Source organism: Streptomyces sp. NPDC031111 (assembly GCF_055570675.1).
In genome coordinates, this window is record NZ_JBVIGS010000007.1 from 173,014 (window position 1) to 229,196 (window position 56,183).

A 56,183-nucleotide genomic window follows, 5' to 3' on the forward strand; every position below is an offset into this window, starting at 1 on the left:
GACGAGGACACGCCCCTGATGACCGTGGAGGGCAGCGGCACCGTCCTGTTCGGTCACGGCGGCCATCACATCCAGGTGATCGACCTCTCCGGCGACACCCTGTACGTCGAGGCCGACCGGCTGCTGGCCTTCGAGGGGACGCTGGAGCAGGGCACGGTGTTCCTCGGCTCCCAGGGCGGGGTGATGGGCATGGTCCGGGGCCAGGTCTCCGGGCAGGGGCTGTTCACCACGTCGCTGAAGGGGCACGGCTCCGTCGCCGTGATGGCCCACGGAGGGGTGATCGAGGTCCCGATCACCCCGCAGCGGCCGGTGCACGTCGACCCGCAGGCCTACGTCGCCCACCACGGTGACGTCCGCAACAAGCTGTCGACCGCCCTCGGCTGGCGGGACATGGTGGGCCGCGGCTCCGGCGAGGCCTTCCAGTTGGAACTGAGCGGCAGCGGTGCCGTGTACGTCCAGGCGTCGGAGGAGAAGCTTTGAGCACCTACGGAACCCCGGGCGCCGGGCCCACGGTCTTCGACCCGATGACGCTGCCGGCCGACGACAACGTCGATCACTACACCTTCTGCGTGGAGCTCAAGGGGACCCAGTGGTTCATGCAGAAGGGGAAGATGATCGCCTACTACGGCTCGATCGAGTTCAACGGCATCGGGCACGGGCGGCTCGACCGGCTCGTCCGTACGTCGTTCCATTCGCCACTGCACGCGAGCGACTGGGTCGTGGCGGAGGGCTCGGGCAAGATGCTCCTCGCCGACCGGGCCTTCGACGTCAATTCGTACGACCTCGAGGACGGCAACCTGACCATTCGCTCGGGCAACCTTCTCGCTTTTCAGCCAAGTCTCGCGCTCAAGCAGTCGATCGTGCCGGGCTTTCTGACACTGATCGGAACCGGAAAGTTCGTGGCCGCGTCCAACGGTCCGGTGGTGTTCATGGAACCTCCCATCCGGGTGGACCCGCAGGCGCTGGTCGGATGGGCCGACTGCCCCTCCCCGTGCCACCACTACGACCATGGCTACATGACCGGTGTGATGGGCGGTCTACGTGCGCTGACGGGCCTCGGCGGGGCCTCCGGCGAGGAGCACCAGTTCGAGTTCGTGGGGGCGGGCACGGTACTGCTCCAGTCGTCCGAGACGCTGATGACGGAGCAGGCCACGGGGGTCACTCCGCATGAGCCCGGGGTGCCCGGGGGCGGGGTTCCGGGTGGCCACGGCCAGGGGGCGGGGGCACCGCGCCTTCCCGGACAGCTGGGAGACCTCCAACGTCGCTTCGGGCTGTGAGCGGTAATGTGCGGGGTGTGACATCGAACGCCTGCACGTGGTGTCACACGGAAGCATCATTAGTTCGCCTTTCAACTTCCTTAGGTAGACTTCATTCATGGAGACCGAGACGGCCACCCGCTGGCTGACCAATGCGGAGCAGTGCGCCTGGCGCACCCACCTGGAAGTCAACAGGCTGTTGACCTACCAGCTCGAGAAGGATCTGCAGCCGTTCGGCCTGACAATGAACGACTACGAGATCCTGGTGAACCTGTCCGAGTCGGAGGACCGGCGCATGCGGATGAGCGACCTCGCCTCCGCCACGCTCCAGTCCAAGAGCCGCCTCTCGCACCAGATCACCCGCATGGAGAACGCGAACCTGGTCCGGCGGGAGAACTGCGAGTCGGACCGCCGGGGGCTCTACGCCGTCCTCACCGAGCACGGCATGGAGACCATGCAGAAGGTCGCGCCCCATCATGTGGCGTCCGTGCGCCGGCACTTCATCGACCTGCTCTCCCCCGAGGCGCTCACCGAGCTCGACAAGGCCCTCAAGCCCATCGCCGAGCATCTGCGGGGGCAGCGGGGGCGTCACTGACACCCGCTAGGTGGTGTCCCGCCCGGCCAGTGGCAGGCGGAGTTCGAAGAGGGCTCCGCCGGCCGGCGCCGCGCCCGCCGTGAGCGTTCCGCCGTGCCGTACGGCGACATCCCTGGCGATCGCCAGGCCCAGCCCCGCGCCACCGTCGTCGCGGCTGCGGGCGGCGTCCAGCCGTACGAACCGCTCGAAGATCCGCTCCCGGTCGGCCTCGGCCACCCCGTCGCCGTCGTCGGCCACCCCGAGCACCGCCCAGTCGCCCTCCCGCCGCACGGTCACGGTCACCCGCTCACGGGCGTGCCGCCGGCCGTTGTCCAGCAGGTTGGCAAGCACCCGCCCCAGCTGACCCCGCGAACCGGACACCTCCGCCGGCTCCGCGTCCACCGTCACACCCGCACGGCCAGCGGCCTCCTCACGGGCCAGCGCGGCCAGGTCCACCGGCGCGTCGGCGGGCCGCTCCCCCGCGTCCAGCCGGGCCAGCAGCAGCAGGTCGGCGGCGAGGTGCTGGAGCCGCACGGTGTCCTCGACGGCACCGTCCAGGTCGAGCAGCTCGGGATGGGCCGCCGCCACCTCCAACTGCGTACGCAGGGAGGCGATCGGGCTGCGCAACTCGTGCGAGGCGTCGGCGACGAAGCGCCGCTGCCGCTCCACGGACGCCTCCAGCGCGGCGAGCGTGGCGTTGGTGGTGCGGGCCAGGCGGGCGATCTCGTCGTGCGTGGCCGGCTCGGGGACGCGGCGGGTGAGGTCCTCGGAGGCGGTGATCGCGGCCATCTCGCTCCGGATGCCCTCCACGGGGCGCAGGGCGCGTCCCGTGACCAGCCAGGTCACACCGGCGACGACCGCGAGGAGCAGGGGGAAACCGATGAGCATCACGGTCAGCGCGGTCCGCACGGCGCTGTGCTCGGCGGCCAGAGGAGAGCCGGCGATGACCGTGAGGCGGCCCCGGTCGGAGGTCTCGACCGCCACGGCGGCGAAGCGGTAGTCCTCGGCGGCGCCGTCGATGGTCGCCGAGCCGTTGCTGAAGGTGGTCTCCTGGGCGATCTCGCCGGGGGCCAGGGACTCGTCGGAGCCTGGGGAATCGTCGGAGTCATCCGAGTCGTCGGAGTCGTCGTCATCGTCGTCGTCATCGCGCGGTGCCGAGGGCTGCGGCGTCACCTCGGCGGTCGCCGTGCCCGTGATCCGCTCCAGGTCCTCGCCGACCGCGACCAGCCTGCCCTCCCGGTCGACGATCTGCACCGGGCCGTCGTCGCTCTCCAGCCCGGACAGTTTGTCGTACGGCGTTCCGGCGGCGAGTTCGGAGGCGACCGCCCGCGCGGAGCGTTCCGCCTGGGTGCCCGCCTCGCCGATCAGGTTGGAGCGCAGCGACAGCAGTACGGCGGTGCCGGCCGCGACGAGGGCGACGGCGACGACCAGGGTGGCGCCGAGCGTCGCCCGCGAGCGGACCGAGCCGAACAGGCGGCTCATGGCGCGGTCTCCAGCCGGTAACCGGCGCCGCGCACGGTACGGATGAGGCCGGCGCGCAGCTTGCGGCGCAGGGCGCTGACGTAGACCTCGACGATGTTGGGGTCGCCCTCGTAGGCGAAGTCCCAGACGTGCTCCAGGATGTCGGCCTTGGACACCACCTGCCCGGCCCGCAGCACCAGGTGTTCGAGGACCGAGAACTCCTTCGCGGTCAGCGCCACTTCGTCCTCGCCGAGGAACACCCGGCGGGCGGCGGTGTCCACCTTGAGGTCGCCGTGCACATGGACCGGGGAGGCCCCGCCGGCCGGGCGGCGGCGCAGCAGCGCCTTGATCCTGGCGACGAGGACCACGTACGAGAACGGCTTGGTGAGGTAGTCGTCGGCGCCGGTGTCCAGGCCCTCGGCCTCGTCGTACTCGCCGTCCTTGGCGGTGAGCATCAGGATCGGCACGTCGTGGCCGGCGGCGCGCAGGGCGGCGCAGACGCGGTAGCCGTTGAGGCCGGGCAGCATGATGTCGAGGATCAGGAGGTCGTACGTTCCCTCCGTGGCCCGGTGCAGGCCCTCCCGGCCGTCGTGGACGACGTCCACGGCGTAGCCCTCGGCGGTGAGGCCCTTGGCGAGGGAGAGGGCGAGGCGTCTCTCGTCCTCGACTATCAGCAGGCGCATGCGGCAAGGGTCGCAGAGCGAAGCTGAAGATCACTTCAGGTGGCTTCAGGTTCCTCTCAGCGTCGGTCGGCGAGATTGAAGTCGTCGAAAGCGAAGCGACTCGGGAGGAAACGGAATGAAGCGCAACATCGTGATCGCCGTCGTCACGGCCGCGGCCCTGGTGGGGGGCGGTACGGCTACTGCTCTCGCGGTCTCGGGGGGCGATGACGGGCGGTCGGGGTCGGGAGCGGGGTCGGCGTCGGTGGCGCAGGCGGAGACGCGGGCGGGGGACGACGACGGGCGGGACGACGACCGGGACGATGACGATCGTGGTGACGACGATCGTGGTGACGACCGGGACGACCGTCGTGTCTCCGGTGGTGTCACCGCCGGGGACGCCATCGCCGCCGCGCTGAAGCACACGCCGGGTACGGCCGTCTCCGCCGAGCTGGATGACGGCGTCTGGGAGGTCGACGTCCTCGCGGGCGGGGACGACTGGCACAGCGTGCGGGTCGATCCCGGGAGCGGCAAGGTCCTGGGTGCGCAGAGGGACGACGAGGACGATGCCGGTGAGGTGCGGGCCGCGTTGAAGGGGGCGTCGGTGACGGCCCGGGAGGCGGCGGAGGCGGTGGCCGCCAAGGGGGCCGTGGTGTCGGTCGAGCTGGACGACGACGATGACAAGGGGTGGGAGGCGGAGACGCGGGCCTCCGGCGGGGGTGAGCGGGACTGGCGGGTCGATCCGAGCAGTGGGTCGGTCTCGGCCGACCGGGATGACGACGGGGGCGATGACGGCGACGACGATCGGGGCGGCTCGGACGACGACTGATTGGTGTCGCCCCCGCCGCCCCTTCCCTTCCCGTCCCCGGGGGCTCCCCCCCCGGGACCCCCGCTCCTCAAACGCCGGAGGGGCTGGGTGGGGCCGACGGGCTCGTGGAGGTCAGGCCCTCGACCAGTTCGTCCGCCGCTCGGTACGGGTCCAGGTCGCCGGCGATGATGCGTTCCGCCAGTGCTCCCAGGCGGCGGTCGCCGTGGAGGTCGCCGATGCGTTCACGGAGGGCGGTGACCGCGATGGTCTCGACCTCGCGGGAGGCGCGGGCCAGGCGGCGTTCCGTCAGGACGCCGTGCTCCTCCATCCAGGCGCGGTGCTTCTCCAGGGCTTCGACCACCTCGTCGACGCCCTCCGCGCGGGCCGCGACCGTCTTGACGATCGGGGGGCGCCAGTCGCCGGGTGCGCGGGACTCGCCGAGGCCCAGCATGTGGTTCAGCTCGCGGGCGGTGGCGTCGGCGCCGTCGCGATCGGCCTTGTTGACCACGTAGACGTCGCCGATCTCCAGGATTCCCGCCTTGGCGGCCTGGATGCCGTCCCCCATGCCGGGGGCCAGGAGCACCACCGAGGTGTCGGCCTGGGAGGCGATCTCCACCTCCGACTGGCCGACACCCACCGTCTCGACCAGGATCACGTCGCAGCCCGCCGCGTCCAGGACGCGGATGGCCTGGGGCGCGGCCCAGGCGAGGCCGCCCAGATGGCCTCGCGTCGCCATCGAGCGGATGTAGACGCCGGGGTCGGAGGCGTGCTCCGACATGCGGACGCGGTCGCCGAGCAGGGCGCCGCCCGAGAAGGGGGAGGACGGGTCGACGGCCAGGACGCCGACCCGCTTGCCCTGCTTGCGGTACGCGGTCACCAGGGCCGAGGTGGACGTCGACTTCCCGACTCCCGGGGAGCCGGTGAGGCCGACCACGTACGCGTTGCCGGTGAGCGGCGCCAGGGCCGCCATGACCTCCCTGAGCTGTGGGGACGCCCCCTCCACCAGGGAGATCAGCCGGGCCACGGCCCGTGGCCTGCCTTCCCTGGCCTGGGCGACCAGCGAGGAGACGTCCTGCATCACAGCTCCGTTCCGAGTAGCACGTAAGAGAAGAGAAGGGGCCTCAGGCCTTGGGTACCCGCACGATCAGCGCGTCACCCTGGCCGCCGCCGCCGCAGAGCGCCGCCGCGCCCACGCCGCCGCCGCGCCGCTTCAGCTCCAGGGCGAGGTGCAGCACGAGCCGGGCACCGGACATCCCGATCGGGTGGCCGAGGGCGATGGCTCCGCCATTGACGTTCACCTTTTCGGTGGAAACGCCCAGGTCCTTCATTGACTGGACGGCAACCGCCGCGAAGGCCTCGTTGATCTCGATGAGGTCGAGGTCGGAGACCTCCAGGCCCTCCTTCTTCAGGGCGTGCCGGATCGCGTTGGACGGCTGCGACTGGAGGGAGTTGTCGGGGCCGGCCACATTGCCGTGGGCGCCGATCTCGGCGATCCAGTCCAGGCCCAGCTCCTGCGCCTTGGCCTTGCTCATCACGACCACGGCCGCCGCGCCGTCCGAGATCTGCGAGGAGGAGCCCGCGGTGATCGTGCCGTCCTTCGAGAACGCCGGGCGCAGCTTGCCGAGCGACTCGGCCGTGGTGTCGCCGCGGATGCCCTCGTCCTTGCTGAACAGGACCGGGTCGCCCTTGCGCTGCGGGATCTCGACCGGGGTGATCTCGGCCTCGTAGATGCCGTTCTTCTGGGCGGCGGCGGCCCGCTGGTGGGACAGCGCGGCGATCTCGTCCTGCTCGGGGCGCGCGATGCCGAGGCGGGTGTTGTGCTTCTCGGTGGACTCGCCCATGGCGATGTTCTCGAAGGAGTCGGTCAGACCGTCGTGCGCCATGGCGTCGAGCATCTGCACCGCGCCGTACTTGTAGCCCTCGCGGGACTTGGGCAGCAGGTGGGGCGCGTTGGTCATGGACTCCTGGCCGCCGGCGACGACCACGTCGAACTCACCGGCCCGGATCAGCTGGTCGGCCAGGGCGATCGCGTCGAGGCCGGAGAGGCACACCTTGTTGATGGTGAGCGCCGGGACGTTCATCGGGATGCCGGCCTTGACGGCGGCCTGGCGGGCCGGGATCTGACCGGCGCCGGCCTGGAGCACCTGGCCCATGATCACGTACTGGACCTGGTCGCCACCGATCCCCGCACGGTCGAGGGCGGCCTTGATCGCGAAGCCGCCGAGGTCGGCCCCGGAGAAGGACTTCAGCGAGCCGAGCAGCCGCCCCATCGGGGTGCGGGCGCCCGCGACGATGACGGACGTCGTGCCGTTCGTTGCGGATGATGCAGAAGATGCAGAAGTCATGAGCTGCGGTCCCCTTCCGGCTGCACTGCCGAGGAGTGAACGAGGGTTTACTTCGAATGTACTGACGCCCGGTGGACCACGTCATCGGCCTTTCGGTGTGATCGCGCGCACGTTGCGTAACCATCGCGGGGGCGCTGCACTGAATCCATGCTGACGCGAATCGACCACATCGGGATCGCCTGTTTCGACCTGGACAGGACCGTGGAGTTCTACCGGGCCACCTACGGCTTCGAGGTGTTCCACTCCGAGGTCAACGAGGAGCAGGGCGTGCGCGAGGCCATGCTCAAGATCAACGACACCTCCGACGGCGGGGCCTCCTACCTGCAACTCCTGGAGCCGACCCGGGAGGACTCCACCGTCGCCAAGTGGCTGGCGAAGAACGGCGAGGGCGTCCACCACATCGCCTTCGGCACGGCGGACGTGGACGCGGAGGCCGCCGGCATCAAGGACAAGGGGGTGCGCGTTCTGTACGAAGAGCCCCGGCGCGGCTCCATGGGGTCACGAATCACCTTCCTGCACCCCAAGGACTGCCATGGCGTACTGACAGAACTGGTCACTTCGGCGCCCGTTGAGTCATCCGAGCACTGACCCACGTACATAAGGGCCGGTAGGGTTGGGTCTGGTCGCCGCTCGATGCGTGGTGACCGAGTCCCGCCGTGTTTCGCGGCGGGATCGCCGGGGTCCGGGTTTCGGGGGGCGAGCGCGGGGCAGCAGCCCATGCTCCGCCGTTGATCTGACACCATTCCCCGGGGGCCCCGTTCGGCGGATGGACGGAGCTCGGCCAGACTTGCGACCAGGGGACGGATGGGACCGCGCAGTGCGGGGCTACGAGAGCCAGGAGCGAGAGCCGGCGGCTGACGTCGACCACCTCTCTCGGTTCGAAGCCGAGATGAAGCGGCTGAAGACCGAGCGGGAAAAGGCGATCCAGCACGCCGAGGACCTCGGCTACCAGGTCGAGGTGCTGCGCGCCAAGCTGCACGAGGCGCGGCGCACCATCATGTCCCGGCCCGCGTACGACGGCGGTGACATCGGCTACCAGGCCGAGCAGTTGCTGCGGAACGCGCAATTGCAGGCCGACCAGCTCCGCGCGGACGCCGAGCGGGAGCTGAGCCAGGCCCGGGCCCAGACCCAGCGGATCCTCCAGGAGCACGCGGAGCAGGCGGCCCGGCTCCAGGCGGAGCTGCACCAGGAGGCGGTGACGCGGCGCCAGCAGCTCGACCAGGAGCTGGCGGAGCGGCGGCAGACCGTCGAGTCGCACGTCAACGAGAACGTGGCCTGGGCGGAGCAGTTGCGCGCCCGCACCGAGCAGCAGGCCCGCCGGCTCCTCGACGAGTCCCGCGCGGAGACCGAGCAGGCGATGGCCGCCGCCCGCGCGGAGGCGGAGCGGCTGACCGCCGAGGCCCGGCAGCGGCTCCAGAGCGAGGCCGAGTCGGCCCGCGCGGAGGCCGAGCAGATCCTGCGCCGGGCCCGCGCGGACGCCGAGCGGCTGCTGAACGCGGCCTCCACGCAGGCCCAGGAGGCCACCGACCACGCCGAGCAGCTGCGGACGTCCACGGCCACCGAGTCGGAGTCCGCGCGCCGTGAGGCGCAGGAGCTCAGCCGGGCCGCCGAGGAGCGGATGTCCCAGGCCGAGACCGCGCTGCGCGAGGCCCGCGCCGAGGCGGAGAAGGTGCTCGCCGAGGCGAAGGAGTCCGCCGCGAAGGCGCTCGCCTCCGCCGAGTCCGCCAACGAGACCCGTACGCGCACCGCCAAGGAGCAGGTGGCGCGGCTGGTCAGCGAGGCGACCAAGGAGGCCGAGGCCACCAAGGCGGACGCCGAGCAGCTGGTCGCGGACGCCCGCGCGGAGGCCGAGAAGATCGTCGCCGAGGCCGCCGAGAAGGCCCGCACGATCACCGCGGAGGAGTCCGCGACGCAGCTGTCCAAGGCCGCCAGGACCGCCGAGGACGTGCTCAACAAGGCGTCGGAGGAGGCCAAGCAGACCACCAAGGCGGCGGCCGAGGAGGCCGAGCGGATCCGCAGGGAGGCCGAGGCCGAGGCGGACCGGCTGCGCGCCGAGGCGCACGACATCTCCGAGCAGCTCAAGGGCGCGGCGAAGGACGACACCAAGGAGTACCGCGCCAAGACGGTCGAGCTTCAGGAGGAGGCCCGCCGGCTGCGCGGCGAGGCCGAGCAGCTGCGCGCCGACGCGGTCGCGGAGGGCGAGAAGATCCGCGCGGAGGCCCGCAAGGAGGCCGTGGCGCAGATCGAGGAGGCGGCGAAGTCCGCCGAGGAACTGCTCGCCAAGGCGAAGGCGGACGCCGACGAACTGCGCTCCACCGCGCAGACGGACAGCGAGAAGGTCCGCACCGAGGCCATCGAGCGCGCCACGACCCTGCGTCGGCAGGCCGAGGAGACCCTGGAGCGCACCCGCAAGGAGGCCGAGCGGCACCGCGCGGAGGTCGTCGAGCAGGCCGACGCGCTCAAGGAGGACGCCGAGCGGGCCGCGCGCGAGCTGCGCGAGGAGACCGAACGGGCCGTGGAGGCCCGCCGCGCGGAGGCCGCCGGGGAGCTGACGCGGCTGCACACGGAGGCCGAGGAGCGGCTCGCCGCGGCCGAACAGGCGCTGAGCGACGCGCGCGAGGAGGCCGCCCGGATCCGCCGGGAGGCGTCCGAGGAGACGGAGCGGCTGCGCGCGGAGGCCGCCGAGCGGATCCGCGCCCTCCAGCAGCAGGCGGAGGCGGAGGCGGAGCGGCTGCGCGACGAGGCCGCCGCGGACGCGTCGGCGTCCCGCGCGGAGGGCGAGTCCGTCGCCGTACGGCTGCGTTCGGAGGCCGCGGCCGAGGCGGAGCGGCTGAAGTCGGAGGCGCAGGACAGCGCGGACCGGATGCGCGCGGAGGCGCAGGCCGCCGCCGAGCGGATCTCCGCGGAGGCGTCGGAGACGCTGGCCGCCGCGCAGGAGGAGGCCGCCCGGCGCCGGCGCGAGGCCGAGGAGCTGCTCGGCGCGGCCCGGAGCGAGGCCGACCAGGAGCGCAGCCGGGCCCGCGAGCAGAGCGAGGAGCTGCTGGCCTCGGCGCGCACCCGCGTGGAGGAGGCGCAGGCCGAGGCCGTACGTCTGGTCGAGGAGGCGGACCGGCGCGCCACCGAGATGGTGTCGGCGGCCGAGCAGCACGCCCAGCAGGTGCGGGACTCCGTGGCGGGGCTGCACGAGCAGGCGCAGGAGGAGATCGCCGGGCTGCGCTCCGCCGCCGAGCACGCGGCGGAGCGGACGCGCCGCGAGGCCGAGGAGGAGGCGGACCGGGTCCGCGCCGACGCCTACGCGGAGCGGGAGCGGGCCTCCGAGGACGCGAGCCGGCTGCGGCGCGAGGCGCAGGACGAGACGGAGGCCGCCAAGTCGCTGGCCGAGCGGACGGTGTCCGAGGCCATCACGGAGGCCGACCGGATCCGCTCCGAGGTGTCCGAGCACGCCCAGCGGGTGCGCACGGAGGCGTCGGACACGATCGCCGAGGCCGAGCAGGCCGCGTCGCGCACCCGGGCGGACGCCCGTGAGGACGCCAACCGGATCCGTTCGGACGCGGCGACGCAGGCGGACACGCTCATCACCGAGGCCCGCAGCGAGGCCGAGCGGCTCACCGACGAGACTCTCACGGAGGCCGAGCGGGTGCGCTCGGAGTCGGTCGCCAAGGCGGAGAAGCTGATCGCGGACGCCACCGGCGACGCGGAGCGGCTGCGCGCCGAGGCCGCGGAGACGGTCGGGTCGGCGCAGCAGCACGCCGAGCGGATCCGTCAGGAGGCCGAGCGGGTCAGGGCCGGGGCGGAGGCGGAGGCCGATCGGATGGTGTCCGCGGCGCGCGAGGAGGCGGAGCGGACGCTGGACGAGGCCCGCAAGGACGCCCACAAGCGGCGCTCCGAGGCGGCCGAGCAGGTGGACAAGCTCATCACGGAGACCACCGCCGAGGCGGACAAGCTGCTCACCGAGGCGCAGCAGCAGGCGCTGAAGACGACGGCGGACGCCGAGGCGCAGGCGGACACGATGGTCGGCGCGGCCCGCAGCGAGGCCGACCGGCTGGTGTCCGAGGCGACCGTCGAGGGCAACTCGCGGGTGGAGAAGGCCCGTACGGACGCGGACGAGCTGCTGGTCGGCGCGCGCCGGGACGCGACGCAGATCAGGGAGCGCGCGGAGGAGCTGCGCGACCGCATCACGACTGAGATCGAGGAGCTGCACGAGCGGGCCCGCCGTGAGGCCGCGGAGACGATGAAGTCGACGGGCGACCGCTGCGACGCGCTCATCAAGGCCGCCGAGGAACAGCTCGCCAAGGCGGAGGCGAAGGCCAAGGAGATCGTCTCCGAGGCCAACTCCGAGGCGGGCAAGGTGCGGATCGCCGCCGTGAAGAAGGCCGAGGGTCTGCTGAAGGAGGCGGAGCAGAAGAAGGCCTCCCTCGTGAAGGAGGCCGAGGAGCTGAAGGCCGAGGCGGTCCGGGAGGCGCGGCGCACGGTCGAGGAGGGCAAGCGCGAACTCGAGGTGCTGGTGCGGCGCCGCGAGGACATCAACGCCGAGATCTCCCGTGTGCAGGACGTGCTGGAGGCGCTGGAGTCCTTCGAGGCTCCCGGGGCCAAGGACAACGGGGTCAAGGCGGGGGCCACGGTCGGTGCTCCCCGTTCGGGTGGCAAGTCATCGGATAGCTAGCAAAGCGGACGAAATCCCCTGCGGCAGGAGGGCTTTGACCAAGGCTTTGGCAAGCCTTCCGGCGGCGAGCCACTCAAAAGGGGTGTCATTCTCCGTATCAAACGTGCATCCGCTCGATGACACAGCGCTTCGGCCCCTAGGATTCCACCTATCACCTCACCGGTCTCATTCGACAGGAACCCCATGAGCGACACTTCCCCCTACGGCTTCGAGCTTGTGCGGCGTGGGTACGACCGCGCTCAGGTGGACGAACGTATCTCCAAGCTCGTCTCCGACCGTGACAGCGCTCTTGCCCGCATCACCGCTCTGGAAAAGCGCATCGAAGAGCTCCACCTCGAGACGCAGAACGCCCAGGCCCAGGTCAACGACGCCGAGCCGTCGTACGCGGGTCTCGGCGCGCGCGTGGAGAAAATCCTCCGCCTCGCCGAGGAGGAGGCGAAGGACCTGCGCGAGGAGGCCCGGCGCGCGGCGGAGCAGCACCGCGAGCTCGCCGAGTCGGCCGCCCAGCAGGTGCGCAACGACGCCGAGTCGTACGCCGCCGAGCGCAAGGCGAAGGCCGAGGACGAGGGCGTCCGGATCGTCGAGAAGGCCCAGGGCGAGGCGTCCCAGCTGCGTTCCGAGGCGCAGAAGGACGCGCAGTCCAAGCGGGAGGAGGCGGACGCCCTCTTCGAGGAGACCCGCGCCAAGGCCGCGCAGGCCGCCGCCGACTTCGAGACGAACCTCGCCAAGCGGCGCGAGCAGTCCGAGCGCGACCTGGCGTCGCGTCAGGCCAAGGCCGAGAAGCGCCTCGCGGAGATCGAGCACCGCGCGGAGCAGCTGCGGCTGGAGGCGGAGAAGCTGCGCACCGACGCCGAGCGCCGCGCCCGCCAGACGGTGGAGACGGCCCAGCGCCAGGCGGAGGACATCGTGGCCGACGCCAACGCCAAGGCCGACCGGATCCGTTCGGAATCCGAGCGCGAGCTCGCGGCGCTGACCAACCGCCGCGACTCGATCAACGCCCAGCTGACGAACGTCCGCGAGATGCTGGCGACGCTCACGGGTGCCGCGGTGGCCGCGACCGGTGCGCCCGCCGCCGAGGACGAGCCGATCTCCCGCGGGGTTCCGGCCCAGCAGTCCCGGTAACGGCGACCGCTCGTCGACGAAGCCCTCTGCCACTGCGGTGGCAGAGGGCTTTGTCCCGTTCTAGCGTGGCCGCATGATCGAGCTCGAGGGGCTGACCAAGCGGTACGGCGAGAAGGTGGCGGTCAACGGTCTGACCTTCACCGTCCGGCCGGGCATCGTCACGGGCTTCCTCGGTCCGAACGGCGCCGGCAAGTCGACCACCATGCGGATGATCCTGGGCCTGGACCGCCCGACCGCCGGGGACGTGCGGATCGACGGCACGCACTACGACCGGCTCAAGGACCCGCTGACGTACATCGGCGCCCTGCTGGAGGCCAAGGGCGTGCACCCGGGCCGCAGCGCCTACAACCATCTGCTGTGCCTCGCGCAGAGCAACGGCATCCCGTCCCGGCGGGTGCACGAGGTGCTGGACGCGGTCGGGCTGACGGCGGTGGCGCGCAAGAAGGCCAAGGGGTTCTCGCTCGGCATGGGCCAGCGGCTCGGCATCGCGGCCGCGCTGCTCGGCGATCCGCGGATCCTGATGTTCGACGAGCCGGTCAACGGCCTCGACCCCGAGGGCATCCACTGGATCCGCACGCTGATGAAATCGCTCGCCGCCCAGGGCCGTACGGTCTTCGTCTCCTCCCATCTGATGAGCGAGATGGCGCTGACCGCCGACCACCTCGTCGTCATCGGCCAGGGCCGGCTGCTCGCCGACACCTCCATGGCCGAGTTCATCGAGGCCAACTCACGCTCGTACGTGCGGGTCCGCAGCCCGCAGCGGGAGCGACTCCTTGACGTGCTGCACCAGGCCGGGATCACCGCCGTGGAGGGCGGCGGCGGGGCGCTGGAGGTGGACGGCTCCAAGGCGGAGTTCATCGGGGAGCTGGCGGCGCGGCACCAGTTGGTGCTGCACGAGCTGAGCCCGCAGCAGGCCTCCCTGGAGGAGGCGTTCATGGGGTTGACCGCGGAGTCGGTGGAGTACCACGCACACTCCGACACGCCCGCGCCCGCACAGCCACAGCGGCAGTGGGGCGACGGCTGGAAGAGGGGCTGAGCATGGCGGCGGCGCAGGTCGTCCGGTCCGAATGGACCAAGATCCGGTCGGTGGCGTCCACGGTGTGGACGCTGTCCCTGGCGGTGGTCGTCACCATCGCGCTCGGCATGCTGATCTCGGCGCTGTCGAAGAACGAGTTCGAGACCATGAGCGGCCGGGACCGGCTCGACTTCGACCCGACCTTCATCAGCTTCGCCGGGATGAGCCTCGGCCAGCTGGCGATGATCGTGTTCGGGGTGCTGGTGGTGTCGAACGAGTACAGCACCGGCATGATCCGCGCCTCCCTGTCCGCCGTGCCGCAGCGCGGAATGTTCCTGTTCAGCAAGCTGGCGGTCGCCACCCTGCTCGCCCTCGTCGTCTCGATGGCCACCAGCTTCGCCACGTTCTTCCTGGGCCAGGCGATGCTCGGCGAGCACAAGGCGTCCCTCGGCGACGAGGGTGTGCTGCGCGCGGTGATCGGCGGCGGCCTCTACATGACGCTGATCGCGCTGTTCTCGATGGGCGTCGCCACGATGCTGCGCTCCCCGATGCTGTCGCTGGGCATCCTGATGCCGTTCTTCTTCCTGATCTCCAGCATCCTCGGCAACGTCGACGCCACCAAGGACGTCGGCCGGTTCCTGCCCGACCAGGCGGGCAGCAGGATCATGCAGGTGGTGCCGCCCCTGGACGACGACACCCCGTACGGGCCCTGGGGCGGCCTCGGCATCATGGCGCTCTGGGTGCTCGCGGCGGTCGTCGGCGGTTACCTGCTGCTGAAGCGGCGCGACGCCCAGTGAGCGACCGTCCGGGACCGGTTTTTACCTCGGCTTGAGCGGAACCGTCAGCGCCTCGATATCCTCCTAACCCTTACGGGGGCGTGTGCCCCGCTGTCCTGAACCTTTCGATGGGTGCGGAGCATGATCGAGGCAGTCGGCCTGACCAAGCGGTACGGCGACAAGACCGCTGTGTACAACCTTTCCTTCCAGGTACGGCCCGGCGCCGTCACCGGGTTCCTGGGTCCCAACGGCTCGGGCAAGTCGACGACGATGCGGATGATCCTCGGCCTGGACAACCCCACCGCGGGACAGGTCACCATCGGCGGTTATCCCTACCGCAGGCTGCCCAACGCCCCCCGTCAGGTCGGCGCGCTGCTGGACGCCAAGGCGGTGCACGGCGGCCGGTCCGCCCGCAACCACCTGCTGAGCCTGGCCCAGCTGTCCGGCATCCCGGCCCGGCGCGTGGACGAGGTGCTGGGCGTGGTGGGCCTGCACGAGGTGGCGCGCAGGCGGTCGAAGGGCTTCTCCCTGGGCATGGGCCAGCGGCTCGGCATCGCGGCCGCGCTGCTCGGCGACCCCCAGGTACTGCTGTTCGACGAGCCGGTCAACGGCCTCGACCCCGAGGGCATCCTCTGGGTGCGGAACCTGATGAAGGCGCTGGCGGCCGAGGGCCGTACGGTCTTCGTCTCCTCGCACCTGATGAGCGAGATGGCGCTGACCGCCGACCACCTCATCGTCATCGGGCGCGGACAGCTGCTCGCCGACATGAGCGTGAAGGACTTCATCTCCGCCAACTCGGCCGACTTCGCGCGCGTGCGCACGCCCGACACGGAGCCGCAGCAGCGCGAGAAGCTGTCCGCCGCGATCACCGAGGCCGGCGGCCATGTGCTGCCCGAGCAGGACGGCGCGCTGCGGGTGACGGGACTGCCGCTGCCGCGCATCAGTGACATCGCCCACGACTCCGACGTACGGCTGTGGGAGCTGTCGCCGCACCAGGCCTCGCTGGAGGAGGCGTACATGCGGATGACGCAGGGCGCCGTCGACTACCGGTCGACCATCGACCAGAAGGCGGGGCTCCAGCAGCCCGTGCCGCCCGGCGCGCAGCCGCCGATGCCGGTGCCGGGCCAGGGCCAGCCGGGCTGGTACGCCCCGCCGCCGCCCCAGCAGGGCGGGCAGTCCTTCCCGCCGCCGCAGGGCGCGCCGGTCCAGGTTCCCGCGGGCCCCTACGGCGCTCCGGGCGCCCCCGGAGCGGCCCCGGGTGCCCCTGCCGCCCCCAACCCGTACGCGCAGGCGCCCCAGCCGCCGCAGGCCCCGGCAGCGGCGGCTCCTCCCGCCGCTCCCCCGACCGCTCCCGCCGCCGACCTGAACAAGCCCGAGGACGCCCGATGAGCACGCCCCCGCCCCCGATGCCGCAGACCGCCGCACCCGACTGGCAGGCCGCGCCCGGTGCCGCGTATCCGAACTACACCTCGCCGATCCCCGTGGTGCGCACGCACCTCGGGCACGCCATCGCCTCCGAGTGGACGAAGATCAAGTCCGTGCGCTCCACGATGTGGACGCTGGGCGTGTTCATGCTGCTGGTGCTCGGCATCGGCGCGCTGACCGGTCTGGTGGTGGAGAGCTCCGACCCGGACCTGGGCGGCGAGAGCCCGCTGTCCCTCGGCTTCTTCGGGCTGCTGCTGGGCGGCATGTGCATCATCACGCTGGGCGTGCTGACCACGGCCTCCGAGTACGGCACCGGCATGATCCGCACCACGATGGTCGCCTGCCCCTCGCGCGGGCGCGTGCTCGCGGCGAAGGCCCTGGTGTTCTTCCTGATCGCCTTCGTGGTGACCCTGGTCTGCGCCACGCTGATCGGTTTCCTGCACGTGGCGCTGCTGGAGGGCCACAACGCGAAGGACCCGTCCGGCGAGGAGTGGCTGAAGGGCACGGTCGGCGTCTCGCTCTACGTGGCGCTGCTCGGCACGCTGTCGCTGGCGATCGGGTCGATCATCCGGCACTCGGCGGGTGCCATCACCATCATGATCGGTGCCGTGCTCGCCCCGCTGGTGCTCGCGCTGTTCATGTTCTCGTCCTCGCTGGAGGACGTGCAGGAGGCGCTGTTCGAGTACTCCATCCCGAACCAGATGAGCATCTTCTACGCCAACTCCCTCACCCAGTCCGGCCCGTCGGGCTGGGACCCGCTGTGGATCATGCTGGTCGTCACGGCGGCCGCGCTCGCCGGCGCCTTCGCCCTGCTGGAGAAGCGGGACGTGTAGGGCCCGGTTCAGAACTTCGGCGCGTTACGGGACCGCTGCACCCGCGTGGTGCGGCGGTCCTTGGCGTTCCAGCACGCCTTGTGCCAGTGCCGGCGCTCGTCGACGCCCGAGTGCTCGGGCCAGGCCACGACGTGCGGCACCCCGTCCGGGATCAACTGGTCGCAGCCGGGGCACCGGTAGGCCTTGCCCTGGGCGCTGGAGCCCGCCACATGACGTACGCTCCACTCCTCGCCCTGCCAGCTCTCCGTGGACTGCCAGCCGCCGTAGCGCCCGGAGCGGTCGTCCTCGGCGCTCCGGCCGGACGAACCGGCTCCCTTGGGTCGGTTGCGACGCGGGGACACAGGACACCTCACGGGGCTATACAGGATGCACGGACCGCGTCCAGCCTACGTGGCGCGAGCAGGGGTACGCGTACGGCACCAATCGTCACAAGTCCCCTCCATGGTGATGCGGAGCCCCCTTCCGAGCGGCTGATTCAGCAGACAATCCGCAAAATCCCCCACCCGGCCGTGTCCTCGGCACGTGTCAGACGGTTATGCCCTGCGGGGGAGCTCCGCGTCGGAGCCAAGGAAGCAGGAAAGCAATGCGCGTTGGAAGTTTCGTGTTGGCCGCCCAGTTCCCCGGGCAGGGCGAGGGTGAGGCGCTGCACCGCGCGGTCCGCTCGGCCGAGGTCGCCGAGGAGGCGGGGCTCGACACGGTCTGGCTGGCCGAGCACCACTTCGTGCCCTACGGCACCTGCCCGTCGGCCATCACCCTGGCCGCGCTGCTGCTCGGCCGCACCCGTCGGCTGCGGGTCGGTACGGCGGTCAGCGTGCTGCCCACCGCCCACCCCGTGGCCCTCGGCGAGCAGGCCGCGCTGCTGCACATCACGAGCGGCGGGCGGTTCTCGCTGGGCCTGGGGCGTGGCGGCCCGTGGGTCGACCTGGAGGTCTTCGGGGCCGGACTGGAGGCGTACGAGACGGGGTTCCCGGAATCACTCGATCTGCTGGTGCGCTGGCTGCGTGAACCGTCCGTCGCGGCCGACGGGGAGCGGTTCCGCTTCCGCGAGGTGCCCGTCGTCCCCCGTCCCTCGGAGGCTCTGACCGAGACGGAGGGCCCGGAGGTCGTGGTCGCCTGCACCTCCCCGGCGAGCGTGCGGCTGGCCGCCGAGCGCGGGCTGCCGATGCTGCTCGGCATGCACATCGGGGACGAGGAGAAGGCGGAGATGGTCGCCCTGTGGCGGAGCCACGCCCGCGCCTGCGGGCGGCCCGCGCGGGAGATCCACCGCGCGGCCCATGTCTCGGCCGGTGTCTGCCAGATCGCGGACCGGCGCACGGACGCGGCGGAGACCCTGCTGAAGACGATGCCCGGCTGGCTGAAGCAGGGGCTGGAGGCGCACGTCACGGTGGACGGCCGGGAGCGGCGGATGCGCGACCCGCTGGCCTACACCGAACTGCTCTGCGGGCTGCACCCGGTGGGCCCCCCGCGGCTGTGCGCCGACCGGCTCGCCGCGACCAGCGAGCGGACCGGCATCTCCCGCTTCGCCCTGCTCGTCGAGGGTTCCGGCGATCTGGCGGCGACCGAGGAGAACGTACGACGGCTCGGGGCCGAGGTGCTCCCCCAACTCGCCTGAGCGCACGGGTTCCACGAAGGCTTGCCGCCCCGGTACGAACTGCACCTCCCGCGCACGGAGCGGCAAGCGGACGATGGGGATACTCAGCAGTCGCGCAGTTCCGGCGACTGGTTCAGTATCTGAGCGCGCGTCGAGGTGAAGCGGGCGAGCCTCTCGTCGACCGAGGAGTCGAGCGGGAACACCGCCACCCGGTGGCAGTTCTGGAAGGCCAGCCGCACACCGAAGTGCCGTTGCAGCGCGCCGCGTATCGCGTCACTCGCGAGCGCACGCAGCAGCTGACCGCGTGCCCGCTCGTCCGGCGGGGGCGTCTGGTTGTCGGCGAAGGGTCCGCCGTCCACCTTCAGCTGGGCCACCAGGGAGCTGATCATCTCCCACGCGAAGGGCAGGGAGGTCCGGACGCAGTCGACGAATTCAGCTTCGTCGACCTCGCCTCGCTCGGCCTGTTCGAGTAGGGCCGGTGAGACGTCGAGCGACATGGGTTCTCCTCTCGCACCCCCAACGATCAGGGGTTGCCTGACAGATAAGGGAGTGCGCGATATCGGACACGCTGCGTACACAGTCCGCGACCTCCCGTTCAATACCGTAAGCAACGGACGGTGACGGCACCAGGAGAATGCCCGGATGCGGGACTTCCTGTGGGCCGGTAATCGGCCACCGCCGAACACGGGTTTTCCAGGAGATTCAGGACGCGCCCCACGGGTCGCCCGGGGCTGGTGTGAGGGCGAATCGCGCCGACCCCGGCCGGTCGAGTAGCGTTGCCGACCATGCGTCTCGTCATTGCCCGCTGCTCCGTGGACTACGCCGGGCGGCTCACCGCGCACCTGCCGTCGGCACCCCGTCTGATCCTGGTCAAGGCGGACGGCAGCGTCTCGATCCACGCCGACGACCGGGCCTACAAGCCCCTGAACTGGATGTCGCCGCCCTGCACGCTGAAGGAGGGCACCGGCGAGGAAGAGGGCGTCTGGACCGTCGTCAACAAGGCGGGCGAGAAGCTCATCATCACGATGGAGGAAGTCCTCCACGACTCCTCGCACGAACTGGGCGTCGATCCCGGCCTGATCAAGGACGGCGTGGAAGCGCACCTCCAGGAACTGCTCGCCGACCGCATCGAGACCCTCGGCGAGGGCTACACCCTCATCCGCCGCGAGTACATGACGGCGATCGGCCCGGTCGACATCCTGTGCCGGGACGCCGACGGGCAGACCGTCGCGGTGGAGATCAAGCGGCGGGGCGAGATCGACGGCGTGGAGCAGCTGACGCGCTATCTGGAGCTGCTGAACCGCGATCCCCATCTGGCCCCGGTGCGGGGCGTGTTCGCCGCGCAGGAGATCAAGCCGCAGGCCCGAGTCCTCGCGACCGACCGGGGCATCGGCTGCCAGGTCCTCGACTACGACGCGCTGCGCGGCATCGAGGACGACAAGCTGCGCCTGTTCTGAGCGGCGCGCCACGACACGACCGCGACACGACCGGGGGGGCCGGGTTCCGTCGGGAACCCGGCCCCCGGTCGTGGCCGCGGGTCAGATCACCTGTTCCGAGCCGCCGCTCCGCGGGGCGCTCGCGCTCGTCTCCACGGGGGAGGACGAGGCGGGGCCGCTCGCGGAGTCGGAGGTGGACGGCTCCTCCTCCGGAGGCGTGGTCTCGGTCTCGGTCGGCTCCGGCGTGGTCTCGGTCGGCGTCGGCGTCGACGGGGTCGAGGGCTCGGTCGGCGGCTTCGACGACGACGGCGGCTTGGTCGTCCTCGTCGGCTTCGAGCTCGGTGAGGTCGACTTCGACGGCTCCGGCTCCTCGGTGTCGCTCGGCCCGTCCGACGGCTCCCCCGACGACGAGGCCGTCGGGGTCGGGTCGTCGGAGGTGCCCGGAGTGCCGTCGGGACCGGGGTCGGTCGGCCGGCTGGTGGCCTCGCCGGTGTCGCCCTCGTCTCCGGCAGCCGGGTCCGCGCCGAGGCTGCCGTCGTCGATGCCCTGGCTGGCGGACGGGTTGACCCCCACGTTCTCGGACGGGGTGCCCGCGTCGTTCTCGGACGTGGCGCCCAGCGTCACCACCGTGCCCAGCACGGCGACGAGCAGCGCGCCGGCGCCGGCCGCCACCAGGTTGCGCCGGGCCAGTCCCTTCAGCCCGCCGCCCGCCTTGACCGGCCGCGCGGCCGGCGACGGCACCGTGCGGTTGATGACATGGGCGGTGTCGGAGGGCGGCTGGAGCTCCGGGAACGCCGTCGGCACCCCGCGGGGCGGCGACGCCGACTCCTCGTAGTGGGCCTCGGGCACCTCCTCCCCCGCGGTCGGCATGAGTGCCAGCGGGGTTCCGGAGCGGTCGGCGACCAGGGCCAGCGCGCGGCGGCCGGCGACGGTGCCGCGCTTGTCGGCGAGGGCGCCGCGCAGCCCGATGGACGCCTCCAGTTCGGCGCGCGACCGGTCGAGCTGTCCGGCGCACAACGCGTGGATGCCGAGCTCGTGGTGGAAGTAGGCCTGTTCCGCCACGTCCCCGGCGAGCCGGGCGGCCTCCGCACCGGCCCGCAGCGCCCGCTCCCAGGCGCTCCAGTGCAGGCCCGCGGCGAACGCGGGTGCGGCGGCGCGGGCCAGCTGGACGGCCGTGCTCTGCTCGCCCTCGGTGGTGGCCGAGGTGAGCGGCGACAGCACGGTCAGGGCGGCGAGCACCGCGTCGGCCTCGGCGCAGACCCGCTCCGGGGTGACCGAGGGATGACCGGCCCACCAGGCGTAGTGCTGTGCGGCGGCACGGGCCTGGGCCTCGGCCCCGTCGGCGTATCCGGCGGCCTCCAGCTGGGCCGACACCCCTGCGGCGAGGCGGTAGCGGGAGCCGGCCGGCGAGACCAGGCCGCAGGCGGCCAGTTCTCCCAGCGCGGCGTCGGCGTGGGTGTCGCCCACCAGGGCGGGCAGATGGGCCTGGTGGGGCACCTCACCGCCGAGGGCGACCGCGAAGCGCAGGGTGGCGCGGGCGGAGGCGCTGAGCCGGGAGGCGAGCAGCGGGGCGGGGGCGGCGGCCTCGCCGAGCGAGGGCAGCGGGACCTCGTCGGCCTCGGCGGCGTCGTAGGGCGCGTCGTCGGGGTGGACGTCCTCGAAGACGCCGAACTCGTCGACGGCGTCGGCGCCGGCCCGCAGCCGGTCGCGCTGCCGCAGCAGGGCACCGGCCTGCACGAAGCGCAGCGGCAGGCCCTCGGACTCGAACCAGAGGTCGCCGGCCCAGTTCGACTCGTCCTCGGTGAGGCCCCGGCCGACGGCGCGCTCCAGCAGGTCGAGTCCGGCCGCGCGGTCGAGACCCTCGAGGACGACCTCCTCGATACCGGCCTCGGCGGTCGGCTCGGGCACGTCCGGGGTGGTGCCGAACAGGAACGCGCACTCGGGGGTGGCGTCCAGCAGCTCGTCGAGGGCGGCCCCGCCGAGCTCCAGGTCGTCGAGGACGACGACGGCGCCGATCTCACGGACGCAGTCGACGAGTTCGTCCCGGTCCGGGCGGTGCAGGGGTGCGTTGTGGACGGCGTAGAAGAGGTCGTGGAGCAGGTCGTCGGCGGAGCGGCGGTGGCCGTTGAGACGGACGACGCCGTCGGGGGCGAGGTCCGCGCAGTCCTCGGCGACGATGTCGAGGAGCCGGGTGCGGCCGGAGCCGGCCGGGCCGGTGAGGCGTACGGAGCGGCCGCGGGCGAGCAGCCGGACCAGCTTCTCGCGCTCGTCGTCACGGGCCAGGAGCGGCAGCGCGGGCTGCGCGGGTCCCGGCGGGACGGGCGGCGCCGCGGCCCGCTCGACCTCGGCGCGCTCGGCCTCGGTCAGCTTCACGGGCCGGCCCGGCCGTTCGGCGGGCGGGCAGGGCTCGATCTCGCTGCCGTCGACGGGGTTGACGGTGAGCAGGAAGTCGCCGGAGACGAGCTGCACCGTGCGGGCGAGCGCGGGCGCGTGCTGTCCGAAGTCGGAGGTGAGGGATTCCCGGGGAGGACGCTGGCGCGGCGCGGGGCCGTCACCCTCATGGCCGTACTCCTCGGGTCCCCGGTTGTTCGGGTCCATAGGTCCTAGCCCCCCAAAAGCGTCGTGTGCCTGAAGCCCCTCCCGGCCTTGCTGCACACCGCGCTGTCGCTTCTGGTCCGGGCCCGCTCAGGGGTTGCGAGGCAGCGGGCAGCCGAACCCTAAACCTTCGCTCAGTATCTACGACAGTCCGGGGTACCGCGGCGTCCGAGACATCACGGTCTCGTGAGGATTGTGCGCGCGTCGCACGGTTCGCCGAGGTCGACCCGGGTCGTTCCGGCGCTCCGCCGCGGACGCGTACGGCCTCACACGCGGGGCAGCGTGTCCACCCCGATGCCCCCCTCGATCGCCAGGATCCGGTGCAGCCGGGTGGCCACCAACAGGCGCTGCATCTGCGGCGGTACGTCGCGCAGCACCAGGCGCCGGCCGCACCGGCCGGCCCGTCGGTGGGCCCCCATGATCACGCCGAGTCCGGTGGCGTCCCAGGAGTCCAGTTCGGACAGGTCCAGCACCAGATCGCCGACTCCGTCGTCGACGGCCGAGTGCAGGACCGTACGGGCGTCCGCCGCGCTGCGGACGTCGAGGCGGCCCCCGACGACCAGCTCGGCGTGGTCGCCCTTGATGTGCATATGCGCTCCCCGTGGTGCGTCTCGTGCTCCGCGTTTCCATGGCCGGTGATGCAACCTCTGACGGCGGGACGGCGGCGGAGGTTGCTACCTGTAAGCGAACCGATACCGAATTCACCCCGGCGTGTGATGCGCGCCGGGGCGAATCGCGGTGTCAGTGCTCGTAGAAGCCCTGCCCGCTCTTGCGGCCGATGTCACCGGCGTCAACCATCCGGCGCATCAGCTCGGGAGCGGCGAACTTCTCGTCCTGCGACTCGGTGTAGATGTTGCTCGTGGCGTGCAGCAGGATGTCCACGCCGGTGAGGTCGGCGGTGGCCAGCGGCCCCATGGCGTGGCCGAAGCCCAGCTTGCAGGCCAGGTCGATGTCCTCGGCGCTCGCCACGCCCGACTCGTAGAGCTTGGCGGCCTCGACGACGAGGGCGCAGATGAGACGGGTGGTGACGAAGCCGGCGACGTCGCGGTTGACGACGATGCAGGTCTTGCCCACCGACTCGGCGAACTCCCGCGCCCTGGCGAGGGTTTCGTCGCTGGTCTTGTAGCCGCGGACCAGTTCGCACAGCTGCATCATCGGGACCGGCGAGAAGAAGTGGGTGCCGACGACCCGCTCCGGGTGCTCCGTCACGGCCGCGATCTTGGTGATCGGGATGGCGGAGGTGTTGGAGGCGAGTACGGCGTCCTCCCGCACGATCTTGTCGAGCGTGCGGAAGATCTCGTGCTTGACCTCGAGCTTCTCGAACACGGCTTCGACGACGATGTCCGCGTCCGCGCAGGCGTCCAGGTCGGTGGTCGCGGTGATCCGGGAGAGGGCGGCGTCGGCGTCGTGCGCCTCCAGCTTGCCCTTGCTCACGAACTTGTCGTACGACGCCTTGATCCCGTCGGTGCCGCGCGTGAGCGCCTCGTCGGTGACGTCCCGCAGGACGACGTCCCAGCCCGCCTGAGCGGAGACCTGGGCGATGCCGGACCCCATGAGACCGGCCCCGATGACGGCGAGCTTGCGTGCCACTGTGCGACTCCCCTGATACGCGCTGTCTTGTTCTCCAGAAGCGGACATTAGCGTTCGCGGGGCGCCGTGTGACCGGTAAGTAACGCGCGTCACGTCTCAAATGACGGACATCACACCGACGGGGTCAGCAAGCGCTTCGTACGGCGTAGTTGGGCACCCTCTGCTCAACCGTGTCACTGGCCACACACGCGTTCCGGACGGCCGGGACGTCACTAGGCTGACCACATGGTCAACCTGACGCGTATCTACACGAGGACCGGCGACAAGGGCACCACCGCCCTCGGTGACATGAGCCGGGTCGCCAAGACCGATCTGCGCATCTCCGCCTACGCCGACGCCAACGAGGCGAACGCGGTGATCGGTACGGCGATCGCGCTCGGCGGTCTGGAGCACGAGGTCGTCCAGGTCCTCACCCGTGTGCAGAACGACCTGTTCGACGTGGGCGCCGATCTCTCGACGCCGGTGGTGGAGAACCCGGAGTACCCGCCGCTGCGGGTCGAGCAGTTCTATGTCGACCGGCTGGAGGCGGACTGCGACCGCTTCAACGAGCGGCTGGAGAAGCTGCGCTCCTTCATCCTGCCCGGCGGTACGCCCGGTGCGGCCCTGCTCCACCAGGCCTGCACGGTCGTGCGCCGGGCCGAGCGCTCCACCTGGGCCGCCATGGAGGCGCACGGTGAGTCGATGAACCCCCTCACCGCCACCTACCTCAACCGCCTCTCCGACCTCCTGTTCATCCTGGCCCGCATCGCCAACAAGGAGACCGGCGACGTGCTGTGGGTGCCGGGCGGCGAGCGCTGAGCCCTACCGGGACTCCGCCCGGCCGCGCGTGGCCCGGTACAGGCCGAGCGCGGCCTCGGCGGCGCCGACGCACGTCATCACCAGGCCCACCTTGGTGGGCGTGACCACCGGCAGGTCCACTCCCCCGGCGAACAGCCACAGCGCGAGGCCCGCCACCAGAGTGGCGGACCCCGTGACGAGGTTCCGGGTCGCCCGCGTCATCGGCCCACCCGCTCCTTGTCCGCGCCGCTGAGGCCCGGCTCCCGCGCCGGGGCCTTCTTCGGCCAGATCCAGTACGCCAGGGCCACCAGGCCGTGGATGCCGGCCGCCCGCCAGGCCGTGAACCGCCACGCCTCCAGGGAGGTGACGCGGCTCGGGTCGTCGACGTACCAGATGGCGAGCTGGAGCAGCACGGTCGCCACGACGGCGGCCGTCAGCGTGCCCAGCCAGACCTTGGTCTCGTGCCGGGCGCGGGCCATGCCGTAGCGCGGCGGGCCCAGCGGCTTGGGCGCGCCGCCCAGCCGGTGCGCGGCGTGGCCGTCGAGCCACTTCACCGTGCGGTGGCCGTGGCCCACGGTGTAGCCGATGTAGAGCGCGGCCAGGCCGTGCGTCCAGTTCGACTCGGCGCCGTTCTTCAGGTCGAGCGCGGTGGCGACCAGCAGGACGACCTCCAGCAGCGGCTCGCACAGCAGCAGCGCCAGGCCGATGCGCGGCTTCTTGAGCAGATAGCGGCAGGCGAGTCCGGCGGCCAGCAGTACCCAGAAGCCGATCTCACAGGCTGCGATCAAGGCGACGATCACGGTTCGCTCCTCTCGGTCACCCTTTCAGGCTCCCGTGCGAGCCGGCCCGTTTCGTCGTCGCCGCCTACGAACTCGCGGTACATCGAAAGATGCAGTCCAGGACCCTCCGCGGGGATCAGGCGCCGGGTGGGCGCACCGTGTTGGATGGTGCCATGGCCGTACGACTGCCCCGTCCTCCCCGCTTCGACGTGTGGGTCGCGCTCGCCGGACTCGCCGGCGGACTGCTGCTGTGGGGCTTCGGGCTGGGCGTGCGGCCGGACGACGACCCGGTCGTGGTCTTCGGCGGCCGCTGGGCGCTGCTCGTGCCGCTCGCGGTGATCGGCGGCTGCGAACTGCTGCGCCGCACCGCGCCGCGCACCGCCCTGCTCATCGGCACGCTGGCGCTCGCCGCGGACGTCATGACACAGGGCAGCATCGCGACGATCGTGATGTACACCGACCTCATGTACGCCGCCGTCCTGTACGGCACGCCCGCCACCGCCCGTCGGCTGCCGTGGGTCACCGGCCTGCTCACGATCGCGGCGACGCTGGTGCCCTACGCCGTCTGGCGGGTGCCGGAGGCGCTGCTGATCGGGCTCGTCATCGGTGCCGTGGCGTTCACTCCCGCGTCGACCGGACTCATCGTGCGCAACCACCGCGACGCGGCCGAGGCCGCCCGGTTGCGGGCCGAACAGACCGCGCTGCTCGCGGAGATGGACCGCACCCAGGCGGTGACCGCGGAACGCGCCCGCATGGCCCGCGAGTTGCACGACATGGTCGCCAACCACCTCTCCGCGATCGCCATCCACTCCACGGCCGCCCTGTCCCTGGACGATCCCGGGACCTCCAAGGAGGCGCTCACCGTGATCCGGGAGAACAGCGTTCAGGGACTGTCCGAAATGCGACGGCTCATCGGCATCCTGCGCGAGGGGGCCGACGACCGGGAACCGGCCGCGACCCCCACCCTCGACGGCCTAGGCGCCCTGGTCGACGGCGCCCGCGCCAACGGCCTCGACGTGACCCTCGACGCCGTCCACGAATCCGTCCCCGCACCCGTCGAGCTGGCCGCGTACAGGATCGTGCAGGAGTCGCTGACGAACGCGCTGAAGCATGCCGCGCCGGGGACGGTCACCGTGTGGCTGCGCCGGCCGGCCGACGCCCTCGACATCCGGGTGACCAGCCCCTACGGCGGCCGGGACACTCCGCGCGCCCCGGGTTCCGGGGCCGGTCTCGTCGGGATGCGGGAGCGGGTCGCCCTGCTGAACGGCACGTTCGAGGCCGGGCCGGAGAGCGGCGCGGACGGCAAGCTGTGGGTGGTGCGCGCCAGCCTCCCCATCACCGACATCGTGCAAGGAGAGAGCTGATGATCCGCGTCCTGGTCGCCGAGGACCAGTCCGCCGTCCGTGCCGGGCTGGTCCTCATCCTGAGCAGCGCGCCCGACATGGAGGTCGTGGGCGAGGCGGGGGACGGCGAACAGGCGGTGGCGCTCGCCCGCGAGCTGCGCCCCGACCTGGTGCTGATGGACGTGCAGATGCCGCGCCTGGACGGGGTGTCGGCGACCCGGCGGGTGGTCGAGGAAGGGCTCGCCGATGTGCTGGTGCTGACCACCTTCGACCTCGACGAGTACGTCTTCGGGGCGCTGCGGGCCGGTGCCGCCGGGTTCCTGCTGAAGAACACGGAGGCGAAGGACCTCATCTCCGCGGTGCGCACCGTGGCGCGCGGGGAGGGCATCGTCGCCCCGGCCGTCACCCGGCGGCTGATCGCCGAGTTCGCGGCGAAGCCCACCCGTGCGGTGACGGCGGATCCGGCGGTGCTGGAGTCGCTCACCCGGCGCGAGCGGGAGGTGCTCTCGTGCCTCGGGGAGGGGCTGTCCAACGCCGACATCGCGGCCCGGCTGGACATGGCCGAGGCGACGGTGAAGACGCACGTCAGCCGCCTGCTGGGCAAGCTGGAGCTGCGCAGCCGGGTGCAAGCCGCGGTGCTGGCGCAGGAATTGGGGATCTGACGGAAGCTCGGGGACAGTGGTCCAGACCTATTGACCCGTGGTCCAGACCTTTCTATTCTCGCGGCACTGCGGGTGTGATGGCTCAGTCACGCCCACAACGGCTTCTTCTCATAAGGAGGCGCAGCATGCGCTTCAGACACAGAGCCGCGGCAGGGTTCGCGACCCTGCTGCTCCCCTTCGCCGGCCTCGTGGGCCTCGCGAGCCCGGCTCAGGCCGCGACCTCGGCGACCGCCACCTACGCCAAGACCCAGGACTGGGGCTCCGGCTTCGAGGGCAAGTGGACGGTGAAGAACACCGGCACCACGACCATCAACTCCTGGACCATCGAGTGGGACTTCCCCTCCGGCACCCGGGTCAACTCGGCCTGGGACGCCACGGTCACCAACTCCGGTGACCACTGGACCGCCAAGAACCTCGCCTGGAACGGCACCCTCGCCCCCGGGGCGTCCGTCTCGTTCGGGTTCAACGGCAGCGGCTCCGGCGCCCCCACCGGCTGCAAGCTCAACGGCGGCAGCTGCGACGGCGGCCCGGAGGTGCCCGGCGACGCCGCCCCCTCCGCGCCCGGCACCCCCACCGCCTCGGGCATCACCGACACCTCGGTGAAGCTGTCCTGGGCGGCGGCCACCGACGACAAGGGCATCAAGAACTACGACGTCCTGCGCGACGGCGCCAAGGTCGCCACCGTGACCGGCACCTCCTACACGGACACCGGCCTCACCAAGGGCACCGACTACTCGTACACCGTGCAGGCGCGTGACACCGCCGACCAGACCGGTCCGGCCAGCGGCGCGGTGAAGGTCCGCACCACCGGCGAGTCCGAGGAGCCGCCCACCGGCGACAAGGTCAACCTCGGCTACTTCACCGAGTGGGGCGTCTACGGCCGCAACTACCACGTCAAGAACCTGGTGACGTCCGGCTCGGCCGCCAAGATCACCCACATCAACTACGCGTTCGGCAACGTCAAGAACGGCCAGTGCGTGCTCGACGACGCCTACGCCGCCACCGACAAGGCCTACACCGCCGACCAGTCCGTCAGCGGCACCGCCGACGCCTGGGACCAGCCGCTGCGCGGCAACTTCAACCAGCTGCGCCAGCTGAAGGCGAAGTACCCGCACATCAAGGTGCTGTACTCCTTCGGCGGCTGGACCTACTCCGGCGGCTTCGGCCAGGCCGCGCAGAACCCGGCCGCGTTCGCCAAGTCCTGCAAGGCCGTCGTGGAGGACCCGCGCTGGGCCGATGTCTTCGACGGCATCGACATCGACTGGGAGTACCCGAACGCCTGCGGTCTGACCTGTGACACCAGCGGCCCGGCCGCGTTCAAGAACCTGTCGCAGGCCCTGCGCGCCGAGTTCGGCAACGACTACCTGGTCACCGCCGCCATCACCGCGGACGGCTCCGAGGGCGGCAAGATCGACGCGGCCGACTACGGCGGCGCCGCCCAGTACCTCGACTGGTACAACGTGATGACGTACGACTACTTCGGCGCCTGGGACAAGGCCGGCCCGACCAACCCCCACTCGCCGCTGACCACGTTCCCCGGCATCCCGAAGGAGGGCTTCAACTCGGCTGCCGCGATCGCCAAGCTGAAGGCGAAGGGCGTCCCGGCGAGCAAGCTGCTGCTCGGCATCGGCTTCTACGGCCGCGGCTGGACCGGCGTCACCCAGTCCGCCCCGGGCGGCACCGCCACCGGCCCGGCGCCCGGCACGTACGAGGCGGGCATCGAGGACTACAAGGTCCTCAAGAACTCCTGTCCGGCCACCGGCACCTTCGCGGGCACGGCGTACGCCCACTGCGGCACCAACTGGTGGTCCTACGACACCCCGGCGACCATCAAGACGAAGATGGCGTGGGCCAAGACCCAGGGCCTGGGCGGCGCCTTCTTCTGGGAGTTCAGCGGCGACACCGCGAACGGTGAGCTGGTGAGCGCCATCGACAGCGGACTGAGCTAGTCCTCGACCGCCGTCGAACCAAGGAACCGCCCCCGGACGACATCGTCCGGGGGCGGTTCCCGTACCAGAAGGGTCCGGCCTAGGCCACGTTCACCCGTTGCCCGGGCGGGGCCGCCTCCAGCCAGGCGAGGAAACCGGTCAGCGCGTCCTCGCTCATCGCGAGCTCCAGACGCGTGCCCCGGTGCAGACAGGCGAGGATCACCGCGTCCGACAGCAGCGCCAGTTCCTCCTCGCCCTCGGGGACGCGGCGGCCCGCCACCTCGATCGCGGAGCGCTCCAGCACACGGCGTGGGCGGGGGGCGTAGGAGAACACCCGGAACCACTCGACCCGGTCACCGTTGTAACGTGCCACCCCGTACGCCCAGCCCTTGCCGCCGGAGTCACCCGATTCGGGAGCCTCCCAGCGCAGGCTGCAGTCGAACGTCCCGCCGGAACGCTGGATGAGGCGACGGCGCAGGCCGAAGACGAAGAGCCCCACCACCACGAGCGCCACGACGATTCCGCACACAGTCAGAGCGAGGACCATCGGCACCGACCTCCTCGTCTCCTAGGTAACGGAACGGAAAAATCATCCAGATCTGCCTCAGCCGCGGTCGGCTCCGGATCGCTCCGGTGCCGGCCGCGGCTGAGTGACGTCATCTCACCCCTGCGGGGGTCAGCGTCCCGCGGACGCCGCCCGCAGACGGACATCCGCGCGCCGCTGCGCCTCGGTGTCGTCCTCCGCCTTCGCGCGGGCGAGTTCCTGCTCCGCGCTCTGGACGTCGATCTCGTCCGACAGCTCGGCGATCTCCGCCAGCAGCGACAGCTTGTTGTCCGCGAACGAGATGAAACCGCCGTGCACCGCGGCGACGACCGTCCCGCCCTCGCGCGTGCGAATCGTCACGGGGCCCGACTCCAGCACACCGAGCAGCGGCTGGTGACCGGGCATGACGCCGATGTCGCCGGACGTGGTGCGCGCGACGACCAGGGTGGCCTCGCCGGACCAGACCTCTCGGTCGGCCGCGACCAGCGCGACGTGCAGCTCAGCAGCCAAGGTGGCTCCTCGGGTCACCACCCGGCTCTTCTGCCGGGTGTTAGGTACAAGTCTAGTAGGGCGCCGAGCACCACAGTGTCGGGGCCCGCCCCGGGACTCGGCCGGGGGTCCGGGGGTTGTCCCCCGGGCAATGCAGCGTGGGCGTGGATGAGGGGGCGGGACGTACCCCGCCCCCTCAGGAGTGAGCCGTGGGGCTCACGTCGAGCTCGGGGCTCAGGAGACGCCCAGCTCCTTCGCGTTGTTCTTCAGGTCCTCGATGCCACCGCACATGAAGAACGCCTGCTCCGGGAAGTGGTCGTACTCACCGTCGCAGATCGCGTTGAACGCGGCGATCGACTCGTCCAGCGGCACGTCCGAACCGTCCACGCCGGTGAACTGCTTGGCGACGTGGGTGTTCTGGGACAGGAAGCGCTCCACGCGACGGGCACGGTGGACGACGAGCTTGTCCTCCTCGCCGAGCTCGTCGATACCGAGGATCGCGATGATGTCCTGGAGGTCCTTGTACTTCTGGAGGATGTTCTTCACGCGCATGGCCGCGTTGTAGTGGTCCTGCGCGATGTAGCGCGGGTCCAGGATCCGGGACGTCGAGTCCAGCGGGTCCACGGCCGGGTAGATGCCCTTCTCCGAGATCGGACGGGAGAGCACCGTCGTCGCGTCGAGGTGGGCGAAGGTGGTGGCCGGGGCCGGGTCGGTCAGGTCGTCCGCGGGGACGTAGATCGCCTGCATCGAGGTGATCGAGTGACCACGGGTCGAGGTGATGCGCTCCTGGAGGAGACCCATCTCGTCGGCCAGGTTCGGCTGGTAGCCCACCGCGGAGGGCATACGGCCGAGCAGGGTCGACACCTCGGAACCGGCCTGGGTGAAGCGGAAGATGTTGTCGATGAAGAACAGCACGTCCTGCTTCTGGACGTCACGGAAGTACTCGGCCATGGTGAGGCCGGCCAGCGCGACGCGCAGACGGGTGCCCGGGGGCTCGTCCATCTGACCGAAGACCAGGGCGGTCTTGTCGATGACGCCCGACTCGCTCATCTCGTCGATGAGGTCGTTGCCCTCACGGGTGCGCTCACCGACACCGGCGAACACCGACACACCGTCGTGGTTGTTGGCGACGCGGTAGATCATCTCCTGGATGAGCACCGTCTTGCCGACGCCGGCACCGCCGAACAGACCGATCTTTCCACCCTTGACGTACGGGGTGAGAAGGTCGATGACCTTGACGCCGGTCTCGAACATCTCGGTCTTCGACTCGAGCTCGTCGAAGTTCGGCGCCTTGCGGTGGATCGGCCAGCGCTCGCCGGTGTACTGCTCGTCGACGTTCAGCACCTCACCGAGGGTGTTGAACACCTTGCCCGTGGTGAAGTCACCGACCGGCACGGAGATCGAGGAGCCCGTGTCGGTCACCGGGGCCTGGCGGACCAGACCGTCGGTGGGCTGCATGGAGATGGTGCGGACCAGGCCGTCACCCAGGTGCTGGGCGACCTCCAGGGTCAGCGTCTTGAGCTCACCCTCCTTGGCCGGGTCGGCGACCTGGACGTGCAGGGCGTTGTAGATGTCCGGCATCGCGTCGACGGGGAACTCCACGTCGACGACCGGGCCGATGACCCGGGCGACGCGGCCCGTAGCCGTCGCGGTCTCAACAGTGGTGGTCATTAGTTGTCACTCCCCGCGTTCGCGTCGGCCAGGGCACTGGCGCCACCGACGATCTCGCTGATTTCCTGGGTGATTTCGGCCTGGCGGGCCGCGTTGGCAAGACGGGAGAGCGTGTTGATCAGCTCGCCCGCGTTGTCGGTGGCCGACTTCATCGCGCGCCGCGTGGCGGCGTGCTTCGAAGCGGCCGACTGGAGCAGCGCGTTGTAGATCCGGCTCTCCACGTAGCGCGGCAGCAGGGCGTCGAGGACGTCCTCCGCCGAGGGCTCGAAGTCGTACAGCGGCAGGATCTCGCCCTTGGTGGCGGTCTCCTCCGCGACCTCTTCGAGACGCAGCGGAAGCATCCGGGAGTCGACCGCCGTCTGCGTCATCATCGACACGAACTCGGTGTAGACGATGTGGAGTTCGTCCACGCCGCCGTCCGCCGTCTCCGTCTCGAGCGCCTCGATCAGCGGGGCCGCGACCTTCTTGGCGTCCGCGTACGAGGGCTCGTCGGTGAAGCCCGTGAACGTCTCCGCGATCTTGCGCTCACGGAAGTTGTAGTGGGCGACACCACGCCGGCCGACGATGTACGTGACGACCTGCTTGCCCTCGCGCTCCAGGCGCTCGGTCAGCTGCTCCGCCGCCTTGATGGCGTTGGAGTTGAAGGCACCGGCCAGACCGCGGTCGCTCGTGAGGAGCAGGACCGCGGCACGGGTCGGGTTCTCCGCCTCCGTGGTGAGCGGGTGCTTGGTGTTCGACCCGGTTCCGACCGCCGTGACCGCGCGGGTGAGTTCCCGCGCGTACGGCGTGGAGGCCGCCACCTTGCGCTGCGCCTTGACGACGCGCGAGGCGGCGATCATCTCCATCGCCTTGGTGATCTTCTTGGTCGCGGTGACGGATCGGATGCGACGCTTGTAGACCCGGAGCTGGGCTCCCATGAGTCAGGTCCCTTCCTTACGTCACTTGGCGGCAGCGGCCGGGGCGTCCTCGCCGAGCAGCTTGCCGTCGCTCGTCTCGAACTGCTTCTTGAACGCCGCCACGGCGTCGGCGATGGCCTGGATGGTGTCGTCGGACATCTTGGCGCCCTCGCGGATGGAGGTCATGAGGCCCTGCTCGTTGCGGTGCAGGTGCTCCAGGAGCTCCTTCTCGAAGCGGCGGATGTCGGCGACCGGCACGTCGTCCATGCGGCCCGTGGTACCGGCCCAGATGGAGACGACCTGGTCCTCGGTGGCCATCGGCTCGTACTGGTTCTGCTTCAGCAGCTCGACCATGCGCTGACCGCGCTCCAGCTGCGCCTTCGACGCGGCGTCCAGGTCGGAACCGAAGGCGGCGAACGCCTCCAGCTCACGGAACTGGGCGAGGTCCACGCGCAGACGGCCGGAGACCTGGCGCATCGCCTTGTGCTGAGCGGAACCACCGACTCGGGAGACGGAGATACCGACGTTCAGCGCGGGGCGCTGACCGGCGTTGAACAGGTCCGACTCCAGGAAGCACTGGCCGTCGGTGATGGAGATGACGTTGGTCGGGATGAACGCCGACACGTCGTTGGCCTTGGTCTCGACGATCGGCAGACCGGTCATCGAGCCCGCGCCCATGTCGTCGGAGAGCTTGGCGCAGCGCTCCAGCAGACGGGAGTGCAGGTAGAAGACGTCACCCGGGTAGGCCTCACGGCCCGGCGGGCGGCGCAGCAGCAGGGAGACGGCGCGGTAGGCGTCGGCCTGCTTCGACAGGTCGTCGAAGATGATCAGGACGTGCTTGCCCTCGTACATCCACTGCTGGCCGATGGCCGAGCCGGTGTACGGCGCCAGGTACTTGAAGCCGGCCGGGTCGGACGCCGGGGCGGCGACGATGGTCGTGTACTCCAGCGCGCCGTTCTCCTCCAGCGCGCGGCGGACCGACGCGATGGTGGAGCCCTTCTGGCCGATGGCGACGTAGATGCAGCGGACCTGCTTCTTCGGGTCGCCGGAGCGCCAGTTGTCGCGCTGGTTGATGATCGTGTCGACGGCCAGGGCGGTCTTGCCGGTCTGGCGGTCGCCGATGATCAGCTGGCGCTGACCACGGCCGATCGGGGTCATGGCGTCGACGGCCTTGTAGCCCGTCTCCATCGGCTCGTGCACCGACTTGCGCTGCATGACCGTGGGGGCCTGCAGTTCGAGGGCGCGGCGGCCCTCGGTCTCGATCTCGCCGAGGCCGTCGATCGGGTTGCCGAGCGGGTCGACCACGCGGCCGAGGTAGCCCTCGCCCACGGCGACGGACAGCACCTCGCCGGTACGGGTGACCGGCTGGCCCTCCTCGATGCCGCTGAACTCACCGAGGACAATGGCACCGATCTCGCGCTCCTCGAGGTTGAGGGCGAGGCCGAGGGTGCCGTCCTCGAACTTCAGCAGCTCGTTGGCCATGGCCGAGGGAAGACCCTCGACCTTGGCGATGCCGTCGCCGGCAAGGGTGACCGTACCGACCTCCTCGCGCGAGGCCGCGTCCGGCTTGTACGACTGGACAAAGTTCTCCAGCGCGTCCCGGATCTCCTCCGGCCGGATCGTGAGCTCCGCCATCTGAGTTCCCTGCTCTCCTTGTTGGGCCCGAAGTTTCACTTGGGGGGTATGGGGACTCCCCCCAATATGAGGTGAATCCTCTGCACGGCCCAACCAGGGCCGTAAGTACGTACTGCTATGAAGAAGTGTGTGCTGCTCAGCTCGCCAGCCGGCGGCTCGCGTCCTCGAGCCGGTCCGCGAGGGAGCCGTTGATGACCTCGTCACCGACCTGCACCCGGATCCCGCCGACGACCTCGGGGTCGACGTCGAGGTTGAGGTGCATCCGGCGGCCGTAGAGCTTCGCGAGGGCGTTGCCCAGGCGCTGCTTCTGCTGGTCGCTCAGCGGCACCGCGGAGGTGACGACGGCCACCATGCGGTCGCGACGCTCGGCGGCGAGCTTGGACAGGGACTCGAGTCCCGACTCCAGGCTACGTCCCCGCGGCGCGGTCACAAGACGCGTCACCAGACGCTCGGTGGCCGCGTTCGCCCTGCCCCCGAGCAGGCTGCGCAGCAGCTCGCTCTTGGAGGAGGCGGGGGCGCTCCGGTTGGTCAGCGCGGCGCGCAGCTCGGTGTCGGAGGAGACGATCCGGCCGAACCGGAACAGCTCGTCCTCGACGTCGTCGAGCGCGCCGGCCTTCTGGGCGGCGGTGAGGTCGGCGACGTTCGCCAGCTCCTCCAGCGCGTCCACCAGGTCGCGCGACTGCGACCAGCGGGAACGCACCATGCCGGACACCAGATCCGCGGTCGGACCGCCGACCTGCGAGCCGAGCAGGCGCCGGGCCAGGTCGGCCTTGGCCTCACCGGCCTGCGCCGGGTCGGTGAGGACCCGACGCAGCGACACCTCGCGGTCGAGCAGCGCGGTGACGGCGGCCAGCTCGTCGGCGAGCACGGCCGCGTCCACGGACGTGGAGTCCGTCAGCGCGTCGAGACGCTCACGTGCGGCTGCCAGGGCCTCGCGGCTCGCTCCGTTCATCGCGCGGCCTCGGCCTTCTGGTCGAGCTCGTCGAGGAAGCGGTCGATCACGCGGCTCTGCCGGGCGTGGTCCTCGAGGGACTCGCCGACGAGCTTGCCGGCCAGGTCGGTGGCGAGCTTGCCGACGTCCTGGCGCAGCGCGGACGCGGCGGCCTTGCGGTCGGCCTCGATCTGCGCGTGACCGGCGGCGATGATTTCCTCACGCTGCCGCTGGCCTTCCGCACGCATCTCGGCGATGAGCGCGGCGCCCTGCTCCTGCGCCTCCTGGCGCAGTCGCGCGGCCTCGTGCCGGGCCTCGGCGAGCTGGGCCTTGTACTGCTCAAGGACGCTCTGGGCCTCGGTCTGCGCGGCCTCGGCCTTCTCGATACCGCCCTCGATGGCCTCGCGACGCTCTTCCAGGACCTTGTTGATGGTCGGGAGGAGCTTCTTGGCGAGGAAGCCGAAGACGATGACGAAGGCGATGAGGCCGATGACAACTTCCGGCCACGGCGGGATGAGGGGATTCTCCTTCTCACCCTCAGCCGCCAGGATAACCAGGGCGGAGTTCACATCAGTGCCTTTCGTCGAAAGGGTCGGTCGTCAGCGCTCGTCTTAGTAGACGAACGGCATGACGAGACCGATCAGGGCGAGCGCCTCACAGAAGGCGAAGCCCAGGATCTGGTTGGCGCGGATCAGGCCGGCGGCCTCGGGCTGGCGGGCGAGAGCCTGGGTGCCGTTACCGAAGATGATGCCAACGCCGACGCCGGGACCGATCGCGGCGAGACCGTAACCGATGGAACCGAGGTTGCCGTCGACAGCAGCGAGCATCTGGGACATGGCCAGTTCTTCCTTCTCTTTACGGACCGGTGGGGGTTGGCCACCGGACGACTATGGGGGTGGGAACCTGGTGCGCTCAGTGGTGCTCGGCGAGCGCGCCCTGGATGTACGTGCAGGTCAGCAGGACGAAGACGTATGCCTGCACGGCCTGGATGAAGAGCTCGAAGAGCGTCATCACGATGACCATGCTGAACGACACGGCGGAGTAGGCGATGCCGATGCCGTTGAGCATGTACCAGGTGGCGATCGTGAAGAGCAGCAGCAGGGTGTGACCCGCGAACATGTTCGCGAAGAGCCGCACGGCGTGCGTGAAGGGGCGGACCAGCAGGTTCGAGAAGAACTCGATGGTCATCGACAGAGGCAGGACCGCGCCGAGCGACTTGTCGTAGCCGGTGACGTTCTTGAAGAAGCCGACGAAACCGTGCCGCTTGAAGGTCAGGGAGACCCAGGTGATGTAGACGATCAGCGCCAGGACCATCGGGTAGGCGATGATCGACGTCACCGGGAACGCGGCGACGGGGATGATCGACCAGAGGTTCATCATCCAGACGAAGAAGAACAGGGAGACGGCGAGCGGGACGTACTTCTCGCCCTCGCGCTTGCCGAGCGTCTGGTACACGATGCCGGTGCGGACGAAGTCGTAGCCGGCCTCGGCGACCATCTGGAGCTTGCCCGGGACGAGCTTCGGCTTGGCGAACGCGGCCCAGAAGAAGCCCACCACGATGATGGAACCGAGCAGCGCGAGCAGCATCGGCTTGTTGAAGTACAGGCCGTTGCCGTCTGCGTCGCCCCAGAGCGGCTCGAAGAGGAACGAGTGCAGGCCCGGAGCCGGGAAGCCACAACCGTCGAACAGGTGGCAGTCGGTCTCGAAGGCGAGCACCTGCGTCGGGTCAGCACTCACCGCGGGCTCCTTCATCGTGGCGCATAGGTACGGCAACCTCGTTGTGTCGGCGCGGCAGCGGGCCGCGGTTCGGCACGGGACTGGTGTTACGGATGTGGGGGCGGCTGGGGGGCATCTCGCCTCGCGATTGAGCAGGCGTCAGCTCGGATGCCCGCGCCCGCGATGCCGCAGTTGGCACCGGACGATAGCAGGAGTTCCCAAGCCTCTTTATCCCGGCCCTACCCCTCACGACGAGTGCCCCGAGTTTCCGGGCCTCTGGCCCGTCGTCGACTCGGGTTCGACGTAGAGGATCTTGGACTTCATGTGCGCCCGCGTCTGGGCGGCGATCCACACGAGCGTGGTGCCGACCAGGGTGAGGGCGAAGGCCTTGGGGTGGAACAGCGTGGTGTCCCGGAACAGGGCGACGAAGATGAACAGCAGCAGGATCTGTGCCGCGTACAGCATCAGTCCCATGGCCTGGAACAGGTGCGGAAGCGACCTGGCGGTGCGCTGCAGTACATAGAGACCGATCCCCATGAAGAGGACCACCACGGCGGTCGCGACGAGCGCCCCGATCGCACCCTTGCCACCCGCGACCACCGCGCTGACGACGGCGGCGACCGCGCCGGCGGCAGCCGTGGGCACGGCGGCCTGGGCCAGGATCCGGACGTCATTGGACGGCATGGCGGCAACTCCGCTTTCACAGGGGGCAGGGTGTCGTCATGGACGAGCGTAGACCCCCGGGCCGAGTGTGAATTCCTCGCACCGGTGAACCGTCGCACTGCGGTCCTTCGGCTCTATCCGGGGTTCTCGTGAACGGTATCACAAACTATTTGATGCAGTCTTTACCTGCCGGGTGTGCTGGCCGTCACACATGAGAGTGAATCTGCGCGTCTGAGCGCGAACGCGGCCGCTTTGTCTGATATTGGGGCGCTTCGTACCCCCAACATCGCCCCATCGGGGCACCACGACTTGGCAATGCTCTAGTCGGATTCTTACCTTGACCGTGATCGGTCGGCGAGCGGTGCGCGGGAGCCTACGGCCGTCGCGCCGTTGACGCCGGAGACACCGGCGGGGACCGGCGCACGGTGGTCGGACGCTTCCCCGGGGACGCCCGCCGCCTCGGGTTCCGAGGCGTCCGCGGCGGCCGCCAGGGCCCGGCGGCGACGGTACCGCGGCGGCACGACGGCCTCCGCCCAGCGCGGGGCGCGCGGGGTGAAGCGGGGCAGCAGAAGCAGGATGAGGCCGATCGTCGAGAGGATGACGACGCTCAGCACGATCCACATCGACGCCGAGTTCACCGAGTACGTCAGCGCGCCGAAGGCGATCAGCGCCGACCAGAAGTACATGATCAGCACCGCCCGGCTGTGCGAGTGGCCGATCTCCAGCAGCCGGTGGTGCAGATGCCCCCGGTCCGCCGCGAACGGGGACTGACCGCGCCAGGTGCGCCGCACGATCGCCAGGATCAGGTCGGCGGCCGGCACCGCGATGATGGTCAGCGGCAGCAGCAGCGGGATGTACACCGGCACCGTCTGGTGCACGGCCTCCTTCTCCGAACCGGCGAACAGCTTCAGCGCGTCCGGGTCGACCTGCCCGGTCACGGAGATCGCCCCGGCCGCCAGCACCAGGCCGATGAGCATCGAGCCGGAGTCGCCCATGAAGATCCGCGCGGGGTGCATGTTGTGCGGCAGGAAGCCCAGGCACATGCCCATCAGGATCGCCGAGAACAGCGTCGCCGGGGCGGCCGCCTCGATGCCGTACGAGTACCAGATGCGGTAGGCGTACAGGAAGAACGCCGCCGCCGCGATGCACACCATGCCGGCCGCGAGACCGTCCAGACCGTCCACGAAGTTGACCGCGTTGATGGTGATGACCACCAGGGCGACCGTGAGCAGCGTCCCCTGCCACTGGGTCAGCGCGACCGAGCCGACGCCCGGGATCGGCAGCCACAGGATCGTCAGACCCTGCATGACCATCACACCGGCGGCGATCATCTGGCCGCCCAGCTTGATCAGCGCGTCGATCTCGAACTTGTCGTCCAGCACACCGATCAGCCAGATCAGCGCCGCCCCGGAGAGCAGCGCCCGCGGCTCGTTGGACTTCTCGAAGAGCTGGTTGAGATTGGTGAGGTGGTCGGCGACCAGCAGACCCGCGCACAGGCCGAAGAACATCGCGATCCCGCCGAGCCGCGGAGTGGGTTCCCGGTGCACGTCACGCGCCCGGATCTCCGGCATCGCCCCTGCCACGATCGCGAATTTCCGTACCGGCCCTGTCAGCAGGTACGTCACCGCGGCCGTGATGCAGAGCGTCAGCAGGTATTCACGCACGGGCTTCCCCACAGGTCTCGCTGGCCATCACAGCCCCACACCCTAGCGAGGCACGCATATGAGTGGGGACTTCCGGGTAGCGACGATGGTTGCACGTGTGGCTGTGCATCCGGTGCGCCTACCCCGAACCGGACCCGCTCAGCGGGGGTACGGCGGAAACGCCGCGGCCAGCTCCCGTACGTCCTCCCGGGCACGGGCGGGCTCCGTGCCGCCCCGCAGGACGCTCGCCAGCAGGCCCGCGACGACCGTCATCTCCCGCGCCCCCATGCCCTGGGTGGTCACCGCCGCCGTGCCCAGGCGCAGTCCGCGGTCGTTGTCGTGCGGCAGGGCGCAGCAGTCCAGGACCAGACCGGCCGCCGCGAGCCGGCCGCGCGCGGCCCGTCCGTCGACGCCGAGCGGCGCCGGGTCGACGGTGACCAGATGGGTGTCCGTGCCGCCGGTGGTGACGATCAGTCCCTCGGCGGCCAGAGCGGCGGCGAGCGCCCGCGCGTTGGCGACCACCTGGTGCGCGTACGCGGCGAACGCCGGTGTCGCCGCCTCGCCGAACGCGACCGCCTTGGCCGCGATGGTGTTCATCTGGGCGCCGCCCTGGCTGAAGGGGAACACGGCACGGTCGACCCGCTCGGCCAGCTCGCCGCCGCAGAGGATCATCCCGCCGCGCGGGCCCCGCAGCACCTTGTGCGTCGTCGCGCACACGATGTCCGCGTACGGCACCGGACTGGGCGCCACTCCCCCGGCGACGAGCCCGATGGGGTGCGCGGCGTCGGCGATCAGATACGCGCCCACCTCGTCGGCGACCTCGCGGAAGAAGGCGTGGTCGATGTGGCGGGGGTAGGCGGTGGAGCCGCACACGATCGCCTTGGGCCGGTGGCTGCGGGCAAGCGTCCGCACCTGCTCGTGATCGATGAGCCCGGACTCGGCGTCGACCCCGTAGCCGACGAAGTCGAACCAGCGGCCGGAGAAGTTGGCCGGCGAGCCATGGGTGAGGTGACCGCCGTACGGCAGGCCGAGGGCGAGCACCGTGTCGCCGGGGCGCAGCAGGGCGGCGTACGCGGCGAGCACGGCGGAGGAGCCCGAATGCGCCTGCACGTTGGCGTGTTCGGCGCCGAACAGCGCGGTGGCCCGCTCCACGGCTAGACGCTCGGCGACGTCGACGACCTCGCAGCCACCGTGGTGCCGGTTGCCGGGGTAGCCCTCGGCGTACTTGTTGGCCAGCGGCGAGCCGAGGGCGGCCAGCACGGCGGGCGACATGAAGTTCTCGGCGGCGATCAGCTGGAGCGTGCTCGACTGCCGCTCCCGCTCCCCGAGCAGCACATCGGCCACCTCAGGATCCATCCGCCGCACAACATCGACCTCAAGGGCATGGCTGAGCGTCATCACGGACTCCCGGACGTCGACACTGACGTACGCCCAATGTAGGCCGCGGCAGCCCATACGTCGCTGTGGGCAGTCGTTCCGCAGGGCGGAACGGGTGGGCACAGCGGAACACCGCCGGAGGCCCCGCAAACCCACCCCCGCAGCAGCCCACCTAGGCGGCCCGAGCAGGCACCCCGGTCAGCGCCGTCACCACAGGATCCAGCGCCTGGTGTATCTCGTCCCCGATCGACCGAAAGAACGTCAACGGCGCCCCGTACGGGTCGTACACCTCATCCGCCTCGGCCGTCGGCGCCAACAGCCACCCGCGCAGAGCCGCAGCCGCACGCACCAGCGCCCGGGCACGCATGACCAACCCCTCGTCCAGGGGCGGCAGAGTCGCAGGGTCGATCGCGTTCACCAGCCGCGTGAACTCCTTCAACGTGAAGGTCCGCAACCCCGCCGAATGCCCCATGGAAATGACCTGCGCCCGATGATCCCGCGTAGCGGTCAGCACCAGATCCGCCCGGATCACGTGATCATCCAGCAGCTCCCGCCCCACGAACCCGGACGCGTCCGCCCCGAACTCCGCCAGCACGGTCTCCGCGTGGGCCTCCATCGGCGCACCCTCGTGCCCCCACGTCCCCGCGCTCTCCACGATCAGCCCACCCCCCAGGATCCCCAGCCGCTGGCTCACGAAATGCCGGGTCAACCGCTCGGTGATCGGCGAGCGGCACACGTTTCCGGTGCTGACGTGGAGGATGCGAAAGGTGTCGCGCGGAAAGCCGAAGGTCGTCGTCACCTCCGCGCTGGATTCCCCGTTGCGTATGCCACGCCCCGCCTCAGGGGCCGTCAATTCGCCACCTCGAGGTCTGGTACGACCTTGCGCAGCTCGTCCGCCGAGATCGCCCCCGCCCGCAGCAGCACGGGCACGGGCCGCGTGACGTCAACGATCGAGGACGGCACGTTGCCGGGCGTCGGACCGCCGTCCAGGTACACGGAGACGGAGTCCCCGAGCATCTCCTGCGCGGCGTCGCAGTCCTCGGGCGCCGGGTGTCCGGTCAGGTTCGCCGACGACACGGCCATGGGCCCGACCTCGGTGAGCAGCTCGATGGCGACCGGGTGCAGCGGCATCCGCACGGCCACCGTGCCCCGGGTGTCCCCGAGGTCCCACTGGAGGGACGGCTGGTGCTTGGCGACCAGCGTCAGCGCGCCCGGCCAGAACGCGTCGACGAGCTCCCAGGCCAGCTCGGAGAAGTCGGTGACCAGGCCGTGCAGGGTGTTCGGCGAGCCGATGAGGACGGGCGAGGGCATGTTGCGGCCGCGGCCCTTGGCCTCCAGCAGGTCGCCGACGGCCTCCGAGGTGAACGCGTCCGCGCCGATGCCGTACACCGTGTCCGTCGGCAGCACCACGAGCTCGCCCCGGCGGACGGCGGACGCGGCCTCACGCAGACCGGTCGCGCGGTCGGTCGCGTCGTTGGTGTCGTATCGCCGAGCCATCTAGCGGGCCTCCTCGTACGGGTGCTGCTGGGGGGTTGGAGTGTGCGGGGTGCTCACGGCAACGCCTTGCGGGCGGTGGCGAACCGCGGGCGGTTGTTCAGATCGGGGTGGTCGGCGGCGTCGGTCCAGCCGCGGTCCTCGGCGAAGATCCACGGCACCTGGCCGCCCTGGGTGTCGGCGTGCTCGACCACGACCACCCCGCCGGGGCGCAGCAGCCGGTGCGCGGTGCGCTCCAGACCGCGGATCAGGTCGAGTCCGTCCTCACCGGAGAACAGCGCCAGGTCGGGGTCGTAGTCGCGGGCCTCCGGGGCGACGTACTCCCACTCGGTGAGCGGGATGTACGGCGGGTTGGAGACGACCAGGTCGACCTGGCCGTCGAGGTCCGGGAAGGCCGTCAGGGCGTCTCCCTGGCGCAGCTCGACCCTGGACCCCTCCATGTTCTTCCGCGTCCACTGGAGGGCGTCCTCGGACAGCTCCACGGCGTACACGCGGGAGCGCGGCACCTCCTGGGCGAGGGCGAGCGCGATGGCACCCGATCCGGTGCACAGGTCGACGATGCAGGGCTCCACGACGTCCATCGCGCGGACGGCGTCTATCGCCCACCCGACGACCGACTCGGTCTCGGGACGCGGCACGAAGACCCCGGGGCCGACCTGGAGCTCCAGGTAGCGGAAGTACGCGCGCCCGGTGATGTGCTGGAGCGGTTCGCGGGCCTCACGGCGCGCGATGACCTCCCAGTACCGGGCGTCGAAGTCGGAGTCCTTCACCGCGTGCAGCTCGCCGCGCTTGACGCCGTGCACGAACGCGGCGAGCTCCTCCGCGTCGGTGCGCGGCGAGGGCACGCCGGCGTCGGCGAGCCGCTGGGTGGCCTGGGCCACCTCGGCGAGCAGCAGATTCACGCTGGTCCTCCGAACTGTCTACGGGGGTTACGCGGCGGCGAGCTTGGCGGCGGAGTCCGCGTCGACACAGGCCTGGATCACCGCGGCGAGGTCGCCGTCCAGGACCTGGTCCAGGTTGTACGCCTTGAAGCCGACGCGGTGGTCCGAGATGCGGTTCTCCGGGAAGTTGTACGTACGGATCTTCTCGGAGCGGTCGACGGTGCGGACCTGGCTGCGACGGGCGTCCGCGGCCTCCCTCTCCGCCTCCTCCTGTGCCATGGCGAGCAGCCTGGAGCGCAGGATACGCAGTGCCTGCTCCTTGTTCTGCAGCTGGCTCTTCTCGTTCTGGCAGGAGGCGACGACTCCGGTCGGGAGGTGCGTGATGCGCACGGCGGAGTCGGTGGTGTTGACGGACTGCCCGCCGGGCCCGGAGGACCGGTAGACGTCGATGCGCAGGTCGTTCGGGTTGATCTCGACGTCGACCTCCTCCGCCTCGGGGGTCACCAGGACACCCGCCGCGGAGGTGTGGATACGGCCCTGGGACTCGGTGGCCGGCACCCGCTGCACACGGTGCACGCCGCCCTCGTACTTCAGCCGGGCCCACACGCCCTGGCCGGGCTCGATCTGCCCGCGGGCCTTCACGGCGACCTGGACGTCCTTGTAGCCGCCCAGCTCGGACTCGGTGGCGTCGATGATCTCGGTCTTCCAGCCGACCCGCTCGGCGTACCGCAGGTACATGCGCAGCAGGTCGCCGGCGAACAGGGCGGACTCGTCGCCGCCCGCGCCCGCCTTGATCTCGAGGATGACGTCCTTGTCGTCGCTGGGGTCGCGCGGGACGAGGAGCAGGCGGAGCTTCTCGGTGAGCTCCTCGCGCTGCTGCTCCAGATCCTTGACCTCGGCGGCGAAGTCGGGGTCGTCGGCGGCCAGTTCGCGCGCGGTCTCGATGTCGTCGCCCGTCTGCTTCCAGGAGCGGTACGTGGCGACGATCGGGGTGAGCTCGGCGTAGCGCTTGTTCAGCTTGCGCGCGTTGGCCTGGTCGGCGTGGACCGACGGATCGGCGAGCTTCTTCTCCAGGTCGGCGTGCTCGGCGACGAGTTCCTCGACGGCCTCGAACATCTTGGGCTCCTGCTGGTACGTGGGTGAAGGGGCGGGCGACCAAAAACGCCGGTCCCGGCCTGCCCCCGGGCGGGGGCGCGGCCGTGGACCGGCGAAATGGGGCTCGCTACTTCTTGGAGCCGGCGGCCTTGCCGAAGCGGGCCTCGAAGCGGGCCACACGGCCACCGGTGTCGAGGATCTTCTGCTTGCCCGTGTAGAACGGGTGGCACTCGGAGCAGACCTCGGCGCGGATGGCGCCGGAGGAGATCGTGCTGCGGGTGGTGAACGACGCGCCGCAGGTGCAGCTGACCTGCGTCTCGACGTACTCGGGGTGGATGTCGCGCTTCAAGGTGTCTCCTAGGTTCGGGAGGGCGCCGGGTCGCCGCCGCGGGGTGCGGGAGCGTGAACCGGAGCCGACGTACCAGTCTGCCAGGACTGGGGCCTTCTCCCAAAACCGGGGGTTGCCGTTGTTTGTTCCCTGCGGGCCGGGTGGGGGCTGGTCGCGCCCACGCGGCGGAGCCGCATATCGATACGGCCCCGCGCCCCTTACGGGGCGTTCACCACGCCCCTCGCTTCACCGGTGGCCGTGTCGTCGGTGGCGCCCTCCGGGATCTGCCGGTCGTTCTTCAAGGCTTCCCACACCTGCTCGGCCTTGTTCTTCTCGACCAGGACGCGGTTGGCGTCGGCCGGGTCGTACTGGACCGGCATGGTGACCATGTGCATGTTGGTGGGGCCGATGCCCTTGAGGCCGGTCGCGAAGGACATCAGGGAGTTGACCGAGCCGAGGTCGGAGTCGGTGGTGACGGTCTTGGTGGCGGTGTCGGCGAGGTTGTAGAGCCTCTTCGGGCTGGTGAGGACGCCGACCTCGTCGACCTGCCGCACCAGGGCCTTGATGAACGCCTGCTGGAGCTGGATGCGTCCGAGGTCGGAGCCGTCGCCGACGCCGTGCCGGGTGCGGACCAGGCCGAGGGCCTGTTCGCCGTCGAGGCGGTGGGTGCCGGCCTTCAGGTCGAGGTGGCTGTCGGGGTCCTCGATGTCCTCGGTGGTGGTGACCTCGACGCCGCCGAGCTCGTCGATCAGCTTCTGAAAGCCGCTGAAGTCGACCTCCAGGTAGTGGTCCATGCGCAGGTCGGTGATCGACTCGACGGTCTTCACCGCGCAGGCCGCCCCGCCCGTGGAGTAGGCGGAGTTGAACATCACGCCGCTCGCGGCGGGGTGGGTGCCGCCCTCGGTGTCGGTGCACTCGGGGCGGTCGATGAGGGTGTCGCGCGGTATGGAGACGACGCTCGCCTTCTTGTGGCCCTCGTGGACGTGCACGACCATCGCGGTGTCGGAGCGGGCGCTTCCGTCGTCGGTGCCGCCGCCGAGGTCCTTGTTGCCGCCGGCGCGGGTGTCGGAGCCGAGGACCAGGATGTTCTCGGAGCCGTTGTCCGCCTTCTCGGGCCGGTCGGTGCCCAGGGCCTGGTCGATGTCGAGGCTCTCGATGTTGCCGTTGAGCTTGAAGTACAGGTATCCGGCGCCGGTGCCGCCGAGGACGACGACGGCGGCGGCGGTCCAGGCCGCGACCTTCAGGCCCTTGTGGCGTGTGTCACGCGGTTTGCGGCGGCGCCCCTTGCCCCGGTTGCGCGGACCCGTCGTACCGGGCTCCGCGGGTATCCCGGGGCCCGGTGTGCTCTCGGCAGACATGTGCTCCTCAGCTCATCTACGGTCGGTTACCCCCTGCACTCGGCGCCAGACATGCCGCGAACGGCCCGTATGACCCCATCGTCCCGCCGTCCGATGGGACGGCGAAACCCGGCACAGGGTTGCACGGCGTCCTGTGCCGGGCCTGTGGACGACGGAGCGTGCGGCGTCCGGGCCGGGGGCGGCGCAAACCTCTCTGACCTGCGGTTTCGCCGGGGTTCGGCGTACGGGTCGGCCGCGGTGCCCGTCGTCGTACTTGTGGCGAAGCTCTCGCGGCACGCGAAAGGGCCGCTTCCTCGCGGAAGCGGCCCTTTCGGCGGAAGGCGGGACGTCAGTCGCCGTTGCCCGGCGTCGGCGTCGTCTTCTGGATCTGCATCAGGAACTCGGCGTTCGACTTGGTCTGCTTCATCTTGTCGAGAAGCAGCTCGACCGCCTGCTGCTGGTCGAGGGCGTGCAGCACTCGGCGCAGCTTCCAGACGATGCCCAGCTCCTCGGCACCGAGCAGGATCTCTTCCTTACGGGTGCCGGACGCGTCGACGTCCACCGCCGGGAAGATGCGCTTGTCGGCGAGCTTCCGGTCGAGCTTGAGCTCCGCGTTGCCGGTGCCCTTGAACTCCTCGAAGATGACCTCGTCCATGCGGGACCCGGTGTCCACCAGGGCGGTGGCGAGGATGGTCAGCGAGCCGCCGTCCTCGATGTTGCGGGCCGCACCGAAGAAGCGCTTCGGCGGGTAGAGGGCGGTCGAGTCGACACCACCGGACAGGATGCGGCCGGAGGCCGGGGCGGCGAGGTTGTACGCACGGCCCAGACGCGTGATCGAGTCGAGCAGCACGACGACGTCGTGACCCAGCTCCACCAGGCGCTTGGCGCGCTCGATGGCGAGCTCGGCGACCGTGGTGTGGTCCTCGGCCGGGCGGTCGAAGGTCGAGGAGATGACCTCGCCCTTCACCGACCGCTGCATGTCGGTGACCTCTTCCGGACGCTCGTCGACGAGGACGACCATCAGGTGGCACTCGGGGTTGTTGTGGGTGATCGCGTTGGCGATCGCCTGCATGATCATGGTCTTGCCGGTCTTCGGCGGGGCCACGATCAGACCGCGCTGGCCCTTACCGATCGGCGACACGAGGTCGATGATCCGGGTGGTGAGGACACCAGGGTCCGTCTCCAGGCGGAGGCGGTCCTGCGGGTACAGCGGGGTCAGCTTGTTGAACTCCGGGCGGCCGCGGCCGTGTTCGGGCGCCATGCCGTTGACGGAGTCCAGGCGGACCAGCGCGTTGAACTTCTCGCGGCGCTCGCCCTCCTTGGGCTGGCGCACGGCGCCGGTGAGGTGGTCGCCCTTGCGCAGGCCGTTCTTGCGGACCTGGGCGAGGGAGACGTACACGTCGTTCGGACCGGGCAGGTAGCCGGAGGTCCGGATGAAGGCGTAGTTGTCGAGGATGTCCAGGATGCCCGCGACCGGGATCAGGACGTCGTCCTCGGCGATCTGCGGCTCGGACGCGATCTCGTCGCGGCCGCGGCGGCCACGGCGGTCGCGGTAACGGCCGCGACGGCCACGGCGGCCGCCTCCGTCGTCGTCGTAACCGTCGTCCTGACGGCCGCCGCCACCCTGCTGGCTCTGCTGACGGCCCTGGCCGCCACCCTGGCTCTGCTGCTGGTCGTCGCCCTTGCCGCGACGGTCGCCGCGGTCGCCACGGTCACCGCGCTCGCCACGGTCACGGTCGCGGCCGCGCTCACGGCGGTCGCGGCGGCGGCCCTCGCCGCCCTCGTGGTCGGACTTGGCGTCGCCCTGCTGCTGGGCGGGGGCCTCGGTCTTGGTCTCGGCCTTCGCCTCGGCGGCGATCGTCTCGGTCGCGGCGGCGGCCGGGGCGCCGGCCTCGGCCGTGGCGCGACGGCGACGGCGCTCGGCGGGAGCGGGGGCCTCCTCGGCCTGCTCCGGCTGACCGGCGGCCTTCGGGGAGGGCTGGCCCGGGATCTCGATCTGCTGCTGGGCCGCGGCCTTCTCGGCGGGGGCCTGCTCGTCCTTGGCGTCGGCCTTCTTCTCGGCGGCCTCGCCCGTACGGGTCCGGGAGGTCGCGCGACGCTTGGGCTTGGTCTCGGGGGCGGACTCGGCCTTGGCCGGGGCGGAGCCTCCGGCGGCCTGCGCCTCCTTGATGACCTCGATCAGCTGGCTCTTGCGCATACGCGCGGTGCCCCTGATTCCGAGGCCGGATGCGACCTGCTGAAGCTCGGCCAGCACCATGCCCTCGAGGCCGGTACCGCGGCGCCGCCGGGAGCCGGCACCGGTGGCAGGCGCGGAAGCGTCCGTGGCGGGCGCGGCAGCGGTCTCCTCGACACGTGCGCCCATCAGATCGGTGGTGTCGCTCACGAAGGGTCCTTCCCTGGAGCGGACGTCGGCCTGTCTGGCTCGGCGACCGGTTGTGCTGTCCGGCATCGGTCCTTGCTGTGCGAACCGTGCCGGGGCGGTTGTCCGCCTGAGCGGCGGAAGAGATATCTGGTGATGGCGCTTCCTCGAGCCGTGGCATCCAGTGTCACGTGGCGTGGTCGCACCGGTTCCGGAGCTCCCCCAGAGGGGGTACCCCCACCGTCGAGCCGTTCAGTGTCCGCGTGCGACGTACTGCCCGCGTACGTAGCAGAGAACACAGTGCGGCTTGGGGGGCTCCCGGAAGAATGTCTGTCCCGGACGGGGACACGAGGCACCTCGCCATGGTGGGGTCGGGTGCAGACTTGAGGTTAACACTACCGGATCCAACAAACATTCCCCCTCTCCAAATCCGGCAACCGTGTGTCAGGTGGCGAGCGGAAGCACGCTCGCGCCCTGTACATCGAGACCGAGCCGGTTCGCGGCCCAGTCGGTGCCGGCCAGTGCTTCGACCTTGTCGGCCGTGTCCGCGTCCGCCAGCGCCATGACCGTGGGTCCGGCGCCGGAGATCACCGCGGGGATCCCGTCCCCCCGCAGCCGCTCCACCAGGGCGGCGCTCTCGGGCATGGCCGGGGCGCGGTACTCCTGGTGCAGTCGGTCCTCGGTGGCGGGCAGCAGCAGCTCGGGGCGCCTGGTCAGGGCCTCGACGAGCAGGGCCGCACGGCCCGCGTTGGTGGCGGCGTCGACATGGGGAACGGTGCGCGGCAGCAGGCCGCGCGCGGTCTCGGTGAGAACCGGCTTCCCGGGCACGAAAACCACCGGAACGATGGAATCGGCGGGGTCCATCCTGATCGCCCGGGCCGCGCCGCCCTCCATCCAGGACAGGGTGAAACCGCCCAGCAGACAGGCCGCGACGTTGTCGGGGTGGCCCTCGATCTCGGTGGCGAGTTCGAGCAGCGCGGTGTCGTCGAGCTTGGCCTCGGCGCCTATGGTCACGGCGCGGGCGGCGACGATCCCGGCGCAGATGGCGGCCGAGGAGGAGCCCAGACCGCGGCCGTGCGGGATGCGGTTGGCGCAGACGATCTCGAGGCCGCGAGGCTGTCCGCCGAGCAGGTCGAAGGCGGTGCGCAGGGAACGTACGAGCAGATGACTCTCGTCGCGCGGGAGGGTCTCGCCGCCCTCGCCGGCGATGTCGATGTGCAGCCCGGAGTCGGCCACCCGGACGACGACGTCGTCGTAGAGCCCCAGCGCGAGGCCGAGGGCGTCGAAGCCCGGGCCGAGGTTGGCGCTGGTGGCGGGGACGCGCACCCGGACGGCGGCGGCGCGGAACGCGGGACCGGCCATCGCTCGAAGACTCTCCTTGAGCTGCGTGACTGTCGAATGACACCCGACGGACACTCGAGTGGCACTCGATGGACATTCGAGGGCGTACGAAACCCCTGGGATCGCCGCCGACCGGGGTGGCCGGCCGCTTTCCGGGCCGTCCCGGGCCACTGTCCGGACCACGGGGACGACGCGATACCGCGGCATATGCGGCGGGCGGGTTCAGTACAGCCTATCGAAGGAAGGTTCAGTGGCGACATAGGGCGCACAGGAGGCGCACGATGCGTGTCGCAAGCCCCCTGTGCACCCCCCGTAGGGAACTTCCCCAGGTGAGCGCGCCCTTACGCCCGTTTTGCGGACGAAGTCGCGGATCGCGTGCCGGTACTAGACCAGGCCCAGCCGCTCGGCGGCGGTCGCGGCGTCGACGGGGACGGTGACCGGCTGCGGGGCACCGGCGACGGCCCAGTCCGGGTCCTTCAGGCCGTTGCCGGTGACGGTGCACACGATCCTCTGGCCCGGGTCGACCTTGCCCTGCTCGGCGGCCTTCAGCAGACCGGCGACCGACGCGGCGGACGCGGGCTCGACGAAGACGCCCTCACCCGAGGCCAACAGCCGGTAGGCGCGCAGAATCTCACGGTCCGTCACCTCGTCGATGGCGCCGCCGGACTCGTCCCGCGCGGCGAGCGCGAACTGCCACGACGCCGGGTTGCCGATCCGGATGGCGGTGGCGATCGTCGACGGGTCCTTGACGACCTCGCCGCGCACGATGGGCGCGCTGCCGGAGGCCTGGAAACCCCACATGCGCGGCGTCCGCGTGGCGACACCGTCGGCGGCGTACTCCTTGTACCCCTTCCAGTACGCGGTGATGTTGCCCGCGTTGCCCACCGGCAGGACGTGGATGTCGGGCGCGTCGCCCAGCATGTCCACGATCTCGAAGGCGGCCGTCTTCTGGCCTTCTATCCGTACCGGATTGACCGAATTGACCAGCGCCACCGGGTAGTTGTCGCTCAGGGCGCGGGCCAGCGTGAGGCAGTCGTCGAAGTTGCCGTCGACCTGGAGGATCTTCGCCCCGTGGACCAGCGCCTGGCCCATCTTGCCGAGCGCGATCTTGCCCTGCGGCACGAGAACGGCGGACACCATCCCGGCGCGCACACCGTACGCGGCGGCGGAGGCGGAGGTGTTGCCGGTGGAGGCGCAGATGACGGCCTTGGCACCCTCCTCCTTCGCCTTGGAGATCGCCATGGTCATGCCGCGGTCCTTGAAGGACCCGGTCGGGTTCGCGCCCTCGACCTTGAGGTGCACCTCGCAGCCCGTGCGCTCGGAGAGCACCTGCGCGGGCACGAGCGGCGTGCCGCCCTCACGGAGCGTCACAACCGGTGTGGTGTCGGATACCGGCAGCCGGTCCCGGTACTCCTCGATGATTCCGCGCCACTGGTGGGTCATTGCTGGTTACTCTCCTTCAACCCGCATGATGCTGGCGACACCGCGCACGGTGTCGAGCTTGCGCAACGCCTCGACGGTGCCGCCGAGGGCCGCGTCGGACGCACGGTGAGTGACGACGACGAGGGAGGCCTCACCGTCCTTGCCCTGCTGACGAACCGTGTCGATCGAGACACCGTGCTCGGCGAACACGGTCGCGACCTGAGCGAGAACACCCGGTTTGTCGGCCACGTCGAGGCTGATGTGGTACCGCGTGACGACCTCGCCCATGGACGAGACGGGCAGCGCGGCATACGCGGACTCACCGGGCCCGGTCGTCCCGCTGATCCGGTTCCGCCCCACGGCGACGAGGTCGCCGAGCACGGCGGAAGCGGTGGGCGCGCCGCCCGCGCCCGGCCCGTAGAACATCAGCTGCCCGGAGGCGTCCGACTCGACGAACACGGCGTTGTAGGCGCCGCGCACGGAGGCGAGCGGGTGGCTGAGCGGAATCATCGCCGGGTGCACCCGCGCGGTGACCGACGCGCCGTCCTCGGCCCGCTCGCAGATGGCGAGCAGCTTGATGGTGCAGCCCATCTCCCTGGCGGAGGCGAAGTCGGCGGCGGTGACCTCGGTCATGCCCTCGCGGTAGACGTCGTCGAGGCGCACGCGGGTGTGGAAGGCGATCCCGGCGAGGATGGCGGCCTTGGCGGCCGCGTCGAAGCCCTCGACGTCGGCGGTCGGGTCGGCCTCGGCGTACCCGAGCGCGGTGGCCTCGTCGAGCGCCTCCTGGTAGCCGGCGCCGGTGGAGTCCATCTTGTCGAGGATGAAGTTGGTGGTGCCGTTGACGATGCCGAGCACCCGGTTGACCTTGTCACCGGCGAGGGACTCGCGCAGCGGGCGGATCAGCGGGATGGCCCCGGCGACGGCGGCCTCGTAGTAGAGGTCCTTGCCCTGCTCGTCGGCGGCGGCGTGCAGCGCGGCGCCGTCCTGGGCGAGCAGCGCCTTGTTCGCGGAGACGACGGACGCGCCGTGCTCGAAGGCGGTGGTGATGAGCGTACGGGCGGGTTCGATCCCGCCGATGACCTCCACGACGATGTCGAGGTCGCCCCGTTTGACGAGCGCGGTGGCGTCGGTGGTGACCAGGGCCGGGTCGATGCCCTCACGCACCTTGTCGGGCCGCCGTACGGCCACGCCGGCGAGCTCCACCGGGGCCCCGATCCGGGCGGCGAGGTCGTCGGCGTGCGTCGTCATGATGCGCGCCACCTCTGAGCCGACGACTCCACAGCCCAGCAGCGCCACCTTCAGCGGACGCGTACGCATCATCCGACCTCGATTCCTGATTACCGTCTCGGTTGCACCAGTCTCACTCACCGGACGGGGCTTTCTTTCCCTGGTCCGGATCGTGAGACATCTATTTCATTTTCATGACCGGAAAGACAGAAGATCTTCCGCCATCCGATCACGATTTTTGTAGCCACTCATCCGACATACGGCGTTGCAGCCACTCATCCGACATCGAGCCGCAGGAGGTCATCCTCCGTCTCCCGCCGGACGATCACGCGCGCCTCGCCGTCCCTGACGGCGACGACGGGCGGACGCAGTACATGGTTGTAGTTGCTGGCCATCGACCGGCAGTACGCCCCCGTCGCCGGTACGGCGATGAGGTCACCCGGTGCCAGGTCCCCCGGCAGGAAGGCGTCCTTCACCACGATGTCACCGCTCTCGCAGTGCTTGCCGACGACCCGGCACAGCATCGGCTCGGCGTCGGAGACCCGGGAGGCGAGGGCCACGCTGTACTCGGCGTCGTACAGCGCGGTACGGATGTTGTCCGACATCCCGCCGTCCACGGAGACGTACGTCCGCAGCCCTTCGAGCGGCTTCACGGTGCCGACCTCGTACAGCGTGAAGGCGGTGGGCCCGACGATGGCGCGCCCCGGCTCCACGGAGATCCGGGGGGTCGTCAGCCGCGCGGCGTCGCACTCCCGGGTGACGATCTCGGTGAGCGCCTTGGCGATCTCGTGCGGCTCGCGCGGGTCGTCGTCACTCGTGTACGCGATCCCGAGTCCGCCCCCGAGATCGATCTCGGGCAGCTCGATTCCGTGCTCGTCACGAATGTCCTTGAGCAGCCCGACCACCCGGTGCGCGGCCACCTCGAACCCCGACATGTCGAAGATCTGCGACCCGATGTGCGAGTGGATCCCGATGAGCTCCAGCCCGTCCAGCTGCAACGCCCGCCGCACGGCCTCCGCCGCCTGCCCGCCGGCCAGCGGGATCCCGAACTTCTGGTCCTCGTGCGCGGTGGCGATGAACTCGTGCGTGTGCGCCTCGACACCCACGGTGATACGAATCTGCACCCGCTGCCGCCTGCCCAGCTCCCGGGCGATGTGCGCGACGCGGACGATCTCCTGGAACGAGTCGAGAACGATCCGCCCGACCCCGGCCTCGACGGCCCGCCGGATCTCCGCCACGGACTTGTTGTTGCCGTGGAAGGCGATGCGCTCGACGGGCATCCCGGCGGCGAGCGCGGTGGCCAGCTCCCCACCGGAACACACGTCGAGATTCAGCCCCTCCTCGTGCAGCCACCGCACGACGGCACGGGACAGGAACGCCTTGCCGGCGTAGAACACGTCGGCGTCGCTTCCGAAGGCGGTACGCCAGGCCCGCGCCCGGGCCCGGAAGTCGTCCTCGTCGAGGAAGTAGGCGGGGGTGCCGAACTCCTCGGCGAGCCGCTTGACGTCGATCCCGCCGACGGTGAGCACGCCGTCCGTGTCACGGGTGACCGTGTGGGCCCACACCTTGGAGTCGAGCGCGTTGAGGTCGGCGGGCGGTGCGGAGTAGTGCCCCTCGGGGAGGACGTCGGCGTGACGGGGCCCGGCGGGGTGTGCGGAACGGCTCATTTCTTCGCGTGCTCTCTCAGAGATGGTCGGGTGCGTCGATGCCGAGCAGGGACAGGCCGCCGGCCAGCACCGTCCCGGCGGCGACGGCAAGCGCCAGCCGGGCACGGTGGGCGGCCGAGGGTTTCTCCTCACCGAGGGGCAGCACGGTGGACAGCAGGGGCAGCACGGCATCCGCGACGGAGACGAGATGCCGGGCGAGCCGATCGGGCGCGTGATGGGCGGCGGCGGCCGCGAGGACACGGGGGTGGTCGGCGAGGACCTGGAGCAGCGACTGGGCGCCGTCCACGGCACCGGGCTCGGGACCGAATCCGAGGTCGGCGGCATTACGCAGAAGCGCCCGGGTGCGGGCATGGGCGTACCGAACCCGGAACAGCGGATTGCTCTCACGCTGCACGAGATGCTCGTCGCCGATCCGGGGCCGGTCGTGCGGCGCGGGATGGAGCAGGGCCCAGCGGGCGGCGTCGGGCCCGAGGGAGAAGGGGTCGGCGGGCGCGGGCACCGGCTGAACCACCGTGCCCTGGTGTTCGTCGATGCGTACGTCGGCACCCTGCGAGCGCAGGATCCGCACGAGCGCCTCGACCTGAACGACGGCACGCACCTCACGCGGCGCACGCAGCAGGACGGTCTGCCCGTTCAGGGAGTCAGCGTGCCCATACCCGGAACCGCGCCGCAGGATCTCGCGGACAAGCGCGACGGGCGCGACACCCTCAAGGCTGATGTTGATGAACCCGGGCCCGGTGACGACGACGTCACTGATGCCCCCGCTACGAAGCAGACGCATCCGCAGAATCTCGGCGACCCGCTGGGCCGACTGCCCGGCCGGCCGGGCGAGCTGAAGGGCGACATTGGTCGCATAGTCCCCGCACCCTCCGGGCCCGGGAGGAGCGACGAGCACCCGCTCGGGCAGGGCCGCCACCGCCACACTCAGCTCCCCCTCGTCGACGGCACGACGCACCGCGTGCAGCACGGTGCGGGAGAGCTCGACGGGGGTCACGGGACAAGCGTATGGGAGGAAGGGGGTGGGTAGGCGAACGGGTTTGAACGCGTTCCTGAGATCTGGACGACACCACGGTGCGGTTGTCCCCGCCCCTCGGACGTCACCCGCCGGCGTGCCCGGCCGCCGGCTCGGCGTCCCCGGGACCGCGCACGTGCCCGACGGGCCCCGCGATCAACCGCTGGACGAGCCGGACGAGCTCTCCCGGCTCGAAGGGCTTGGCGAGGAAGGCGTCCACACCGACATCGAGCCCGTTCTCGATCTCGTACTGCGTACACGCGCTGACGATCACGAGCGGAAGATCACTGGTACGGGGATCGGTACGGAGCCGAGCGGCGGTCCGGAGCCCGTCGAGCCGGGGCATCACGACATCAAGGGTGACGAGGTCGGGCCGCACCTGATGGACGACTTCCAGACACTCGGCACCATCGGCCGCGGTCACGACCTCGATGCCCTCCAGCTCGAGGTTGACCCTGATCAACTGCCGGATGACCTTGTTGTCGTCCACAACAAGAACCCGGCCCGATGCGCCTGGCACAACTCGAGAGTAGGTCGGACCCGGCCACCACGTCCGGCGTTTCCCCACTTCCACCCCGCACGGGCGACACCCCGCACTCCGGACCGACCCGGGTGCGCGATGAAAACGGGTTCATGACCACCCCCCGGGAACTGGTAGTGTTCTACCCGTCGCCGCGATCACCAAGCGAACGACACGCCCCCGTAGCTCAGGGGATAGAGCAACGGCCTCCGGAGCCGTGTGCGCAGGTTCGAATCCTGCCGGGGGCACCGTAGATAAGGTGCCCAAAGACCCCGTCACCAGCGGAAACGCTGAGAA

General features: G+C 70.7%; 53 protein-coding genes and 1 tRNA gene (1 of these 54 running past the window's edge). 18 read left to right on the forward strand and 36 right to left on the reverse strand.

Annotated elements, in window-relative coordinates; genetic code table 11:
• From ACZ470_RS16715 to ACZ470_RS16725, 3 genes are all read left to right on the forward strand, one after another.
• Positions 1-480: the 3' portion of an AIM24 family protein gene (locus tag ACZ470_RS16715; RefSeq protein WP_468427833.1), read on the forward strand. 171 nt of this gene lie to the left of the window's left edge; 480 of the gene's 651 nt are visible here — the last part of the coding sequence; the start codon falls outside the window, past its left edge; the stop codon is at positions 478-480.
• Positions 477-1,277, forward strand: a complete 801-nt coding sequence (locus tag ACZ470_RS16720) for an AIM24 family protein (protein WP_468427834.1) — start codon at positions 477-479, stop codon at positions 1,275-1,277. Before ACZ470_RS16715 ends, ACZ470_RS16720 begins: the two co-directional genes overlap by 4 nt.
• 97 nt (positions 1,278-1,374) lie before the next feature.
• Positions 1,375-1,851: a MarR family winged helix-turn-helix transcriptional regulator gene (locus ACZ470_RS16725; protein ID WP_142193101.1), complete on the forward strand. Its 477-nt coding sequence runs from the start codon at positions 1,375-1,377 to the stop codon at positions 1,849-1,851.
• Positions 1,852-1,857: 6 nt separating this feature from the next.
• Here ACZ470_RS16725 and ACZ470_RS16730 read toward each other — a convergent pair whose 3' ends face one another.
• Both ACZ470_RS16730 and ACZ470_RS16735 read right to left on the reverse strand, forming a co-directional pair.
• Entirely contained in the window at positions 1,858-3,312 is a 1,455-nt protein-coding gene (locus ACZ470_RS16730) for a sensor histidine kinase (RefSeq protein WP_468427836.1), read from the reverse strand.
• Positions 3,309-3,974, reverse strand: a complete 666-nt coding sequence (locus ACZ470_RS16735; RefSeq protein ID WP_468427838.1) for a response regulator transcription factor — start codon at positions 3,972-3,974, stop codon at positions 3,309-3,311. The genes ACZ470_RS16730 and ACZ470_RS16735 overlap by 4 nt, the downstream gene beginning before the upstream one ends.
• A 115-nt stretch (positions 3,975-4,089) precedes the next feature.
• Between ACZ470_RS16735 and ACZ470_RS16740 the strand changes: the two genes are divergently transcribed.
• Complete coding sequence (locus tag ACZ470_RS16740) at positions 4,090-4,779, forward strand: PepSY domain-containing protein (protein WP_468427839.1); 690 nt, start codon at positions 4,090-4,092, stop codon at positions 4,777-4,779.
• 67 nt (positions 4,780-4,846) lie between these two features.
• On the opposite strand, the gene meaB is transcribed toward ACZ470_RS16740, so the two are convergent.
• Both meaB and ACZ470_RS16750 read right to left on the reverse strand, forming a co-directional pair.
• Positions 4,847-5,836, reverse strand: a complete 990-nt coding sequence (gene meaB / locus ACZ470_RS16745; protein ID WP_468427841.1) for a methylmalonyl Co-A mutase-associated GTPase MeaB — start codon at positions 5,834-5,836, stop codon at positions 4,847-4,849.
• A gap of 43 nt (positions 5,837-5,879) precedes the next feature.
• Positions 5,880-7,103, reverse strand: coding sequence for an acetyl-CoA C-acetyltransferase (locus ACZ470_RS16750; RefSeq protein WP_468427843.1), 1,224 nt, complete (start codon positions 7,101-7,103; stop codon positions 5,880-5,882).
• A gap of 147 nt (positions 7,104-7,250) precedes the next feature.
• Here ACZ470_RS16750 and mce point away from each other — a divergent pair, with 147 nt between their 5' ends.
• From mce to ACZ470_RS16785, 7 genes are all read left to right on the forward strand, one after another.
• Positions 7,251-7,691 (forward strand): methylmalonyl-CoA epimerase, encoded by a 441-nt coding sequence (gene mce, locus ACZ470_RS16755; RefSeq protein WP_468427845.1) that lies wholly within the window; start codon positions 7,251-7,253, stop codon positions 7,689-7,691.
• A gap of 229 nt (positions 7,692-7,920) precedes the next feature.
• Positions 7,921-11,766: a polarized growth protein Scy gene (gene scy, locus ACZ470_RS16760; protein ID WP_468427846.1), complete on the forward strand. Its 3,846-nt coding sequence runs from the start codon at positions 7,921-7,923 to the stop codon at positions 11,764-11,766.
• A gap of 183 nt (positions 11,767-11,949) precedes the next feature.
• Positions 11,950-12,888, forward strand: coding sequence for a cellulose-binding protein (locus tag ACZ470_RS16765; protein WP_468427848.1), 939 nt, complete (start codon positions 11,950-11,952; stop codon positions 12,886-12,888).
• A 73-nt stretch (positions 12,889-12,961) separates the two neighbouring features.
• The gene (locus tag ACZ470_RS16770) at positions 12,962-13,924 is read left to right on the forward strand and encodes an ABC transporter ATP-binding protein (RefSeq protein ID WP_468427849.1); all 963 of its coding nucleotides are present in this window, start codon (positions 12,962-12,964) and stop codon (positions 13,922-13,924) included.
• Between the two features lie 2 nt (positions 13,925-13,926).
• Positions 13,927-14,700: an ABC transporter permease gene (locus tag ACZ470_RS16775; RefSeq protein ID WP_468427851.1), complete on the forward strand. Its 774-nt coding sequence runs from the start codon at positions 13,927-13,929 to the stop codon at positions 14,698-14,700.
• 120 nt (positions 14,701-14,820) lie between these two features.
• Entirely contained in the window at positions 14,821-16,068 is a 1,248-nt protein-coding gene (locus ACZ470_RS16780) for an ABC transporter ATP-binding protein (protein ID WP_468427853.1), read from the forward strand.
• Complete coding sequence (locus tag ACZ470_RS16785; RefSeq protein WP_468427854.1) at positions 16,065-16,937, forward strand: ABC transporter permease subunit; 873 nt, start codon at positions 16,065-16,067, stop codon at positions 16,935-16,937. Before ACZ470_RS16780 ends, ACZ470_RS16785 begins: the two co-directional genes overlap by 4 nt.
• A gap of 8 nt (positions 16,938-16,945) precedes the next feature.
• On the opposite strand, the gene ACZ470_RS16790 is transcribed toward ACZ470_RS16785, so the two are convergent.
• Positions 16,946-17,278: an ATP/GTP-binding protein gene (locus ACZ470_RS16790; protein WP_468427856.1), complete on the reverse strand. Its 333-nt coding sequence runs from the start codon at positions 17,276-17,278 to the stop codon at positions 16,946-16,948.
• Between the two features lie 242 nt (positions 17,279-17,520).
• On the opposite strand from ACZ470_RS16790, the gene ACZ470_RS16795 reads away from it, so the two are divergent.
• Positions 17,521-18,549 carry an LLM class flavin-dependent oxidoreductase gene (locus ACZ470_RS16795; protein WP_468427857.1) on the forward strand — a complete coding sequence of 343 codons (1,029 nt, stop codon included), beginning with the start codon at positions 17,521-17,523 and terminating at the stop codon, positions 18,547-18,549.
• A gap of 83 nt (positions 18,550-18,632) precedes the next feature.
• On the opposite strand, the gene ACZ470_RS16800 is transcribed toward ACZ470_RS16795, so the two are convergent.
• Positions 18,633-19,025, reverse strand: coding sequence for an SCO5389 family protein (locus ACZ470_RS16800; protein WP_468427859.1), 393 nt, complete (start codon positions 19,023-19,025; stop codon positions 18,633-18,635).
• Between the two features lie 288 nt (positions 19,026-19,313).
• Between ACZ470_RS16800 and nucS the strand changes: the two genes are divergently transcribed.
• Positions 19,314-19,985, forward strand: a complete 672-nt coding sequence (gene nucS, locus ACZ470_RS16805; RefSeq protein ID WP_468427861.1) for an endonuclease NucS — start codon at positions 19,314-19,316, stop codon at positions 19,983-19,985.
• An 81-nt stretch (positions 19,986-20,066) separates the two neighbouring features.
• Here the strand turns inward: nucS and ACZ470_RS16810 are convergent, their stop codons facing one another.
• The 3 genes from ACZ470_RS16810 to ACZ470_RS16820 form a co-directional block, all read right to left on the reverse strand.
• Positions 20,067-22,562 carry an ATP-binding protein gene (locus ACZ470_RS16810; protein ID WP_468427863.1) on the reverse strand — a complete coding sequence of 832 codons (2,496 nt, stop codon included), beginning with the start codon at positions 22,560-22,562 and terminating at the stop codon, positions 20,067-20,069.
• Between the two features lie 263 nt (positions 22,563-22,825).
• Complete coding sequence (locus ACZ470_RS16815) at positions 22,826-23,149, reverse strand: STAS domain-containing protein (protein ID WP_189364169.1); 324 nt, start codon at positions 23,147-23,149, stop codon at positions 22,826-22,828.
• A 151-nt stretch (positions 23,150-23,300) separates the two neighbouring features.
• Complete coding sequence (locus ACZ470_RS16820; RefSeq protein WP_468427865.1) at positions 23,301-24,149, reverse strand: 3-hydroxyacyl-CoA dehydrogenase family protein; 849 nt, start codon at positions 24,147-24,149, stop codon at positions 23,301-23,303.
• Positions 24,150-24,374: 225 nt separating this feature from the next.
• Between ACZ470_RS16820 and ACZ470_RS16825 the strand changes: the two genes are divergently transcribed.
• Positions 24,375-24,947 carry a cob(I)yrinic acid a,c-diamide adenosyltransferase gene (locus ACZ470_RS16825; protein WP_468427867.1) on the forward strand — a complete coding sequence of 191 codons (573 nt, stop codon included), beginning with the start codon at positions 24,375-24,377 and terminating at the stop codon, positions 24,945-24,947.
• Between the two features lie 3 nt (positions 24,948-24,950).
• Here ACZ470_RS16825 and ACZ470_RS16830 read toward each other — a convergent pair whose 3' ends face one another.
• Positions 24,951-25,148 (reverse strand): DUF5708 family protein, encoded by a 198-nt coding sequence (locus ACZ470_RS16830; protein ID WP_468427869.1) that lies wholly within the window; start codon positions 25,146-25,148, stop codon positions 24,951-24,953.
• On the reverse strand, positions 25,145-25,726 hold the full coding sequence (locus ACZ470_RS16835; protein ID WP_468427871.1) for a hypothetical protein: 582 nt from the start codon (positions 25,724-25,726) through the stop codon (positions 25,145-25,147). Before ACZ470_RS16835 ends, ACZ470_RS16830 begins: the two co-directional genes overlap by 4 nt.
• A gap of 152 nt (positions 25,727-25,878) precedes the next feature.
• Here ACZ470_RS16835 and ACZ470_RS16840 point away from each other — a divergent pair, with 152 nt between their 5' ends.
• The 3 genes from ACZ470_RS16840 (at position 25,879) to ACZ470_RS16850 (ending at position 29,659) form a co-directional block, all read left to right on the forward strand.
• Positions 25,879-27,069 carry a sensor histidine kinase gene (locus tag ACZ470_RS16840; protein ID WP_468427872.1) on the forward strand — a complete coding sequence of 397 codons (1,191 nt, stop codon included), beginning with the start codon at positions 25,879-25,881 and terminating at the stop codon, positions 27,067-27,069.
• Positions 27,069-27,710: a response regulator gene (locus tag ACZ470_RS16845; protein ID WP_468427874.1), complete on the forward strand. Its 642-nt coding sequence runs from the start codon at positions 27,069-27,071 to the stop codon at positions 27,708-27,710. The genes ACZ470_RS16840 and ACZ470_RS16845 overlap by 1 nt, the downstream gene beginning before the upstream one ends.
• Positions 27,711-27,835: 125 nt before the next feature.
• Positions 27,836-29,659 (forward strand): glycosyl hydrolase family 18 protein, encoded by a 1,824-nt coding sequence (locus ACZ470_RS16850; protein WP_468427875.1) that lies wholly within the window; start codon positions 27,836-27,838, stop codon positions 29,657-29,659.
• A 79-nt stretch (positions 29,660-29,738) separates the two neighbouring features.
• Here the strand turns inward: ACZ470_RS16850 and ACZ470_RS16855 are convergent, their stop codons facing one another.
• The 25 genes from ACZ470_RS16855 to ACZ470_RS16975 form a co-directional block, all read right to left on the reverse strand.
• The gene (locus tag ACZ470_RS16855; protein WP_468427877.1) at positions 29,739-30,185 is read right to left on the reverse strand and encodes a DUF2550 domain-containing protein; all 447 of its coding nucleotides are present in this window, start codon (positions 30,183-30,185) and stop codon (positions 29,739-29,741) included.
• Positions 30,186-30,314: 129 nt separating this feature from the next.
• Positions 30,315-30,692, reverse strand: coding sequence for a F0F1 ATP synthase subunit epsilon (locus ACZ470_RS16860; protein WP_145867219.1), 378 nt, complete (start codon positions 30,690-30,692; stop codon positions 30,315-30,317).
• Positions 30,693-30,905: 213 nt separating this feature from the next.
• Complete coding sequence (gene atpD / locus ACZ470_RS16865; protein ID WP_085575069.1) at positions 30,906-32,342, reverse strand: F0F1 ATP synthase subunit beta; 1,437 nt, start codon at positions 32,340-32,342, stop codon at positions 30,906-30,908.
• On the reverse strand, positions 32,342-33,259 hold the full coding sequence (locus tag ACZ470_RS16870) for a F0F1 ATP synthase subunit gamma (protein WP_468427880.1): 918 nt from the start codon (positions 33,257-33,259) through the stop codon (positions 32,342-32,344). Before ACZ470_RS16870 ends, atpD begins: the two co-directional genes overlap by 1 nt.
• A 21-nt stretch (positions 33,260-33,280) precedes the next feature.
• Positions 33,281-34,873 (reverse strand): F0F1 ATP synthase subunit alpha, encoded by a 1,593-nt coding sequence (atpA, locus tag ACZ470_RS16875; RefSeq protein ID WP_468427882.1) that lies wholly within the window; start codon positions 34,871-34,873, stop codon positions 33,281-33,283.
• Between the two features lie 136 nt (positions 34,874-35,009).
• Positions 35,010-35,825, reverse strand: coding sequence for a F0F1 ATP synthase subunit delta (locus ACZ470_RS16880; RefSeq protein WP_468427884.1), 816 nt, complete (start codon positions 35,823-35,825; stop codon positions 35,010-35,012).
• The gene (locus ACZ470_RS16885) at positions 35,822-36,373 is read right to left on the reverse strand and encodes a F0F1 ATP synthase subunit B (RefSeq protein WP_468427886.1); all 552 of its coding nucleotides are present in this window, start codon (positions 36,371-36,373) and stop codon (positions 35,822-35,824) included. Before ACZ470_RS16885 ends, ACZ470_RS16880 begins: the two co-directional genes overlap by 4 nt.
• Positions 36,374-36,415: 42 nt before the next feature.
• Complete coding sequence (gene atpE, locus ACZ470_RS16890; protein WP_030860414.1) at positions 36,416-36,640, reverse strand: ATP synthase F0 subunit C; 225 nt, start codon at positions 36,638-36,640, stop codon at positions 36,416-36,418.
• A 76-nt stretch (positions 36,641-36,716) separates the two neighbouring features.
• A complete protein-coding gene (gene atpB, locus ACZ470_RS16895) occupies positions 36,717-37,556 on the reverse strand; it encodes a F0F1 ATP synthase subunit A (RefSeq protein ID WP_468427888.1) in 840 nt (279 codons plus the stop codon).
• 210 nt (positions 37,557-37,766) lie between these two features.
• Positions 37,767-38,204 carry a hypothetical protein gene (locus ACZ470_RS16900; RefSeq protein WP_468427889.1) on the reverse strand — a complete coding sequence of 146 codons (438 nt, stop codon included), beginning with the start codon at positions 38,202-38,204 and terminating at the stop codon, positions 37,767-37,769.
• Positions 38,205-38,515: 311 nt separating this feature from the next.
• Positions 38,516-39,847 carry an MraY family glycosyltransferase gene (locus tag ACZ470_RS16905; RefSeq protein ID WP_468427890.1) on the reverse strand — a complete coding sequence of 444 codons (1,332 nt, stop codon included), beginning with the start codon at positions 39,845-39,847 and terminating at the stop codon, positions 38,516-38,518.
• A 138-nt stretch (positions 39,848-39,985) separates the two neighbouring features.
• Positions 39,986-41,224, reverse strand: coding sequence for a serine hydroxymethyltransferase (locus ACZ470_RS16910; protein ID WP_468427891.1), 1,239 nt, complete (start codon positions 41,222-41,224; stop codon positions 39,986-39,988).
• A gap of 151 nt (positions 41,225-41,375) precedes the next feature.
• Entirely contained in the window at positions 41,376-42,056 is a 681-nt protein-coding gene (locus tag ACZ470_RS16915; protein WP_468427893.1) for an arsenate reductase/protein-tyrosine-phosphatase family protein, read from the reverse strand.
• On the reverse strand, positions 42,053-42,700 hold the full coding sequence (locus ACZ470_RS16920; RefSeq protein ID WP_468427895.1) for an L-threonylcarbamoyladenylate synthase: 648 nt from the start codon (positions 42,698-42,700) through the stop codon (positions 42,053-42,055). The genes ACZ470_RS16915 and ACZ470_RS16920 overlap by 4 nt, the downstream gene beginning before the upstream one ends.
• Before the next feature lie 53 nt (positions 42,701-42,753).
• Entirely contained in the window at positions 42,754-43,599 is an 846-nt protein-coding gene (gene prmC, locus ACZ470_RS16925) for a peptide chain release factor N(5)-glutamine methyltransferase (RefSeq protein ID WP_468427896.1), read from the reverse strand.
• A 27-nt stretch (positions 43,600-43,626) separates the two neighbouring features.
• Entirely contained in the window at positions 43,627-44,694 is a 1,068-nt protein-coding gene (gene prfA, locus ACZ470_RS16930; RefSeq protein ID WP_468427898.1) for a peptide chain release factor 1, read from the reverse strand.
• A 106-nt stretch (positions 44,695-44,800) separates the two neighbouring features.
• A complete protein-coding gene (rpmE, locus tag ACZ470_RS16935; protein WP_145867232.1) occupies positions 44,801-45,022 on the reverse strand; it encodes a 50S ribosomal protein L31 in 222 nt (73 codons plus the stop codon).
• A 197-nt stretch (positions 45,023-45,219) separates the two neighbouring features.
• Entirely contained in the window at positions 45,220-46,359 is a 1,140-nt protein-coding gene (locus tag ACZ470_RS16940; protein ID WP_468427901.1) for an LCP family protein, read from the reverse strand.
• Positions 46,360-46,687: 328 nt separating this feature from the next.
• Positions 46,688-48,721: a transcription termination factor Rho gene (rho, locus tag ACZ470_RS16945; protein ID WP_468427903.1), complete on the reverse strand. Its 2,034-nt coding sequence runs from the start codon at positions 48,719-48,721 to the stop codon at positions 46,688-46,690.
• A 420-nt stretch (positions 48,722-49,141) separates the two neighbouring features.
• Complete coding sequence (gene thrB, locus ACZ470_RS16950; RefSeq protein WP_468427905.1) at positions 49,142-50,059, reverse strand: homoserine kinase; 918 nt, start codon at positions 50,057-50,059, stop codon at positions 49,142-49,144.
• 363 nt (positions 50,060-50,422) lie between these two features.
• On the reverse strand, positions 50,423-51,481 hold the full coding sequence (gene thrC, locus ACZ470_RS16955; protein WP_468427906.1) for a threonine synthase: 1,059 nt from the start codon (positions 51,479-51,481) through the stop codon (positions 50,423-50,425).
• Positions 51,482-51,487: 6 nt separating this feature from the next.
• Positions 51,488-52,780 (reverse strand): homoserine dehydrogenase, encoded by a 1,293-nt coding sequence (locus tag ACZ470_RS16960; protein WP_468427908.1) that lies wholly within the window; start codon positions 52,778-52,780, stop codon positions 51,488-51,490.
• A gap of 182 nt (positions 52,781-52,962) precedes the next feature.
• Positions 52,963-54,354 carry a diaminopimelate decarboxylase gene (gene lysA / locus ACZ470_RS16965; protein ID WP_468427910.1) on the reverse strand — a complete coding sequence of 464 codons (1,392 nt, stop codon included), beginning with the start codon at positions 54,352-54,354 and terminating at the stop codon, positions 52,963-52,965.
• Between the two features lie 16 nt (positions 54,355-54,370).
• The gene (gene nrtL / locus ACZ470_RS16970; RefSeq protein WP_468427911.1) at positions 54,371-55,348 is read right to left on the reverse strand and encodes an ArgS-related anticodon-binding protein NrtL; all 978 of its coding nucleotides are present in this window, start codon (positions 55,346-55,348) and stop codon (positions 54,371-54,373) included.
• A gap of 103 nt (positions 55,349-55,451) precedes the next feature.
• Positions 55,452-55,934 (reverse strand): response regulator, encoded by a 483-nt coding sequence (locus ACZ470_RS16975; RefSeq protein WP_468427913.1) that lies wholly within the window; start codon positions 55,932-55,934, stop codon positions 55,452-55,454.
• Between the two features lie 128 nt (positions 55,935-56,062).
• Between ACZ470_RS16975 and ACZ470_RS16980 the strand changes: the two genes are divergently transcribed.
• A tRNA-Arg gene (locus ACZ470_RS16980) sits at positions 56,063-56,134 on the forward strand.
• The last annotated feature ends 49 nt before the right edge of the window (positions 56,135-56,183 follow it).

What these genes read in the sequence shown, in the direction of transcription:
- ACZ470_RS16910 (WP_468427891.1), bottom strand. Translation starts at nt 41,224, where the DNA reads ATGACGCTCAGCCATGCCCTTGAGGTCGATGTTGTGCGGCGGATGGAT.
- lysA (WP_468427910.1), bottom strand. Translation starts at nt 54,354, where the DNA reads ATGAGCCGTTCCGCACACCCCGCCGGGCCCCGTCACGCCGACGTCCTC.
- nucS (WP_468427861.1), top strand. Translation starts at nt 19,314, where the DNA reads ATGCGTCTCGTCATTGCCCGCTGCTCCGTGGACTACGCCGGGCGGCTC.
- ACZ470_RS16740 (WP_468427839.1), top strand. Translation starts at nt 4,090, where the DNA reads ATGAAGCGCAACATCGTGATCGCCGTCGTCACGGCCGCGGCCCTGGTG.
- atpA (WP_468427882.1), bottom strand. Translation starts at nt 34,873, where the DNA reads ATGGCGGAGCTCACGATCCGGCCGGAGGAGATCCGGGACGCGCTGGAG.
- ACZ470_RS16735 (WP_468427838.1), bottom strand. Translation starts at nt 3,974, where the DNA reads ATGCGCCTGCTGATAGTCGAGGACGAGAGACGCCTCGCCCTCTCCCTC.
- ACZ470_RS16795 (WP_468427857.1), top strand. Translation starts at nt 17,521, where the DNA reads ATGCGCGTTGGAAGTTTCGTGTTGGCCGCCCAGTTCCCCGGGCAGGGC.
- ACZ470_RS16730 (WP_468427836.1), bottom strand. Translation starts at nt 3,312, where the DNA reads ATGAGCCGCCTGTTCGGCTCGGTCCGCTCGCGGGCGACGCTCGGCGCC.
- ACZ470_RS16785 (WP_468427854.1), top strand. Translation starts at nt 16,065, where the DNA reads ATGAGCACGCCCCCGCCCCCGATGCCGCAGACCGCCGCACCCGACTGG.
- atpB (WP_468427888.1), bottom strand. Translation starts at nt 37,556, where the DNA reads ATGAAGGAGCCCGCGGTGAGTGCTGACCCGACGCAGGTGCTCGCCTTC.
- ACZ470_RS16750 (WP_468427843.1), bottom strand. Translation starts at nt 7,103, where the DNA reads ATGACTTCTGCATCTTCTGCATCATCCGCAACGAACGGCACGACGTCC.
- thrC (WP_468427906.1), bottom strand. Translation starts at nt 51,481, where the DNA reads ATGACCCACCAGTGGCGCGGAATCATCGAGGAGTACCGGGACCGGCTG.
- ACZ470_RS16770 (WP_468427849.1), top strand. Translation starts at nt 12,962, where the DNA reads ATGATCGAGCTCGAGGGGCTGACCAAGCGGTACGGCGAGAAGGTGGCG.
- ACZ470_RS16880 (WP_468427884.1), bottom strand. Translation starts at nt 35,825, where the DNA reads ATGAACGGAGCGAGCCGCGAGGCCCTGGCAGCCGCACGTGAGCGTCTC.
- ACZ470_RS16960 (WP_468427908.1), bottom strand. Translation starts at nt 52,780, where the DNA reads ATGATGCGTACGCGTCCGCTGAAGGTGGCGCTGCTGGGCTGTGGAGTC.
- mce (WP_468427845.1), top strand. Translation starts at nt 7,251, where the DNA reads ATGCTGACGCGAATCGACCACATCGGGATCGCCTGTTTCGACCTGGAC.
- meaB (WP_468427841.1), bottom strand. Translation starts at nt 5,836, where the DNA reads ATGCAGGACGTCTCCTCGCTGGTCGCCCAGGCCAGGGAAGGCAGGCCA.
- atpE (WP_030860414.1), bottom strand. Translation starts at nt 36,640, where the DNA reads ATGTCCCAGATGCTCGCTGCTGTCGACGGCAACCTCGGTTCCATCGGT.
- ACZ470_RS16825 (WP_468427867.1), top strand. Translation starts at nt 24,375, where the DNA reads ATGGTCAACCTGACGCGTATCTACACGAGGACCGGCGACAAGGGCACC.
- ACZ470_RS16775 (WP_468427851.1), top strand. Translation starts at nt 13,927, where the DNA reads ATGGCGGCGGCGCAGGTCGTCCGGTCCGAATGGACCAAGATCCGGTCG.
- ACZ470_RS16810 (WP_468427863.1), bottom strand. Translation starts at nt 22,562, where the DNA reads ATGGACCCGAACAACCGGGGACCCGAGGAGTACGGCCATGAGGGTGAC.
- ACZ470_RS16780 (WP_468427853.1), top strand. Translation starts at nt 14,821, where the DNA reads ATGATCGAGGCAGTCGGCCTGACCAAGCGGTACGGCGACAAGACCGCT.
- prfA (WP_468427898.1), bottom strand. Translation starts at nt 44,694, where the DNA reads ATGTTCGAGGCCGTCGAGGAACTCGTCGCCGAGCACGCCGACCTGGAG.
- thrB (WP_468427905.1), bottom strand. Translation starts at nt 50,059, where the DNA reads ATGGCCGGTCCCGCGTTCCGCGCCGCCGCCGTCCGGGTGCGCGTCCCC.
- ACZ470_RS16725 (WP_142193101.1), top strand. Translation starts at nt 1,375, where the DNA reads ATGGAGACCGAGACGGCCACCCGCTGGCTGACCAATGCGGAGCAGTGC.
- ACZ470_RS16800 (WP_468427859.1), bottom strand. Translation starts at nt 19,025, where the DNA reads ATGTCGCTCGACGTCTCACCGGCCCTACTCGAACAGGCCGAGCGAGGC.
- atpD (WP_085575069.1), bottom strand. Translation starts at nt 32,342, where the DNA reads ATGACCACCACTGTTGAGACCGCGACGGCTACGGGCCGCGTCGCCCGG.
- ACZ470_RS16920 (WP_468427895.1), bottom strand. Translation starts at nt 42,700, where the DNA reads ATGGCTCGGCGATACGACACCAACGACGCGACCGACCGCGCGACCGGT.
- ACZ470_RS16850 (WP_468427875.1), top strand. Translation starts at nt 27,836, where the DNA reads ATGCGCTTCAGACACAGAGCCGCGGCAGGGTTCGCGACCCTGCTGCTC.
- ACZ470_RS16765 (WP_468427848.1), top strand. Translation starts at nt 11,950, where the DNA reads ATGAGCGACACTTCCCCCTACGGCTTCGAGCTTGTGCGGCGTGGGTAC.
- ACZ470_RS16900 (WP_468427889.1), bottom strand. Translation starts at nt 38,204, where the DNA reads ATGCCGTCCAATGACGTCCGGATCCTGGCCCAGGCCGCCGTGCCCACG.
- ACZ470_RS16840 (WP_468427872.1), top strand. Translation starts at nt 25,879, where the DNA reads ATGGCCGTACGACTGCCCCGTCCTCCCCGCTTCGACGTGTGGGTCGCG.
- ACZ470_RS16845 (WP_468427874.1), top strand. Translation starts at nt 27,069, where the DNA reads ATGATCCGCGTCCTGGTCGCCGAGGACCAGTCCGCCGTCCGTGCCGGG.
- ACZ470_RS16940 (WP_468427901.1), bottom strand. Translation starts at nt 46,359, where the DNA reads ATGTCTGCCGAGAGCACACCGGGCCCCGGGATACCCGCGGAGCCCGGT.
- ACZ470_RS16830 (WP_468427869.1), bottom strand. Translation starts at nt 25,148, where the DNA reads ATGACGCGGGCGACCCGGAACCTCGTCACGGGGTCCGCCACTCTGGTG.
- ACZ470_RS16815 (WP_189364169.1), bottom strand. Translation starts at nt 23,149, where the DNA reads ATGCACATCAAGGGCGACCACGCCGAGCTGGTCGTCGGGGGCCGCCTC.
- ACZ470_RS16870 (WP_468427880.1), bottom strand. Translation starts at nt 33,259, where the DNA reads ATGGGAGCCCAGCTCCGGGTCTACAAGCGTCGCATCCGATCCGTCACC.
- ACZ470_RS16855 (WP_468427877.1), bottom strand. Translation starts at nt 30,185, where the DNA reads ATGGTCCTCGCTCTGACTGTGTGCGGAATCGTCGTGGCGCTCGTGGTG.